Origin of the sequence: Pseudonocardia yuanmonensis (assembly GCF_039542425.1) — a bacterium.
GTDB classification, from domain to species: domain Bacteria; phylum Actinomycetota; class Actinomycetes; order Mycobacteriales; family Pseudonocardiaceae; genus Pseudonocardia; species Pseudonocardia yuanmonensis.
In genome coordinates, this window is record NZ_BAABIC010000032.1 from 1 (window position 1) to 54,468 (window position 54,468).

59 protein-coding genes and 1 pseudogene (1 of these 60 only partly in view) are annotated in these 54,468 nt (G+C 75.2%); 26 read left to right on the plus strand and 34 right to left on the minus strand.

The features are described from left to right. Positions 1–227 precede the first annotated feature (227 nt). Positions 228–1,073 carry an SMP-30/gluconolactonase/LRE family protein gene (locus ABD990_RS31095; protein ID WP_345384363.1) on the plus strand — a complete coding sequence of 282 codons (846 nt, stop codon included), beginning with the start codon at positions 228–230 and terminating at the stop codon, positions 1,071–1,073. 3 nt (positions 1,074–1,076) lie between these two features. Here the strand turns inward: ABD990_RS31095 and ABD990_RS31100 are convergent, their stop codons facing one another. Beyond that, positions 1,077–1,898: a methyltransferase domain-containing protein gene (locus ABD990_RS31100; protein ID WP_345384364.1), complete on the minus strand. Its 822-nt coding sequence runs from the start codon at positions 1,896–1,898 to the stop codon at positions 1,077–1,079. A gap of 218 nt (positions 1,899–2,116) precedes the next feature. Between ABD990_RS31100 and ABD990_RS31105 the strand changes: the two genes are divergently transcribed. Further along, positions 2,117–2,296 carry a hypothetical protein gene (locus ABD990_RS31105; RefSeq protein WP_345384365.1) on the plus strand — a complete coding sequence of 60 codons (180 nt, stop codon included), beginning with the start codon at positions 2,117–2,119 and terminating at the stop codon, positions 2,294–2,296. Positions 2,297–2,311: 15 nt separating this feature from the next. Here the strand turns inward: ABD990_RS31105 and ABD990_RS31110 are convergent, their stop codons facing one another. Then, complete coding sequence (locus tag ABD990_RS31110) at positions 2,312–2,974, minus strand: mycothiol-dependent nitroreductase Rv2466c family protein (protein WP_425569697.1); 663 nt, start codon at positions 2,972–2,974, stop codon at positions 2,312–2,314. Between the two features lie 117 nt (positions 2,975–3,091). On the opposite strand from ABD990_RS31110, the gene ABD990_RS31115 reads away from it, so the two are divergent. Both ABD990_RS31115 and ABD990_RS31120 read left to right on the plus strand, forming a co-directional pair. Further along, on the plus strand, positions 3,092–3,541 hold the full coding sequence (locus ABD990_RS31115; protein ID WP_345384367.1) for a DUF2795 domain-containing protein: 450 nt from the start codon (positions 3,092–3,094) through the stop codon (positions 3,539–3,541). 87 nt (positions 3,542–3,628) lie between these two features. Continuing rightward, positions 3,629–4,741: a glycosyltransferase family 4 protein gene (locus tag ABD990_RS31120; protein WP_345384368.1), complete on the plus strand. Its 1,113-nt coding sequence runs from the start codon at positions 3,629–3,631 to the stop codon at positions 4,739–4,741. Positions 4,742–4,779: 38 nt separating this feature from the next. Here ABD990_RS31120 and ABD990_RS31125 read toward each other — a convergent pair whose 3' ends face one another. Both ABD990_RS31125 and ABD990_RS31130 read right to left on the minus strand, forming a co-directional pair. Then, positions 4,780–5,427, minus strand: coding sequence for an alpha/beta fold hydrolase (locus ABD990_RS31125; protein ID WP_345384369.1), 648 nt, complete (start codon positions 5,425–5,427; stop codon positions 4,780–4,782). 7 nt (positions 5,428–5,434) lie between these two features. Then, entirely contained in the window at positions 5,435–6,241 is an 807-nt protein-coding gene (locus ABD990_RS31130; protein ID WP_345384370.1) for an SDR family oxidoreductase, read from the minus strand. Between the two features lie 163 nt (positions 6,242–6,404). Here ABD990_RS31130 and gvpJ point away from each other — a divergent pair. Beyond that, positions 6,405–6,689: pseudogene (gvpJ, locus tag ABD990_RS31135) on the plus strand (gas vesicle protein GvpJ); the annotation flags it as partial. A gap of 30 nt (positions 6,690–6,719) precedes the next feature. On the opposite strand, the gene ABD990_RS31140 reads toward gvpJ, so the two are convergent. The 5 genes from ABD990_RS31140 to ABD990_RS31160 form a co-directional block, all read right to left on the minus strand. Further along, positions 6,720–7,643 (minus strand): O-methyltransferase, encoded by a 924-nt coding sequence (locus tag ABD990_RS31140; RefSeq protein ID WP_345384371.1) that lies wholly within the window; start codon positions 7,641–7,643, stop codon positions 6,720–6,722. A gap of 73 nt (positions 7,644–7,716) precedes the next feature. Next, complete coding sequence (locus ABD990_RS31145) at positions 7,717–8,214, minus strand: efflux RND transporter periplasmic adaptor subunit (protein ID WP_345384432.1); 498 nt, start codon at positions 8,212–8,214, stop codon at positions 7,717–7,719. Continuing rightward, a complete protein-coding gene (locus ABD990_RS31150) occupies positions 8,205–9,380 on the minus strand; it encodes an HlyD family secretion protein (RefSeq protein WP_345384372.1) in 1,176 nt (391 codons plus the stop codon). The genes ABD990_RS31145 and ABD990_RS31150 overlap by 10 nt, the downstream gene beginning before the upstream one ends. Positions 9,381–9,409: 29 nt before the next feature. Then, positions 9,410–10,630 carry an ABC transporter permease gene (locus ABD990_RS31155; protein ID WP_345384373.1) on the minus strand — a complete coding sequence of 407 codons (1,221 nt, stop codon included), beginning with the start codon at positions 10,628–10,630 and terminating at the stop codon, positions 9,410–9,412. Further along, positions 10,627–11,295: an ABC transporter ATP-binding protein gene (locus ABD990_RS31160; RefSeq protein ID WP_345384374.1), complete on the minus strand. Its 669-nt coding sequence runs from the start codon at positions 11,293–11,295 to the stop codon at positions 10,627–10,629. The genes ABD990_RS31155 and ABD990_RS31160 overlap by 4 nt, the downstream gene beginning before the upstream one ends. Before the next feature lie 172 nt (positions 11,296–11,467). Here ABD990_RS31160 and ABD990_RS31165 point away from each other — a divergent pair, with 172 nt between their 5' ends. Together ABD990_RS31165 and ABD990_RS31170 are read left to right on the plus strand one after the other, a co-directional pair. Next, positions 11,468–13,063 carry an FAD-dependent monooxygenase gene (locus ABD990_RS31165; protein ID WP_345384375.1) on the plus strand — a complete coding sequence of 532 codons (1,596 nt, stop codon included), beginning with the start codon at positions 11,468–11,470 and terminating at the stop codon, positions 13,061–13,063. Between the two features lie 115 nt (positions 13,064–13,178). Further along, the gene (locus tag ABD990_RS31170) at positions 13,179–13,496 is read left to right on the plus strand and encodes a hypothetical protein (protein ID WP_345384376.1); all 318 of its coding nucleotides are present in this window, start codon (positions 13,179–13,181) and stop codon (positions 13,494–13,496) included. 45 nt (positions 13,497–13,541) lie between these two features. Here the strand turns inward: ABD990_RS31170 and ABD990_RS31175 are convergent, their stop codons facing one another. Beyond that, positions 13,542–14,126, minus strand: coding sequence for a dihydrofolate reductase family protein (locus ABD990_RS31175; protein WP_345384377.1), 585 nt, complete (start codon positions 14,124–14,126; stop codon positions 13,542–13,544). Between the two features lie 185 nt (positions 14,127–14,311). Between ABD990_RS31175 and ABD990_RS31180 the strand changes: the two genes are divergently transcribed. After that, a complete protein-coding gene (locus ABD990_RS31180) occupies positions 14,312–15,367 on the plus strand; it encodes an NYN domain-containing protein (protein WP_345384378.1) in 1,056 nt (351 codons plus the stop codon). Here the strand turns inward: ABD990_RS31180 and ABD990_RS31185 are convergent. Together ABD990_RS31185 and ABD990_RS31190 are read right to left on the minus strand one after the other, a co-directional pair. Then, entirely contained in the window at positions 15,364–15,930 is a 567-nt protein-coding gene (locus ABD990_RS31185) for a hypothetical protein (RefSeq protein ID WP_345384379.1), read from the minus strand. The two genes, ABD990_RS31180 and ABD990_RS31185, sit on opposite strands and share 4 nt — an antisense overlap. Positions 15,931–16,177: 247 nt before the next feature. Next, entirely contained in the window at positions 16,178–16,957 is a 780-nt protein-coding gene (locus tag ABD990_RS31190; RefSeq protein ID WP_345384380.1) for an SDR family NAD(P)-dependent oxidoreductase, read from the minus strand. 84 nt (positions 16,958–17,041) lie between these two features. Here ABD990_RS31190 and ABD990_RS31195 point away from each other — a divergent pair, with 84 nt between their 5' ends. Then, the gene (locus ABD990_RS31195) at positions 17,042–17,560 is read left to right on the plus strand and encodes a MarR family winged helix-turn-helix transcriptional regulator (protein WP_345384381.1); all 519 of its coding nucleotides are present in this window, start codon (positions 17,042–17,044) and stop codon (positions 17,558–17,560) included. A 4-nt stretch (positions 17,561–17,564) separates the two neighbouring features. After that, entirely contained in the window at positions 17,565–18,428 is an 864-nt protein-coding gene (locus ABD990_RS31200) for an EamA family transporter (protein WP_345384382.1), read from the plus strand. Positions 18,429–18,466: 38 nt separating this feature from the next. On the opposite strand, the gene ABD990_RS31205 is transcribed toward ABD990_RS31200, so the two are convergent. The 4 genes from ABD990_RS31205 to ABD990_RS31220 all read right to left on the minus strand — a co-directional run bounded on the left by ABD990_RS31205 (position 18,467) and on the right by ABD990_RS31220 (position 20,582). Further along, positions 18,467–18,829, minus strand: a complete 363-nt coding sequence (locus ABD990_RS31205; RefSeq protein WP_345384383.1) for a VOC family protein — start codon at positions 18,827–18,829, stop codon at positions 18,467–18,469. A 58-nt stretch (positions 18,830–18,887) separates the two neighbouring features. Continuing rightward, the gene (locus tag ABD990_RS31210) at positions 18,888–19,661 is read right to left on the minus strand and encodes a sulfite exporter TauE/SafE family protein (RefSeq protein WP_345384384.1); all 774 of its coding nucleotides are present in this window, start codon (positions 19,659–19,661) and stop codon (positions 18,888–18,890) included. After that, entirely contained in the window at positions 19,658–19,792 is a 135-nt protein-coding gene (locus ABD990_RS31215) for a hypothetical protein (RefSeq protein WP_345384385.1), read from the minus strand. Before ABD990_RS31215 ends, ABD990_RS31210 begins: the two co-directional genes overlap by 4 nt. A gap of 85 nt (positions 19,793–19,877) precedes the next feature. Beyond that, positions 19,878–20,582, minus strand: coding sequence for a GntR family transcriptional regulator (locus ABD990_RS31220; RefSeq protein ID WP_345384386.1), 705 nt, complete (start codon positions 20,580–20,582; stop codon positions 19,878–19,880). 234 nt (positions 20,583–20,816) lie between these two features. Here ABD990_RS31220 and ABD990_RS31225 point away from each other — a divergent pair, with 234 nt between their 5' ends. The 7 genes from ABD990_RS31225 (at position 20,817) to ABD990_RS31255 (ending at position 27,943) form a co-directional block, all read left to right on the plus strand. Then, positions 20,817–21,980 (plus strand): NRAMP family divalent metal transporter, encoded by a 1,164-nt coding sequence (locus ABD990_RS31225; RefSeq protein WP_345384433.1) that lies wholly within the window; start codon positions 20,817–20,819, stop codon positions 21,978–21,980. A 25-nt stretch (positions 21,981–22,005) separates the two neighbouring features. Beyond that, a complete protein-coding gene (locus ABD990_RS31230) occupies positions 22,006–22,764 on the plus strand; it encodes a LamB/YcsF family protein (protein ID WP_345384387.1) in 759 nt (252 codons plus the stop codon). Further along, on the plus strand, positions 22,761–23,375 hold the full coding sequence (locus tag ABD990_RS31235) for a 5-oxoprolinase subunit B family protein (protein ID WP_345384388.1): 615 nt from the start codon (positions 22,761–22,763) through the stop codon (positions 23,373–23,375). The genes ABD990_RS31230 and ABD990_RS31235 overlap by 4 nt, the downstream gene beginning before the upstream one ends. Further along, a complete protein-coding gene (locus ABD990_RS31240) occupies positions 23,372–24,220 on the plus strand; it encodes a 5-oxoprolinase subunit C family protein (RefSeq protein ID WP_345384389.1) in 849 nt (282 codons plus the stop codon). The genes ABD990_RS31235 and ABD990_RS31240 overlap by 4 nt, the downstream gene beginning before the upstream one ends. Positions 24,221–24,263: 43 nt before the next feature. Then, positions 24,264–25,058 carry a putative hydro-lyase gene (locus ABD990_RS31245; RefSeq protein ID WP_345384390.1) on the plus strand — a complete coding sequence of 265 codons (795 nt, stop codon included), beginning with the start codon at positions 24,264–24,266 and terminating at the stop codon, positions 25,056–25,058. Positions 25,059–25,370: 312 nt separating this feature from the next. Beyond that, a complete protein-coding gene (locus ABD990_RS31250; RefSeq protein WP_345384434.1) occupies positions 25,371–26,573 on the plus strand; it encodes a cytochrome P450 in 1,203 nt (400 codons plus the stop codon). Between the two features lie 125 nt (positions 26,574–26,698). Further along, the gene (locus ABD990_RS31255) at positions 26,699–27,943 is read left to right on the plus strand and encodes a cytochrome P450 (RefSeq protein ID WP_345384391.1); all 1,245 of its coding nucleotides are present in this window, start codon (positions 26,699–26,701) and stop codon (positions 27,941–27,943) included. Between the two features lie 66 nt (positions 27,944–28,009). Here the strand turns inward: ABD990_RS31255 and ABD990_RS31260 are convergent, their stop codons facing one another. Next, positions 28,010–28,714, minus strand: a complete 705-nt coding sequence (locus ABD990_RS31260) for a type 1 glutamine amidotransferase (protein ID WP_345384392.1) — start codon at positions 28,712–28,714, stop codon at positions 28,010–28,012. A 10-nt stretch (positions 28,715–28,724) separates the two neighbouring features. After that, positions 28,725–29,321, minus strand: coding sequence for a TetR/AcrR family transcriptional regulator (locus tag ABD990_RS31265; RefSeq protein WP_345384393.1), 597 nt, complete (start codon positions 29,319–29,321; stop codon positions 28,725–28,727). 124 nt (positions 29,322–29,445) lie between these two features. Here ABD990_RS31265 and ABD990_RS31270 point away from each other — a divergent pair, with 124 nt between their 5' ends. Beyond that, positions 29,446–30,450, plus strand: coding sequence for a phosphotransferase family protein (locus ABD990_RS31270; RefSeq protein ID WP_425569698.1), 1,005 nt, complete (start codon positions 29,446–29,448; stop codon positions 30,448–30,450). A 24-nt stretch (positions 30,451–30,474) separates the two neighbouring features. Here ABD990_RS31270 and ABD990_RS31275 read toward each other — a convergent pair whose 3' ends face one another. Then, positions 30,475–31,212 carry a CDP-alcohol phosphatidyltransferase family protein gene (locus tag ABD990_RS31275; protein ID WP_345384395.1) on the minus strand — a complete coding sequence of 246 codons (738 nt, stop codon included), beginning with the start codon at positions 31,210–31,212 and terminating at the stop codon, positions 30,475–30,477. 68 nt (positions 31,213–31,280) lie between these two features. Between ABD990_RS31275 and ABD990_RS31280 the strand changes: the two genes are divergently transcribed. Next, the gene (locus ABD990_RS31280) at positions 31,281–32,066 is read left to right on the plus strand and encodes a class I SAM-dependent methyltransferase (protein WP_345384396.1); all 786 of its coding nucleotides are present in this window, start codon (positions 31,281–31,283) and stop codon (positions 32,064–32,066) included. A 2-nt stretch (positions 32,067–32,068) separates the two neighbouring features. Here ABD990_RS31280 and ABD990_RS31285 read toward each other — a convergent pair whose 3' ends face one another. Beyond that, entirely contained in the window at positions 32,069–33,736 is a 1,668-nt protein-coding gene (locus ABD990_RS31285; RefSeq protein WP_345384397.1) for an alkaline phosphatase family protein, read from the minus strand. A 98-nt stretch (positions 33,737–33,834) separates the two neighbouring features. Next, the gene (locus ABD990_RS31290) at positions 33,835–34,653 is read right to left on the minus strand and encodes an MOSC domain-containing protein (RefSeq protein ID WP_345384398.1); all 819 of its coding nucleotides are present in this window, start codon (positions 34,651–34,653) and stop codon (positions 33,835–33,837) included. 66 nt (positions 34,654–34,719) lie between these two features. Between ABD990_RS31290 and thpR the strand changes: the two genes are divergently transcribed. Further along, the gene (gene thpR, locus ABD990_RS31295) at positions 34,720–35,283 is read left to right on the plus strand and encodes an RNA 2',3'-cyclic phosphodiesterase (protein ID WP_345384399.1); all 564 of its coding nucleotides are present in this window, start codon (positions 34,720–34,722) and stop codon (positions 35,281–35,283) included. Here thpR and ABD990_RS31300 read toward each other — a convergent pair. Together ABD990_RS31300 and ABD990_RS31305 are read right to left on the minus strand one after the other, a co-directional pair. After that, positions 35,270–36,088, minus strand: coding sequence for an LLM class flavin-dependent oxidoreductase (locus ABD990_RS31300; RefSeq protein ID WP_345384400.1), 819 nt, complete (start codon positions 36,086–36,088; stop codon positions 35,270–35,272). The genes thpR and ABD990_RS31300 overlap by 14 nt on opposite strands. Then, positions 36,085–36,786: a DUF4386 domain-containing protein gene (locus tag ABD990_RS31305; RefSeq protein ID WP_345384401.1), complete on the minus strand. Its 702-nt coding sequence runs from the start codon at positions 36,784–36,786 to the stop codon at positions 36,085–36,087. Before ABD990_RS31305 ends, ABD990_RS31300 begins: the two co-directional genes overlap by 4 nt. A gap of 75 nt (positions 36,787–36,861) precedes the next feature. Between ABD990_RS31305 and ABD990_RS31310 the strand changes: the two genes are divergently transcribed. The 3 genes from ABD990_RS31310 to ABD990_RS31320 are packed head-to-tail and all read left to right on the plus strand — an operon-like array spanning position 36,862 to position 39,837. Further along, the gene (locus tag ABD990_RS31310; RefSeq protein WP_345384402.1) at positions 36,862–37,323 is read left to right on the plus strand and encodes a MarR family winged helix-turn-helix transcriptional regulator; all 462 of its coding nucleotides are present in this window, start codon (positions 36,862–36,864) and stop codon (positions 37,321–37,323) included. 55 nt (positions 37,324–37,378) lie between these two features. Continuing rightward, positions 37,379–38,845 carry a peptide MFS transporter gene (locus ABD990_RS31315; protein WP_345384403.1) on the plus strand — a complete coding sequence of 489 codons (1,467 nt, stop codon included), beginning with the start codon at positions 37,379–37,381 and terminating at the stop codon, positions 38,843–38,845. Then, positions 38,842–39,837: a Gfo/Idh/MocA family protein gene (locus ABD990_RS31320; protein ID WP_345384404.1), complete on the plus strand. Its 996-nt coding sequence runs from the start codon at positions 38,842–38,844 to the stop codon at positions 39,835–39,837. The genes ABD990_RS31315 and ABD990_RS31320 overlap by 4 nt, the downstream gene beginning before the upstream one ends. A 78-nt stretch (positions 39,838–39,915) precedes the next feature. On the opposite strand, the gene ABD990_RS31325 is transcribed toward ABD990_RS31320, so the two are convergent. The 6 genes from ABD990_RS31325 to ABD990_RS31350 are packed head-to-tail and all read right to left on the minus strand — an operon-like array spanning position 39,916 to position 46,507. Further along, positions 39,916–40,995 (minus strand): NADH:flavin oxidoreductase/NADH oxidase, encoded by a 1,080-nt coding sequence (locus tag ABD990_RS31325; RefSeq protein WP_345384405.1) that lies wholly within the window; start codon positions 40,993–40,995, stop codon positions 39,916–39,918. Continuing rightward, positions 40,992–41,963, minus strand: coding sequence for an amidohydrolase family protein (locus ABD990_RS31330; protein ID WP_345384406.1), 972 nt, complete (start codon positions 41,961–41,963; stop codon positions 40,992–40,994). Before ABD990_RS31330 ends, ABD990_RS31325 begins: the two co-directional genes overlap by 4 nt. After that, positions 41,960–42,394: a cupin domain-containing protein gene (locus ABD990_RS31335; RefSeq protein WP_345384407.1), complete on the minus strand. Its 435-nt coding sequence runs from the start codon at positions 42,392–42,394 to the stop codon at positions 41,960–41,962. The genes ABD990_RS31330 and ABD990_RS31335 overlap by 4 nt, the downstream gene beginning before the upstream one ends. A 14-nt stretch (positions 42,395–42,408) precedes the next feature. Then, positions 42,409–43,599, minus strand: a complete 1,191-nt coding sequence (locus ABD990_RS31340) for an FAD binding domain-containing protein (RefSeq protein ID WP_345384408.1) — start codon at positions 43,597–43,599, stop codon at positions 42,409–42,411. Next, positions 43,596–44,972, minus strand: coding sequence for an MFS transporter (locus ABD990_RS31345; protein ID WP_345384409.1), 1,377 nt, complete (start codon positions 44,970–44,972; stop codon positions 43,596–43,598). The genes ABD990_RS31340 and ABD990_RS31345 overlap by 4 nt, the downstream gene beginning before the upstream one ends. A 29-nt stretch (positions 44,973–45,001) precedes the next feature. After that, the gene (locus ABD990_RS31350) at positions 45,002–46,507 is read right to left on the minus strand and encodes an aldehyde dehydrogenase family protein (RefSeq protein WP_345384410.1); all 1,506 of its coding nucleotides are present in this window, start codon (positions 46,505–46,507) and stop codon (positions 45,002–45,004) included. Between the two features lie 116 nt (positions 46,508–46,623). Between ABD990_RS31350 and ABD990_RS31355 the strand changes: the two genes are divergently transcribed. Both ABD990_RS31355 and ABD990_RS31360 read left to right on the plus strand, forming a co-directional pair. Continuing rightward, complete coding sequence (locus ABD990_RS31355; protein WP_345384411.1) at positions 46,624–48,405, plus strand: helix-turn-helix domain-containing protein; 1,782 nt, start codon at positions 46,624–46,626, stop codon at positions 48,403–48,405. A 202-nt stretch (positions 48,406–48,607) separates the two neighbouring features. After that, positions 48,608–49,369 (plus strand): MIP/aquaporin family protein, encoded by a 762-nt coding sequence (locus ABD990_RS31360; protein ID WP_345384412.1) that lies wholly within the window; start codon positions 48,608–48,610, stop codon positions 49,367–49,369. Positions 49,370–49,372: 3 nt separating this feature from the next. Here ABD990_RS31360 and ABD990_RS31365 read toward each other — a convergent pair whose 3' ends face one another. From ABD990_RS31365 to ABD990_RS31375, 3 genes are all read right to left on the minus strand, one after another. Next, positions 49,373–49,648, minus strand: coding sequence for a hypothetical protein (locus tag ABD990_RS31365; protein WP_345384413.1), 276 nt, complete (start codon positions 49,646–49,648; stop codon positions 49,373–49,375). Between the two features lie 102 nt (positions 49,649–49,750). Next, on the minus strand, positions 49,751–50,188 hold the full coding sequence (locus ABD990_RS31370) for an anthrone oxygenase family protein (protein ID WP_345384414.1): 438 nt from the start codon (positions 50,186–50,188) through the stop codon (positions 49,751–49,753). Continuing rightward, complete coding sequence (locus ABD990_RS31375; protein ID WP_345384415.1) at positions 50,185–51,036, minus strand: NAD(P)H-binding protein; 852 nt, start codon at positions 51,034–51,036, stop codon at positions 50,185–50,187. Before ABD990_RS31375 ends, ABD990_RS31370 begins: the two co-directional genes overlap by 4 nt. Before the next feature lie 138 nt (positions 51,037–51,174). Between ABD990_RS31375 and ABD990_RS31380 the strand changes: the two genes are divergently transcribed. Continuing rightward, positions 51,175–52,149 (plus strand): AraC family transcriptional regulator, encoded by a 975-nt coding sequence (locus ABD990_RS31380; RefSeq protein WP_345384416.1) that lies wholly within the window; start codon positions 51,175–51,177, stop codon positions 52,147–52,149. On the opposite strand, the gene ABD990_RS31385 is transcribed toward ABD990_RS31380, so the two are convergent. Together ABD990_RS31385 and ABD990_RS31390 are read right to left on the minus strand one after the other, a co-directional pair. Beyond that, positions 52,061–53,356 carry an MFS transporter gene (locus tag ABD990_RS31385; RefSeq protein WP_345384417.1) on the minus strand — a complete coding sequence of 432 codons (1,296 nt, stop codon included), beginning with the start codon at positions 53,354–53,356 and terminating at the stop codon, positions 52,061–52,063. The genes ABD990_RS31380 and ABD990_RS31385 overlap by 89 nt on opposite strands. An 88-nt stretch (positions 53,357–53,444) precedes the next feature. Beyond that, a protein-coding gene (locus tag ABD990_RS31390; RefSeq protein WP_345384418.1) for a DUF2332 family protein crosses the window boundary here: on the minus strand, positions 53,445–54,468 show its 3' portion. It continues 146 nt past the right edge of the window; the window shows 1,024 of its 1,170 coding nt (coding positions 147–1,170); its start codon lies beyond the right edge, outside the window; the stop codon is at positions 53,445–53,447.

Sequence of the window (54,468 nt, forward strand, 5' to 3'; positions counted from 1 at the left end):
CCACCGGGAAGCTGGCCCACTACAAGATCCCGCGCTACGTGCTGGTGGTCGACGAGTTCCCGATGACGGTGACCGGCAAGGTCCGCAAGGTGGAGATGCGGGAGAAGTCGGTGGACCTCCTCGACCTGCACGACGCGGCGTCCGTCCGCAACGCCTGACGCCCCGTCGTGCGTGCCGACAGTCGCTTTGGCCACTATCGGCACGCACAGGGACGAGGGAGGCGCTGCATGCGGGAACTGACGGCGGAGCCGGTCACGGGGCCGGTGGCCCACCACGGCGAGGGCCCGGTCTGGCATCCCTCGTGGGCCGGGGTGCGGTGGGTGGACATGCTCGCCGGTGACATCCTCGAGCTCGCCGGCGGCGAGGTCCGGCGCACGCACGTCGGCGACGTGGCCGCCGCCTTCCGCCCGCGCCGCGGTGGCGGGGTCGTCCTCGCCGCCGAGCGCAACCTCCTCCTGCTCGACGACGACCTCCGCTGCGAGCGCGACCTCGGTCCGGTGTGGAGCGACCCCGGCGTCCGGTTCAACGACGGCGGCTGCACCCCGGACGGCGCCTTCTGGTGCGGCACCATGGCTTACGACGAGCGCCCCGGCGCCGGCACCCTCTTCCGGCTCGGCCCGGACCTCGCCGTGGAGCCGGTCCTCGCCGGCGTCACCGTCTCCAACGGGTTCTGCCCGGACCCGACGGGCACGCGGGTCTACTACATCGACACCCCTACCGGGCGGATCGACGTGTTCGACCTCGACGCCGGCCCCACGGCCCGGCGGCCGTTCGCCGGGGTCACCGGCGGCCACCCCGACGGGCTCACGGTCGACGCGGAGGGCGGCGTGTGGGTCGCGCTGTGGGAGGGCTCCGCGGTGCACCGCTACACACCCGACGGCCGGCTCGACGCCCGCGTCCCGCTGCCGGTCTCCCGGGTCACGGCCTGCACGTTCGGCGGCCCGGGCCTCGACACGCTCTACGTGACCACCTCCGCCGAGGGCGCGGACCGCGGGGCGGAGCCGCTGGCCGGGGCGCTGTTCGCCCTCACGCCCGGGGTGCGCGGGCTGCCGGTGCTCGAGTTCGCCGGCTGACGGTCAGCCGACCCGGCCGGTGAACAGGTAGTAGCCGATCGCGGCGAAGAGCCGGTCGGTGCGGTGCAGCTCGTCGATCGTCGCGACCCAGCGCTCGGTCGCCCGCTCGTCGATCACCCCGACCGCCCCGGCGGAGCGGCCGACGCCGGTGAAGTACTGCGCCGCGAGGTCCGGGTCGAACACGACCATCCGGCTCGCGATCTCCATGTCCCGCACGCCCAGGTCGAGGAGGTGTCCGCGCAGGTCGCGGGCCAGCAGCCCGTGCACCACGGCGGTGTCGCACTCGTGCGCCAGCACCGCCCGGGCCAGCCCCTTGTCCGGCACGTTCACGGTGTTGGTGTCGAAGTCCGGCGCGATGACCGCGATCGCTCCGCCCGGCCGGGTCACGCGCACCATCTCGCGCAGCGCGCGCCACGGGTCGTCGAGGTAGATCAGGACGCGCTCGACGCGGGTGACGTCGAAGGAGGCGTCGGCGAAGGGCAGGTGCTGCGCGTCCGCCCGCAGCAGCTCGACCGGCACCCCCGCGGCGGCCGCCCGGCGCCGGCCCTCGGCGACGAAGTCCGCGCTGAGGTCGACGCCGGTGACCGCGCCGCCCGGCTGCACGAGCCGGGCGAGCCGGAGGGTCTCGAGCCCGAACCCGCACCCGACGTCCAGCACCCGGCGGCCCGGCCCGGTCCCGGTGCGCTCGATCGCGAGGGACTTGAGCTCCCGCAGCAGCGGGAGCCGGTCGAAGGCCTCGAGCGCCGCGACGTAGGTCGCCGGCAGCGCGGCGTGGTCGAGGTCGGTGAAGTCGTGGAGCGCGATGTCGGGATCGGTCGTGCTCACGGGCCCTCCCTCCGCGGACCGGCGGAGGGGGCCGCACGGGCTGGCTCGCGCGGCCCCGGCACCGCGTTACCGGCCGCGGCTCCGGCCCGTCGGTCGTCATCGATTGACTCTCGATAGATATGCAGTGATACTCGCTCACTGTTGATCGACCGTCGAGAGGCGGTCCGTGTCGCGGTGGGGTGGACACGGCCCGTCGAGACAGCCGCGAAGGAGACCTCGTGAGGAACCTTCTGCCCGTCGTCGTCGCCGTCCTGGGCCCCGTCCTCGCGGCCGCGCTCGGTGGCGCCGCCGTCGTGCACGGCGAGGCCGACGACTCCCCGGGCCTGCAGCTCATCGGCGTCGCGCTCGTCGTCGGCGCGATCCTGCTGGGCGTGCGGATGCTCCGGCGCGCGAGATAGGTGGGGAAGGTGAGGTCAGCGCTTGAGGCGGTGGCTCCCGGCGTGCCAGTCCTCCTCCAGCCCGACCTCGCCCGGCCGCACGCCGAAGGAGGGCAGCTGCGGCCGCTCCCGCAGGCTGCGCTTGAGCTCGGCGAACCCCGGGAACCCGGCGAGCGCCACGACGTGGTCCCACAGCCGGACCGCGTCCTCCTCGGCCGGCAGCCTGCTGATGACGGGGCCGAACAACGCGGTCCCCTCCGGCGGGGCGAAGTGCAGGATCGGGGTGCCGACGTCCTTGCCGGTCAGGGTGAGCGCCTCGTCCGTCTCGGCGCGGACCACCTCGTCGAGCTCCGCGTCGTCCAGAGTGGTGACGAGCCGGGCCGGCAGCCCGACCGTCGCGAGCGCCTCCGCCGCGATCGCGCGCGTGCGTGAGGCGCCCTCGCCCGGCTGCTCGGTCCGTTCGTAGAGCAGCTCGCCCAGCGCCTCGTACAGCGGCCCGACGGCCTCGGGCCCGTGCTCCTCGCGCACCCGGGCCGCCAGCCGCAGCAGCCGCAGCCCGGCGGTGTGTCCCGCCTCGTAGCCCGCCGGGAAGTGGGCCTCGTAGTCGACGTGTGCGTTGAGCAGGCGCAGCGAGACGAACCGCCACTCGACCCCGTACCGGCGTCGGCGCTGGACGGTACGGACCCACTTGCTGGTCATCCACGCGAACGGGCAGGCCGGGTCGAAGTAGAACCGGAGATCCGTCACGTGCCCACCGTACGTGCGGTCCGCGCCGATCGTGGGCGTGAGCCCGCGCGCGACGGGTACGCCTCCGACATGGCGTTCCAGGTGACCGAGGTGCAGAAGGCGCTCAAGGGCGCGGACTACCCGATGGACGGCGGCGAGCTGGCGAAGCTGGCCGAGAAGAACGGCGCGGACAAGGAGCTCGTCGAGTCCCTCCGCGGGCTCCGCCAGGTCGACGGGCCGAACACGGTGATGGCCGAGCTGAAGGGCGAGCTCGGCGGCTCGACCCCGGGCGGCAACTCGAAGGACGAGAAGCAGTACAAGGACGTCGAGGGCCCGGCCTTCCAGGTCAACGAGGTGCAGAAGTACCTCAAGGGTGCCGACTACCCGGCCGACGGCGGGCAGCTCGCCGAGCTGGCGTCGAAGAACGGCGCGCCGGACGACCTGGTGGAGACCCTGAAGGGGCTGCGCGAGGTCGACGGGCCCAACACGGTGATGAAGGAGATCAAGAGCCACCTCGGGGGCAAGCCGGACGGCGCGTGACGCGCCGCCCGGCGCTGACCGGCCGTCCCCTCCGGAACCGATCACCGCGGGCGTTTATCCCGTCGATCAGGGGATAGGCGGGCGCCCGTGGTGGCCGTCGTGCAGGTGCTGGACTCGCTCGATCCGGGCGGGGCGGAACGGCACGTCGTCGACCTGGCCTGCGCGCTCGCGCGGCGCGGGCACCGGGTGGACGTCGCCGCCTCGGCCGCCGGGCCACTGGCCGCCGAGCTGCGGCGCGCGGGAGTGCGGTGGCACGTGGTCGCACCCGAGCGGGTCACGCGGCGCCCGTGCCCGCAGTTCGCCGACGGGCTGGCCGAGCTGCTCGGCCAGGTCCGTCCGGACGTCGTCCACGCCCACATGCACGCCGCCACGCTCGCGGCCGCCCGGGCCGTCCCGCGGGGCACCGCGCTCGTCGTCACCGAACACACCGAGGCGCCGTGGCGGACCGCGGCCGACCGCGCCCACGCCCGCACGGCCCTGCGGAGGGCAGGACTCGTGCTGGCCGTCTCGCGGCCCGTCGCCGCGCGACTGTCCGAGCAGTACCGGCTGCCGGAGGGCGCGGTCCGGGTCGTGGTCCCGGCCGTGACCCACGGCCCGTCGCACGGGGCCGCGCCGCCGTCCTGGCGGGGCAGGCCCGTGATCGGTCGGGTGTGCCGGCTGCAGCCCGACAAGGGCGTCGACGTGTTCCTGCAGGCCGCCGCGCTGCTGGCGCCCCGCCTGCCCACCGCCCTCTTCCCGGTGATCGGCGAGGGGCCCGCCGCCGAGCGGCTGCACGGCCTCGCCCGGTGGCTCGGCCTGGACGGCCGGGTGCTCTGGCTGGGCTACCGGCCCGACGCGCGGACGCTGCTGACGTGGATGGACGTCCTGGCCGTGACCTCCTGGACCGAGGGCGACCCGATGGTGGTGCTGGAGGCCTTCACCGCCGGGGTCCCGGTGGTCGGCGCGGCCGTCGGCGGCGTCCCGGACCAGGTGCGGTCGGGCCGCAACGGGCTGCTCGTCCCGCCCGGCGACGCGGCGTCGCTCGCCCGGGCCCTGCACGCCGTCGTCACCCGGCCGGTGCTCGGCAGGCGGCTGCGCGAGGGCGCCCTCCGCCGGGCGGCCGCCCTGTCCTTCGACGCCATGGTCGACGCCGTCGAGGAGACCTACCGGGACGTGCTCGCCCCGCTCGGCGCCGCGCGGGCCGCCCGGGCCGGAGCCTGACGGCGGGTGCGCGAGCCCCGTGCGGGCCGGGCCCGATCTCAGCCGAGGCCCCGGAGGACCGGGGCGAGCAGCTCCGGGTGGGTCAGCGGCACCATGTGCCCGCCCGCGGGCAGGGTGAACGCCCGTCCCCTCGGCGCCGTGCGCGCGAGGTGCTCGGTCCACCCGGCGGGCGCGATCCGGTCGCGCTTACCCCGGACGACGAGCACGGGGCAGCGCGTCGCCGCGAGCGCGGGCTCGATCCGGTGCCGCCGGGCCGCGTCCAGCGCGCGGGCCATCCCGCCGAGTCCGGTCCGCAGGTAGTCCCGCACGAGCAGCGGGGCCTGGGCGGGCCATTCGTGCGCGGCCGTCCGCAGCCACCGCTCCACCAGGCGCGGCCACGTGCACCCGGAGGGATCGGTCGTCGGGCCGACGAGGACCACCGCCGCCGGCGGGCGCCGCGCCCGGGCCGCCGCCTCGGTCACGATCTGGCAGCTCGCCGAGTGCCCCAGCAGGACCCGGCCGGCGAGGTCGGCCGCCTCCAGGACCCGGCAGGCCTGGGCCGTGGGGTCGAGCGGGGTGCCGCGGGGCGCCCGCCTGCCGAAGCCGGGCACCGTGACGACGTCCGCCCCGGCCCCCAGCACGGAGAGGGTCGGACCCCAGCTCGCCCCGGAGAGGCCGAGCCCGGGCACGAGGACGAAGGGAAACATGGGCCGGTCAGCCGCGCCGCCAGTCGTCCGAGGGCAGGTGGGAGCCCGCCATCGGGCCCATCTGCAGCATCCCGCCGTCGACCACCCACGAGGCGCCGGTGACGTAGGACGCGGCGGGCGAGGCGAGGAACGCGATCACGTCGGCGATCTCCCACGCGTGCCCGGGCCGGCCGAGCGGCACCCCGGGCCGGTCGGCCTGCGTCGGGTCCTCGTCCTCCTGCCCGGTCATCGGCGTCGCGATCTCGCCGGGCGCCACCGCGTTCACCGTGATGCCGTGCCCGGCGAGCTCGATCGCCGCGGTCCTGGTCAGTAGCCCGAGGCCACCCTTCGCCGCGCAGTACGGCGCCGCGCCGACCCGGGGCGCGTGCTCGTGCACGCTGGTGATGTTCACGATCCGCCCGCCCCGGCCCGCGTCGACCATCCGCCTGGCCGCGCGCTGCAGGCAGAGGAAGGCGCCGTCGAGGTCGGTCGAGATCACCTCGCGCCACTGGTCGAAGCCCAGCTCCAGCAGCGGCGTCGCGGTCCCGGTGCCCGAGCCGTTGACCAGCACGTCCACGCCCCCGAGGGCCTCGGCCAGCTCGTCGACGACGTCCGCGGCCCCGGGCAGCTCGGTCAGGTCCAGCCGGCGGACCTCGGCCCGCCGCCCCAGCTCACGGACCTCCTGCGCGGTGTTCTCGGCGCCCTTCTCGTCCTCGTGCCAGGTGATGCCCACGTCGCAGCCGGCCTTCGCCAGCGCGACGGCGGTGGCCCGCCCGATGCCCGAGTCGGAGCCGGTGACGATGGCGGTACGGGGGAAGTCGTGGGGAGTCTGCATACGGTCGAGATGCCCGCCCTGCGCGGACTCACGCCCCGCGCGGCGATCCGGCCCGCTCGCCCGGGCGGCCGCCCGCGATCACCCGCGCGGCCCAACTTCCCCTCGTCACGCGTCCCGCGTCACCGGACCGGGTATCTGATCTCGTCGACGGAGGGAGGACACGGTGACGGTGGCGACGACGGGTGGCGGTCACGTCCAGCGTTCGGGCGGAGGCGGCTCCAGCGGGCTGGCCGACGTCGTCGAGCTGATCCTGGACAAGGGGCTCGTGATCGACGTGTTCGTCCGCGTGTCCATCGTGGGCATCGAGCTCCTCACGATCGACGCCCGCGTGGTCGTGGCCAGTGTGGACACCTTCCTGCGGTTCGCCGAGGCCACCAACCGGCTCGACCTCTACAGCAGCGAGAAGCGCGGCACCGACCTCCCCGAGATCCTGCAGAAGACCACCGAGAAGGCGATGCGCTGAGGCCCGCAGGGGGCGTCAGCCGCCGCGGTACTCCGACTCGAGGACCAGGTCCTTGACCAGCGACTGGTACTCGACGTGCGCGGGGTGCTCGGTCGTGTGCCACAGGCCGCCCTCGTGCTCGGCCATGTAGGCGCGGTAGGCCGGGGCGCCGGGGACCAGCACGTTGTCCGCCACGACGACGGAGCCAGGGTGCAGCCAGCCGGACTCGAGGACCAGCTCGAGATCGGCGAGGTAGCGGTCCTTGTCGTGGTCGAGGAACACGAGATCGAGCGACCCGGGCGAAAAGCCGTGGTCGTCCCGCAGGCGCTGCAGCGTCCCGCCGCCGTCGCCGAGCGACCCGACGACCACCGTCACGCGGTCGGCGACCCCTGCGTGGGCGATGACGCGACGCGCGATGTCGGCGTTCGCCGCGTTGAACTCCACCGAGTACAGATGTGCGTCGGACGGTGTGGCCCGGGTCATCCTGAGCGCGCTGTAGCCGCAGTAGGTGCCCAGCTCCAGGATGCGATGTGGGTGGGCGGCCGCCACCGCCCGCTCGAGGATCGGCCCCTTCTCGTCGCCGACGGCGGCGAGGATCCGGCCGGTGCGGCAGAACTCGTCGGCGGTGCGGATCGCGTCGTCGACGTCGCCGGGCCGGGCATGGGCGACGAGGTACCGGGCGAAGGCCTCCTCCCTGCCGTCCCCGATCTGACCCGTCCTCGCGAAGTGCCTGATCCCCACCAGCAGCCGGAGGAACGACCAGCGCAGGAAGGGCACCGGCCTGCCCGTCAGCTCGTTCGCGACGATGGCCCCGCCGAGAGCGACCGCCACACAGGAGAGCGGCCGCGGGACGCCGGTCCGCCGGGCGGGACCCGGGCCGAGGAGCGCCGTGCCGCCCGCGACCAGGGCGCCCCCGGCGAGCAGCCCCGGCCACCGGCGGAGTCGCGCGACGGCGTCCACGTGGCCTCCCGGGGTCGGCGGTTGCCTCGTGCGTCTCGCAGCGATCTCGCTTCCCGTTAGCCGGGCCGGCGCGTCAGTTGCCGCGTGGGCCACCGCCGCCGTTCGCCGTCGCCTCGACGGTGGCCTGCGGCAGCAGCACCTGCTGGCCCTCGTCGAGCCCGGCGCGGACCTCGGTGAACCGGTCGCCGACCAGGCCGGGGGTGAACTCGCGGGTGACGGGCCGGCCGTCCGAGCCCGGCAGCGAGACGACCGACCTCCCGTTCTCCTGCCGGACCGCGGCGGCGGGCACGCGGAGGACGTCGGCGACGGTGCGGGTCAGCACGTCCGCCTGCGCGGTCTGGCCGTCCTTCAGCTGCGGGTCGACCTGGGTGAGCACGATCGTCGCGTAGTAGCTGACCACCCCGGAGATCTGGTCCGCGGTCGGCGCGACGGCCACCACCGTGCCCGGCGAGGTCAGGTCCGGCACCGCGTCCACGGTCACGTCGACCCGCTGGTTCGGCTGCACCTGCGCCGCGTCGCTCTCCTCGAACGGGACGACGAGCTGGAAGGTCTGCAGGTCGTTCAGGGTGATGAAGGCGCCGTTCCCGGCGGGGTCGGCGGCGGCAGCGGCGTCGGTCGTCCCCCGGCGGCCACCGGGATCCGGGCGTCCGTGCCGGGGGCCAGCGGGGTCGCGCCGCCGGCCGCGGCGACGAAGTCCCCGACCGCGCCGTTGATCGCGGACACGGTGCCGGCGACCGGGGCGCGCAGCACGGTGTCCTCCACGGCCCGCCGGGCGTCGGCGACGCTGTTCTCGGCGTCGCGGACCACGGCCTCCTGCACGTCGATGTCGGCGGGGGCGTCGTTGCCGGCACTGTCGAGCCGGCTCTGGGCGTCCGAGACGGCACTCTCGGCGTTGGCGATGTTCACGCGGCCGGCTGCGCGGTCGGTGTCGCGCTGGTGTTCGGCGGCGTCGAGGGCGGTGCGGGACTGGATGACGGCGCCCTTGGCGGTCTGCACGGCCTGCTTGTCGGTGGGGATGGCGGTGCAGGCGGGGTTGGTACCGGTGCTGGTACCGGCGCCGGTGGGGGACGAGTTCGTGTTCGCGTTCGACAGGCCGGTGAGCAAGCCCGTTCCCTCCGAGCTGCCCTCCGTCGCCGGCCGCGCCGTGGGCGCCGGCGTAGTGGGCGTCGTCGAGCCGCTCCGGCACGCCTTCTGGTCCTTCTCCAGCTGCCGCTTCGCCAGCTCCAGCTGCTTCTCGTCGAAGGCGAGCTGCACCCTGGCCCGGTCGATCGCGGAGGCGTCCGCGGCGTCCGTGGCGGCGACCTGTCCGCGGGTGGCGTCGAGGATCTCCCGGGCGGAGTCGAGCGCCGCCTGCGCCGCCTCGACCGAGTTCCCGCCGGTCAGCTTGCCGAGCGAGGCCTGCTGCTGGTCCAGCTGCGCCTGCGCGGAGGCGAGCCGGGAGCGGGCGGCGGCGTCGTCCAGCCGGGCGAGCGGCTGGCCGGCCTGCACGGCGTCGCCCACCTTCACGAACAGCTCCGCGATCTGCCCGCGGTCGGCGAACCCGAGGTTCTGCTGCGTGATCGACACGAGGGTGCCCGAGGCCGAGACGGCGGTGGACACCGTGCCCCGGTCGACGACGGCGGTCGGCGCCGTCGTTGTGTCCCCGGTGCAGGCCGCGGCCAGGGCGAGCAGTCCGGCCAGCCCGGCGGCGCGCAGCGCGCGGGCCCGGGTCGTCTTCGCTGCGGTCCGTGCGCTCACGGTGGGAATCACTCCCCGGGTCGTCGGGATCATTGGTGCCGGAGGGCGTCGATGGGCCGCATCCGGGCCGCGCGGTTGGCGGGGTAGCCGCCGGCGACCAGCCCGATGAGCAGGCTCACGGTGAAGGCGAGCACCACGGAGCCCACCGACACGGCCGGGGCGGGGAAGTCGGTGACGAGCCGGGGCAGCACGATCCCGGCCGCCACGGACAGGCCGATGCCGAGCAGGATGCCGAGCACCCCCCCGACCCCGGTGAGGATCATCGACTCGATCAGGAACTGCTGGAGGATCGCGCGGCGGCGGGCGCCGATGGCCTTGCGGATGCCGATCTCGCGGGTCCGCTCCGTGACCGTGACCAGCATGATGTTGGCGACGCCGATGCTGCCCACGACCAGCGAGATCCCGGCGACCGCGGCCACGAAGATCGTGACGAAGGACAGCACCTGCGAGGACTGGTCTAGCAGGCTCTGCAGCGCGGTCACGGTGAAGTCCCGCTCGCCCGGGTCCCGGATCGCGTGCCGCTGGTCCAGGATCGCCGAGGCCTGCTGCACGGCCTGCGGCACCGCGTCGGTCGAGACCGCGCGCAGCGTGATCGAGTCGACGACGTCGCCGCCGCCGAGCAGGTAGCTGCGGGCGGTGCCGAGGGGCATGACCGCCACGTCGTCCTGCTGGCCGTTGGCCTTGAGCACGCCGATCACGCGGAAGGTCGTGCGGCCGATCCGGACGTCCTTGCCCAGGGCCTCGCCCGCCTGGCCGGCGAACAGCGTGGCCACGGGGTTCGGCCCGAGCACCACGACCTTGGCCTTGTTGCGGGCCTGCTGCTCGTCGAAGAAGGAGCCGACGACGAGCTCGCGGTTGGCGACGTCGAGGTGGTCGGCCTGGGTCCCGAGGATCGACGACCGGTGCTGCCCGTCGCCGGTCACCTGCAGCAGTGCGCTGCCGTTCACCGACGGGGTCACGGACGCGACCGCGGGCGCGCGGCCCGTGTCGGCGAGCGCGTCGACGTCCGCGTCGGTGAGGTCGCGGGCGGCCCTGTTCCCGCTGATCGCGCCCTGGGTCTTGGTGATCTGGATCTGGTTGGCCAGTGGGCCGAAGGCGTCGGCGACGAAGCGCTGCAGGCCGTTGCCGAACGCCACCAGCACGATCACCGCGGCGACGCCGATGATGATCCCGAGCATCGTCAGGACCGACCGCAGCTTGTTGGTACGCAGCCCGCGCGCCGCGATCCGGGCGGCCTCCCCGAGGTTCACCGCCGCTCGTCCCCCACGATGTGGCCGTCGCGCAGGGTGACGACGCGCGTGGCGAACTCGGCGACCTCGGGCTCGTGCGTGATCAGCACGATCGTCCGGCCCGCCTCGTTGAGCTCCACGAACAGGTTCATGACGTCGACCGTCGAGGCCGTGTCGAGGTTCCCCGTCGGCTCGTCGGCGAGGATCATCGTCGGGTCCGTGACCAGGGCGCGGGCGACGGCGACGCGCTGCTGCTGGCCGCCGGACAGCTCGTTGGGCTGGTGGTTCCCCCGCTCGGCGAGCCCCACCCGGGCGAGTGCGCGGCGGGCGCGGGTGCGGCGGTCCTTCGTGCCGGCGTACACCATCGGCAGCTCGACGTTGCGGATCGCCGAGGTCCGCGGCAGCAGGTTGAACGACTGGAAGACGAAGCCGATCTTGCGGTTGCGGATGTCGGCGAGCCGGTTGTCCGACAGCCGGCCCACGTCGATCCCGTCGAGCCGGTAGGTGCCCGAGGTCGGGACGTCGAGGCAGCCGAGGATGTTCATCATCGTCGACTTGCCGGACCCGGACGGTCCCATGATCGCGACGAGGTCGCCGTCGTCGATCCGCAGGCTCACGTCGTCGAGCGCCCGCAGCACGATGTCACCGGTCCGGTAGACCTTGGACACGTGCTCCAGCTCGATCATCGTCCCCCCGCCGTGGTCCCCCCGAACCACCCGTTCGGCCCAACGACCGGACGCGCGTTCGGTGATCACCCGGTCCGGCGAACCGGGCCGAGCCCTTCCCGCGACGGCCGCTGATCGGTAGCGTCCGGGCCCGCTCCCCCGAGTGATCGATCGACACACAAGGGGGAGAGCCATGCCGGAGGAGAGTTCCGTCGACGTCCTCGTGGTCGGTGCCGGCCCGGTCGGCCTGACCGCCGCGCTCGAGCTGCGCCGCCGCGGCGTCGACGTCCGGGTCGTCGACAGGCTCGTCGAGCCACCGCAGTACGCAAAGGCCGTCGGCATCCAGCCGCGCACGCTCGAGCTGTGGGAGGCCGCGGGTGTCCTGCGCCCCGCGCTCGACGCCGGGATCGAGATGCGCGGCCAGATCGTGCTGCGCGACGGCGAGCAGGTGGCCCGGGTGGACATGGACGTGCCGCCGGACGTGCCCTTCGCCTTCCTGGCGCTGCCGCAGTACGAGACCGAACGCCTGCTCGCCGAGGCCCTGGCCGGGTACGGCACCCGGGCCGAGCGCGGCGTCGAGCTGCTCTCCTTCACCCAGGACGACGAGGGCGTGACGGCCGAGCTGTCCGGCGGCGAGCGGGTGCGGGCGAAGTACCTCGTGGGCGCGGACGGCGCGCACAGCGCGGTCCGCAAGGGCCTGGGGCTGTCCTTCGAGGGCGGCGCGTTCGCCGAGGAGTACATGCTCGGCGACGTCGAGGTGGACTGGTCGCTGCCGCGCGGCTACGCCCTGCGCGCCACCCGCGGCGACGACATCCTGGTCGCCATCCCGCTCCCCGGCGGCCGGCGTTACCGGATGTCCATGCTGGTCCCGCCCGACCTGGCCACTCCTGCCACCGGGGAGGTCGCGCACGGCTTCGAGGCGGGCCGCCGGCCGGAGCTCCACCACATCCAGGCCGTCCTCGACCGGCTCGCGCCCGAGCCGTGCACCGCGTCGACCCTGCGCTGGTCGTCGGTCTTCCGGATCAGCCACCGCATCGTCGACGCCTACGGACGCGGCCGGGTGTTCGTCGCCGGCGACGCCGCGCACATCCACCCGCCGACGGGTGCCCAGGGCATGAACACCGGCATCCAGGACGCCGTCGGCCTGGCCTGGCGGCTGGCCCTCGCCGTCGACGGCGTCGCCGCGCCCGGCCTGCTGGCCACGTACGACGCGGAGCGACGGCCGGTGGGTGAGGAGGTCGTCGGGCGGACCGTGCGGCACGCGACCAGCGGTGGGATCCAGATCGACCGGGACGACCCGTGGACGACGGTCCGCCGCGAGGCACAGCTACTGGTCGGCTACCGCGGCAGCCCGGCCGTGTCCCCGGCCGACCCCGGCCTCCCGGTCGACGCGCCGCAGCCGGGCGACCGGGTGCCCGACGCCCGCGGGCTGGTCCGCGGCGGCGTGCGCTTCCCGGTGCGGCTGCTGCCCGAACTCGCGGGCCCCGGCCACACGCTCCTGCTGTACGCCGACACCGTCGAGGGCGCCGCAGGCTTCGACAAGCTCGCCGCCGCCGCGGCCGAGCTCGCCCACGGCCGGCTCCGTGCGGTCGCCGTGCTCGCCCCCGGTGCCGAGGCCCCGCCCCTGCGGACACCGGTGCTGCGTGACGGATCCGGCGAGGTCCGGGCCCACCTGCGCGCCTCGGACGGCGAGGCGTTCGTCGTCCGCCCGGACGGCTACCTGGGCCACCGCGGCCCGGCGTCCGACGTCGCCGGCGTCGGCGGTTACCTGCGGCGGGTGTTCGCCTGAGCGAGCGTGCAGAGCGGGCATCGGCGCTGATCGCACCCGCCCGTTCGGGCGTGGTCGGGCGCCGCCGCGCCGCGTTGAATGGTGGGGACGCGCCGTTCGAGGGGAGCGAGGCACCGTGGGCAGGACGGACGAGCTGGTGGTCACCGACAGGCGGCCGGTCGTGGACGGCACCGTCCTCTCCTCGGCGCGGCTGCGGGCGGAGGTCCGCGAGCAGCTGGCGGCGGAGCGCGACGGCCGCGACGAAGAGGTCGCCCGGGCCCGGGTCGAGCTCCGCGAGAGCCTCGAGCGGCTGGACTCCGGCCTGCAGGCGCTGCGCGCCCGGCTGGCGGAGAAGGCGCAGCACGCCGCGAAGATCGCGGGTGGGGTGGTCGCGGTGGGGGCCGCGCTCACCGGCGCCGCGGTCGTGGCGTGGAAGCGGTCGGCGCCGGAGTGAGCCGGAACCGGTAGCGCGACGGCAGCTGGTGGCCGGGTGCGGTGGTCAGTCCGCCTCGGTCGCGCGGTGCACCCGGTAGCGGAGGTGGACGACGTCCCCGCCGTCGAGCCGGCGGACGAGCTCCAACTCGGTGCGGCGGCCGCCGAGGTTGTCGAACAGCCTCCGCCCCTCGCCGAGCAGGACCTGCACCAGGTGGATCTCCATCTCGTCCAGGAGCCCGGCACGCAGCAGCGACTGCGCTGCGCCGGCCCCGTGGACCAGGACGGCTCTGTCGTCGGCCGCCGCACGGGCCTCGCGCACGCACTCGTGGGGGTCGGTCACGAACCGCGTGTGACCGGGCGGCACGTCCCCGTCGTCGACGTGGTGCGTGAGGACGAGGACGGGCACGCCGTCGTGGTGGTCGCCCTGCCAGCGGCCGGCGAGCTCGAAGGTCCGGCGGCCCGAGATCACCGCGCCGGTCTCCATGGCCTCCCGGAAGACCTGGCCGTTCGGGCCCTCGGAGTCGCGGTCGTCGAGCCAGTTGAACAGCCGACCCCCGCCGCGGCCGAGTTCCTGCCCGGTCCGGTCGTCCGGACCGGCGATGAAGCCGTCGAGCGACATCGACATGTACAGCCTGATCGGACCGGACATCGTGGTCTCCCGTCTCGCTCGTCGGTGGGCGGTGGAACCGCCCGCCGAGCCGTGGTACGTGACGAAGGACCCTCGCCGGCCTGTGGACTCATCGATGGGCTCGTCGCGTCTCATCCACCGCTCCCCCGATCTGACCCGGATCCGCTGCTCAGCCGCGACGCGCCGCGCTCACTAGGCTCCGCCCGGTGGAGAACGACGACGAACGGATCGCGCTGTTCCTCGACTACGAGAACCTCGCGATCGGCGCGCGGGACGGGCTGGGGGTGGCGCCCTTCGACCTGGGCCCCGTCGCCGACGCGCTGGCCGAGCGCGGCCGCGTCGTGGCCCGGCGGGCGTACGCGGACTGGTCGGCCTTCGACGAGGACCGCAGGCTGCTGACCCGGCAGCAGGTGGAGCTGATCGAGATCCCCCAGCGGCTCGGGGTGGCGCGCAAGAACGCCGCCGACATCAAGCTCGCCGTCGACGCGATCGAGCTGGCCTACGAGCGCGGGTTCATCACGACGTTCGCGATCGGCACCGGCGACTCCGACTTCACCCCGCTCGTGCACAAGCTGCGCGAGCTGGACAAGCGGGTGATCGGGATCGGCGTCGAGTCGTCGACCTCCCGGCTGCTGCCGCCCGCCTGCGACGAGTTCCTGTTCTACGACCGGCTGCCGGGCGTCGAGCCGACGCCGGCCCCGCGGCGCGGGCGGAGCCGGATCGTCGTCACCGCGCCGGACCCGGGGCCGGCCCCGGAGCCGGAGCCCGAGGAGGCGGCGCCGGTGGAGGAGGACCGCGAGGACGTCGGCAAGCTCGTGGCCAGCACCCTGGCCGGTCTGCAGCGGCACACGGACGGCCCGGTCCTCGCCTCCCGGATCAAGCGGGCGATCCTGCGCAAGGACCCGACCTTCGACGAGGGCGACCACGGCTTCCGGGGCTTCGGGGAGCTGCTCCGGCACCTGCAGGAGGAGGGGGTGGTCGAGCTCGCCGAGGGCTCGGCCCAGGGCGACCCGTCGGTGACCTTCCCGGAACCCGGGCCGGACGACGCGTTCGGCCTGCTCGTCGAGGTCGTCCGCGAGCTGGGCCGCCCGCAGCTCTCCGGGCTGAAGAACCAGCTCCGGAAGCGGCGGCCGGACTTCAGCGAGAAGCGCTACGGCTTCAACGGCTTCCTGACCTTCGTCCGCGCCGCCCGCGCCCGCGGGCTCGTCGAGATGGAGCGCGACGATGAGGTAGGCGACTACGTGCTCGCGGTCCCCGTCTAGGAGGTGACCTTGGAGCCGTCGGGCTTCACGGCGAACCACGCGCCGCCCGTGCCCTGGCCCGCGGTGGTGGTGAGGCTGCCGTCGTCGCCGGCGTACCGGTAGAGCGGCCAGCCGGCGAGGGTGACCTGCTTGGTGCCGTCCTCGCGGGTGACGGTGCCGACCTTGCTCGCGTCGACGCCCATCAGCTCCGGCTGCTGGCCGTCGGCCAGCAGGACCGGCGGCCACTCCGCGGCGCAGTCCTCGGTGCAGGTCGTCGTGGAGGGGGCGGCTGAGTCGCCGTCGTAGCGGTGCATGACGTGGCCCGCCGCGTCGGTGACGACGGTCCCGAGGGGGCCGCTCTGCACCGCCCACAGCTCGACCCCGCCGTCGCCGTGATGCATGCCGGCCATGTCGCCGCTCGTCGACGACATGTCGTGCCCCTGCATGGACGACATGTCGTGGCCCTGCATCTGGGTCTGCGCCTGGGGGGCGATCTGCTGGTCCTGTGCCCCCGAACCGCAGGCGCTGAGGGTGAGGACCCCGGCGGCGGCCAGGCCGGCCAGGATCAGGTGCGTGCGGCCCATCGGCGTCTCCTCTCGTGTCGGCGGAGACGGTAGGCCCGGCACGACGGAAGGACGCGCGACCTGAAGGGGAGGTTGCGTCCGCACCGCCGATTCGCGCCCACCGCGAGGCGAATGGGCACGGGTTGCGCCGTGGGGAGCAGTCGGACCCGCCGGACGTCCGACGTCGTGTTCTCAGGTTCGTCGACGAGCGGGCGAGCGGCCGCGCGACGACCCGCCCGTGGGGAGGACGGGCTCGTCGCGCGGGGACCTAGGCGTTCCGGATCGTCAGACCGCCGTCGACCACGATGGTCGCCCCGGTGATGAACGACGACGCGGGCATGAGCAGCGAGACAGTGGCGTGCGCGACCTCCTCCGGGTCGCCGTAGCGGCGCAGGGCGGTCCGGCGGCGGGCGAAGATCTCCTTGTCGGAGTCCGGGATCCGGGCGGTCATGCCGGTGCGGATCGGGCCGGGGCACACGCAGTTCACGGTCACGCCGGTCTTGCCGTACTCGACGGCGAGCGACCGGGTCAGGCCGATCACGCCGTGCTTCGAGCTCGTGTACGGGGCGATCTGGGCGGTCGCGCCCAGGCCCTCGGTGGAGGCGATGTTGACGATCCGGCCGTCCCCGTTGCGGACGAGGTCGGGCATCGCCGCGCGGGCGAACAAGGTCTGGGCGGTGAGGTTCACGGCCAGTGTGGTGGCCCAGGCCTCGGCGAACCCGTCGTCCTCGAAGGGCAGGTGGATGCTGACGCCGGCGTTGTTGACCAGGCCGTCGATCGGGCCGAGGGCCTGCCGGATCTCGGCGACGGCGGCGGCCGGCGCGGCGGGGTCCGACACGTCGGCGACGACGGGGTGCACCGTGGCCCCGACGCCGCGGATCTCGTCGGCCACGGCCTTGAGTCCGTCGGCGTCGCGGTCGACGATCCCGACCTTCGCGCCCTCGTCGGCGAGCAGGTGGGCGGTCGCCCGCCCCATCCCGCTCGCGGCGCCGGTGACGAGGACGACCCGGTCGGCGACCGACCGGCTGAGCTTCGTGAGACGGGCCATGGATCAGGACTACCAGGAATCCGCCCGGAACTGAACGCTCGCTCAGGAAGGTTGGGTCGCAGCGGCGCGGGGTATGCATAACTCATGCATGAGTCGCGCCTCGGCAACCTGCTCGGCGCCGCCGCGCTCGCGCTGTCCGACCTCATCCTGGCCCGGGTCCGGGAGGCGGCCGGGGTGAGCGTCAGCGGCGCGGCGGCGCTGGTGGTGCTCGCCCAGGCGCCCGGGGTGAGCGTGACCGAGCTCGGCCGGCGGGTCGGGCTCTCCCAGCCGGCGACCGCGCGGATGGTGATGTCGCTGGAGGCGGCGGATCTGGCCCGGCGCGGGCCCGGCGAGGGCCGGACGGTCCCGGTCACGCTGACGGAGGCCGGGGAACGAACCGTCGTCGAGGTCCTCGCGACCCGGGCCGCGGGCACCGAGCAGGTCCTGGCCGGTCTCGACGACGCCGACCGCCGGGCCCTGACCCGCCTCCTCGAGGGGCTCCTCACGCAGCTCTACGCCGAGGTCGGCAGCTCCGAGGTGCTCTGCCGGCTCTGCGACCGGGCCCGGTGCACGGAGGGCGCCGTCTGCCCCGTGGGTCAGGCCGAGCGGGACCGGGGGCGGTGACCCCGTGGGCGCAGCACTGGCCCTGGTCTCGGCGCTGAGCTACGGGCTGTCCGATGTGGTCGGGGGGATCGTCGCCCGCCGGATGCGGGCGGTGCGCGTGGCCTTCCTGGGGCAGCTCGGCGGGCTGCTCGCGGTCGCCGTCGCCGCGCCCGTGCTCACGCCGGCGTCGCCGGCGGCGCCCGCCCTGCTGTGGGGCGGGCTGTCCGGCCTCGGGACCGGCCTCGCGATGGCCTTCCTCTTCCGGGGCATGGGCCGGGGCGCGATGTCGGTCGTGGTCCCGGTGAGCGCGGTCGGCGGCGTCGCCCTGCCCGTCCTGGTCGGGGCCACCGTGCTCGGCGAGCGACCGGCCTGGCCGACGTGGGTCGGGGTCGGGCTGGCCCTGCCCGCGCTCTGGCTGGTCTCCCGGGGCTCCGCCGGCCCGGCGACGGAGTCCGGGCCCACGCGCGGGTCGGTCACGGACGGACTCGTCTCCGGCGTCGGGATCGCGATCCAGTACCTCGCGCTGGCCCGGGCCGCTCCCGCGTCCGGGTTGTGGCCCGTCCTCGCGGGCCGGGTCACCGCCCTCGTCGCCGTCGGGATTCTGGCGTGCACGCTCATGCGGGCCCTGCCCGCGAACGCCGAACGACGGGCCGGGGCCCGCGAGGCGGCCGCGGCCGGCGGAGCCGGGGTGCTCGCGGCGCTGGCGCTGGCCGCCTACCTGGTCGCGGCGCAGAGCGAGTTCGTGACCGTCGCCGTGGTGCTGTCCTCGCTCTACCCGCTGGTGCCGGCCGTGATCGGCGTCGTCGTGCTCGGCGAGCGACTCTCCCGCGGCCAGGTGCTCGGCCTGGCCGTGGCGGCCACCGCCGCGGTGCTGATCGCGCTCTCCTGACCAGGGGGCGGCTCGGCCCGGCCCGATCTCGGAATCCGTCAGGCGGGCACGGGCTGGGTCAGGTTGACGGCGTTGCCGTCCGGGTCCTGGATGTGCGCGACCCGCTGGCCCCAGGGCATGTCGTTGGGCGGGCCGAGGACCGTGCCGCCGAGCGGCTCGACGCGCTCGAGGCGTGCCCGCACGTCGTCCACGTCGATGCTGAGCAGGATGCGGCTCGGCCCGGCGGGCGCCTTCTCGTCGTTGACCAGGCCGAACTCGGCCGCGCCCGCCCGCAACCCGAGGTAGAACGGCTCGCCCTCGGGCGGCTGGCGCAGGATCTCCTCGGCGTCGAGCAGGCCGCGGTAGAAGGCGAGCATCCCGGGCAGGTCGGCCGTCACGAGGATCGGCTGGATCGTCGTCATGGCAGGGAGGACCGGCCGGGACCCCGGAAGTCATCGGTGGCGGCCACCACCGGGGCGCTCAGGCCTGGAGCCACAGGCTCACGGCCAGTCCGAGCCCGGCGAGCGCGATGGCGATCCGCAGCGGCGTGGCCGGCACCCGCCGCACGATCGCCGGCCCGACCCGCGACCCGACGAGCAGCCCGGCCCCGAGCACCCCGACCGCGGCCCAGTTCACGGGCGCGACGAACGCGAAGACCACCGCCGCGACGACGTTCGCGGCCCCGGTCGCGACGTTCTTGGCCGCGTTGGAGCGGGCGAGGCTCTGCGACCACGCCACCGACAGCAGCGCCAGCATCATCACGCCCGCGGCCGCGCCGAAGTAGCCGCCGTAGAGCGCGACCCCGAAGGCGGCGACGAGGGTGAGCGGGCCGAGCGGGGTGGCCGCACGACCGGTTCCGGACGACTCGGCCCGGCGTTCGGCCCACCGCCGCAGCCGCGGCGCCACCACCAGCAGGACCGAGGCCAGCGCGATCAGCCACGGCACGATCACCTCGAACGTGTCCGACGGCGTTACCAGCAGCAATGCGCCGCCGACGGCCCCGCCGACGCCGGTGAGCAGGCACAGCCGCAGCAGCGTGCGGCCCTGTCCGACGAGCTCCGGGCGGGACCCGGCGACCGAGCCCGCGGTCGTCCCGAGCATCGCGACGGTGTTGGTCACGTTCGCGACGACCGGCGGCAGGCCGACGGCCAGCAGCGCCGGGTAGGACACGAGCGAGGCGAGCCCGGCGACGGAGCCGGTGAGGCCGCCGCCGATCCCGGCGAGGAACAGGAGGACGAGCTGCCAGGCGCTCACGGGACTGGGGTCACCGGGGTGCCGTCGGCGAGAAAGCGGTCCAGGTCCTCCGGGGTCGGCGCCTCGTGCTTCGTGGACAGGTTCTCCGCCGACGAGGGCGTCGTCCGGCCCGTCGAGAGCACGCGCGTCATCCGGTCCCCTTCCGTGCGACCCCATCCTGCGGCAGCCGCCCGCCGACGCTCCACGGAATGTGAGCGCCTCGCCGGATGGGGGCCGTCACAGGTCCGCGAAGGCCGCCAGGATCTGGGCCTCGGCCGTCCGCAGGTAGCTCGCGACCTCCCGGGCCGCCCGCTCCCGCTCCCCGGCCTCGACGAGCCGGGTGATCGCGTCGTTGCCGTCCAGGTAGGGCTCGTGGAACTCGCGCACGCCGCTCATCCGGTGGAAGACCAGCCGCATCTCGGCGAGCAGCAGGGCCATCTGTTGGTCCAGCCGCTCGCTGCCGGCGAGCCCGACGAGCGCGCGGTGGAAGTGCTGGTTGGCGCCGGCCACCCCGGGCCAGTCGGCCCGGGCGGCGGCCGCGCGGCCCTCCTGCACGGCCGCCCGCAGCCGGCCGACGGCCTCCGGATCGTCCGCGCGCTCGCCCTCGCGCACGGCGGCGGGCTCGATGAGCAGCCGGGCGCGGTAGACGTCCCGCACCGCGTCGGCGTCGGGGACGGCGACGAACACCCCGCGGTTCGGCTCGCGGACCAGCACCCGCTCCGCGACCAGCTGTGACAGTGCCTCACGCACCGTGTTCCGGGAGACCCCGAGCGCATGGGACAGCGCCTGCTCGGGTAGTCGGCCACCGGGACGCAGACGGCCCTCGACCACTTCGTTCCGCACCGCGTCGGCCACCCGTTCGGCCGCCGGGGCGCGGGCCACGAGGGCCCGCGCCCCGGCGAGCGACGCGAGGGCGGCGCCGGCCGGATCCGCGATCGTCACGTCGAGAGCGTACGTGACCATCGTGTTTCCGTATCGGGGCTTCCTCTTGATGAATTGTTGAGCAATCCATACGCTCAGCAGTCGACGCGACCGGGATTCGCCCGGTCATGGCCCGCGGGAGGGCACGTGAGCGCGAACGGCGGCAAGGCAGCAGGCGACGGCGACCCGGCGGTCCGCGGCAGAGGCGCGACCGCCGCCCCGGCCACCACCGTCGCGAAGGGCGGGCGCGGCGCGCTGCTCGGCGCGATGTTCCTGATGGCGACCAGCGCCATCGGCCCCGGGTTCATCACCCAGACCACGACCTTCACCGTCCAGCTCGGCGCGGCCTTCGCCTTCGCGATCCTGGTGTCGATCCTCATCGACGTCGCCGTGCAGCTGAACGTGTGGCGGGTCGTCGGCGTCTCCGGCCGCCGGGCCCAGGACCTGGGCAACCGGGTCGCACCGGGCGTCGGCTGGGTGCTCGCCGCGCTCGTGCTGATCGGCGGGTTCGTCTTCAACATCGGCAACGTCGGGGGCACGGGCCTCGGCCTGAACGCGATGCTGGGTCTGGACGCGAAGATCGGCGGCGCGATCTCGGCGGTGATCGCGATCGCGATCTTCCTGAGCAAGCGGGCCGGGGTCGCGCTGGACCGGATCGTCGTGCTGCTCGGCGTCCTGATGATCGGCATGACGACCTACGTCGCGATCGTGTCGCAGCCCCCGCTCGGCGAGGCGCTGCGCAGCTTCGTCCTGCCGGACACCGTCAACTTCCTGGCGATCACCACCCTGATCGGGGGCACGGTCGGTGGCTACATCACCTACGCCGGCGCGCACCGGATGCTGGACTCGGGCGTGACCGGGCCGGAGAACGTCGGGCCGATCACCCGCAGCTCCGTCCTCGGCATCGTCGTCACGGGCGTGATGCGGGTCGTGCTGTTCCTGGCGGTGCTCGGCGTGGTCGCGGGCGGCGTCGCGCTGGCGAAGGACAACCCGGCGGCGAGCGCGTTCCAGGCCGCGGCGGGCCAGGTCGGGCTACGGCTGTTCGGCGTGATCCTCTGGGCGGCGGCCATCACCTCGGTGATCGGTGCGGCCTACACCTCGGTCTCCTTCCTCACGACCGAGCGGACCCCGCCGCGCACCCGCAACCTGCTCACCATCGCGTTCATCGGACTGAGCGCGCTGGTCTACCTGCTGATCGGGACCGCGCCCGTCACGATGCTGGTCTTCGCCGGCGCCTTCAACGGCCTGATCCTGCCGATCGGGTTCACCGTCATCCTCTGGGTGGCCTGGCGCCGCCGCGACCTGCTCGGCGGCTACCGCTACCCGCGCTGGCTGCTCGGCGTCGGCGTCCTCGCCTGGCTGATCGCGCTGTACCTCGGCTGGTCGTCGCTGTCCGCGGTGGGCAGCCTGTTCGCATGACCCGTGTCCCTCCGGAGGAGCCGTCGTGAACGCACTCGATCTCAACTCCGACCTCGGTGAGTCCTTCGGCCGCTGGGAGCTGGGCGACGACGAGGCCATGCTCGGCCTGGTGACCAGCGCGAACGTCGCATGCGGGTTCCACGCCGGGGACCCGGCGACGCTGCGGCGAACCGTGGCGGCCGCGGCGGCGAACGGTGTGGTCGTGGGCGCCCAGGTCGCCTACAACGACCTCGCGGGCTTCGGCCGGCGGTTCATGGACGTCCCGGCCGCGGAGCTCGTCGCGGACGTGCTCTTCCAGCTCGGCGGGCTGGAGGCGATGTGCCGGGTGGCGGGCACGGTCGTGCGGTACGTCAAGCCGCACGGCGCGCTCTACAACGCGACGGTGCACCACCGCGAGCAGGCGCGGGCCGTGGTGCAGGCCGTCGCCGAGTACGACGCCTCGCTGCCGATCCTGGGGCTGCCCGGCTCGGAGCTGCTGCGCGCGGCCGAGGAGGCGGGCCTGCGCGGGGTGTCCGAGTTCTTCGTCGACCGCGCCTACACGCCCGAGGGGGCGCTGGTCAGCCGCCGCGAGCAGGGCGCCGTCCTGCACGATCCGGAGGAGGTCACCGCGCGCCTGCTGCGGATGCTCGACGAGGGCGTGGTCCGCGCGATCGACGGCTCGGACGTGCGGGTGGCGGCCGAGTCCGCGTGCGTGCACGGCGACTCCCCGGGGGCGGTGGCCATGGCGACCGCGGTGCGCGAGGGCCTGGAGAAGGCCGGTGTGGAGCTGAAGGGGTTCGTGTGAGGGTCCTGCCCTACGGCGACGCCGCGCTCCTGCTGGAGCCGGAGGGGGAGATCGCCGAGGTGGTCGCGCTCGCGGACGCCTGCCGGGAAGCCGGGCTGCCCGGGGTGCTCGACGTCGTCCCCGCGGCGCGGACCGTGCTGCTCGTCGCGCGGTCGGGGTCCGACCTCGGGCGGCTGCGCGCGGCGCTCGACGCGCTCGAGGTGCGGCCCGCGGAGGCGGGCGCACCGGCCGGGACCGTCGAGATCCCCGTGGTCTACGACGGTCCGGACCTCGACGACGTCGCCCGGCTGACCGGCCTGGACCGGGACGGGATCGTCGCCGCGCACACCGGCACGCCGTGGCGGGTGGCCTTCGGCGGGTTCGCCCCCGGCTTCGCGTACCTGTCCGGCGGCGACCCTCGGTTGCAGGTGTCGCGCCGGGAGGAGGCCCGCACCAGGGTGCCGGCCGGGTCGGTCGGCCTGGCCGGGGAGTTCAGCGGGGTCTACCCGCGCGCGTCGCCCGGCGGGTGGCAGCTGATCGGCCGCACGGAGGCGCAGCTGTGGGACCTCGACCGCGACCCGCCGGCGCTGCTGCAGCCGGGCGCGGAGGTCCGGTTCGTGGAGGTGTCGTGATCGAGGTCCTGCAGGTCGGCCCGCAGGCCCTGGTCCAGGACCTGGGCCGGCCGGGGCTGGCCGCGATCGGCGTCGGCCGGTCCGGCGCGGCCGACCGCGCCGCGCTCCGTCTCGGCAACCGCCTCGTCGCCAACGACGACGAGGGCGCCGCCGGCGTCGAGATCCTGCTCGGCGGGTTCACCGCCCGGGCCCGGCGGGACCTGCTGGTCGCGCTGACCGGCGCGCCCGCCCCGGCGACCGTCGACGGGCGGCCGGTGGGCCATCACGCGGTCCTCCGGCTCCGGCGGGGGCAGGAGCTGCGGCTCGGCCCGCCGTCGTCCGGGCTGCGGACCTACCTGTGCGTGCGCGGCGGGATCGCGGTGCCGCCCGTGCTCGGCTCGCGCAGCACGGACGTCCTCTCCGGCATCGGGCCCGAGCCGCTGGAGAAGGGCGCCGAGCTGCCGGTCGGCCCGGAACCGGCGGCCTACCCGTTGATCGACGTCGCGCCCGTCGCACCCCCGCCCGAGGGGCTCGTCACCCTGCGCGCGGTCCGCGGGCCGCGCGCCGAGCACGCCGTCGACCCGGACGCGCTGGCCACCGTGCGCTGGGTCGCCTCGGGCCGGACCGACCGGGTGGGGATGCGGCTGGAGGGCGGGACGCTCGAGGTCGCCGAGGGGGCCGGTTCGCTGCCCAGCGAGGGTCTGACCCGCGGCGCGATCCAGCTGCCGCCGGGCGGCGAACCCGTCGTCTTCCTCGCCGACCATCCCGTGACCGGCGGTTACCCGGTGATCGCGGTGCTGCGCGACGCCGACGTCGACCGCGCCGCCCAGGTCCGCCCCGGCCAACCCGTCCGCATCCGCCTGTGAGTGCGGGACACCGCCGCTCACCAGGCCCGAGCAGGGAGAACGCATGACCGACTCGCCCGCCGAGGCCCGCGCCCGCTTCCGCGCCGGCCTCGTGACCCCGACCGCCGGCTGGTGCCCGGGCTACACGCAGGCCAACCTCATCGCACTGCCCCGCGAGCTGGCCTGGGACTTCCTGCTGTTCGCGCAGCGCAACCCGCAGCCCTGCCCCGTGCTCGACGTCCTGGAGCCCGGCGAGTTCGGCGGCCCGATCCTCGACGGCGACGTCCGCACGGACATCCCGCTGTACCGGATCTACCGGGACGGCGTGCAGGTCGCCGAGACGCCCGACGCCCGCGAGTTCTGGCGGGACGACCTCGTCGCCTTCCTCGTGGGCTGCAGCTTCACCTTCGAGCGGGCGCTGCTGGCCGCCGGCGTCCCCGTCCGGCACGTGGAGGAGGGCCGCAACGTCCCGATGTACCGGACGGACCGGCGGTGCCGCGGCGCCGGCGCGCTCGGCGGCCCGATGGTCGTCTCCATGCGCCCGGTCCCCGAGCACCTGGTGGACACGGCCGTCGCCGTGACCGCGCGGTACCCGTCCGTGCACGGCGCGCCCGTGCACGTCGGCGACCCGGCCGAGCTGGGCATCGCCGACCTGGCCGCCCCGGACTACGGCGACGCCGTGACCGTCCGCGAGGGCGAGGTGCCGGTGTTCTGGGGGTGCGGGGTCACCCCGCAGGCCGCGGTCGTCGAGTCCCGGCCCTCGCTCGCGATCGCGCACGCCCCCGGGCACATGCTGATCACGGACGCCCGGGACGCGGACTACCTCGTCGGCCCCGAGCCCCTCGTCGGTGCGGGCTAGGTAGCCGGGCGGTCCATCGGACGGCTTTGTCCACCACGTCACGACGGGTAGGTTCTGGTACTGCCGTACCAGCACCGTTCCGTGCCGGTGGTCGACCGCCGGGGGGTCGGCACGGGCGTCGCTGCGTGCGGTCGGGCGTGGTCCCGGTCCCGTGACCGGGGCCACGCTCCGCCGAATGCCGTCTCAGGGGTGTCTCAGCGTCGTATCGACGTTTGCATCGGCCGTTCACGCGGCCCCGCTAGGGTCGCCCGCGTGCTGCCCACGCTCCGAGCACGACTCGCGTCCTGGTTGGTCCGGCGTCAGCTGACCCGCATGAACAAGAAGGGTCTCGACCTGGGGTCCCTGCTCCCCGACTCCGCGCTGATGCCGCTACGGCGGTCCGGACTCGACCCGGTCCCCGCGCTGGCGGAGACGCGGACCCTCGCGCCGGTGAGCCGGCTGGACCTGCCCCTGAAGATCGACGTGTGGCTGGTCACCGGGCGGGACGAGGTCCGCTCCGTGCTGGGCTCCGTCGACACCTACTCCAGCGACTTCAACCACCTCGCCGTGCAGGTCGGGATGGCCGAGAGCGAGAACCCCGGCGGCCTCGGCTTCTCCGACCCCCCGGTCCACACCCGGCTGCGCAAGCTCCTCACACCCGAGTTCACGATGCGCCGGCTCGCCCGGCTCACCCCGCGGATCGAGGAGATCGTGGGGGAGTGCCTCGACCGGATGGACGCGGCCCCCGGCCCGGTCGACCTGGTCGAGGAGTTCGCGCTGCCGATCCCGTCGCTCGTGATCTGCGAGCTGCTCGGGGTGCCGTACGCCGAGCGCGAGGCCTTCCAGGAGGTCGCGACCGCCCGGTTCGACCTGCTCGGCGGGGCCAGCGCCTCGCTCGGCGCGATCTCGGACTCGCTGGTCTTCCTGCGCGAGCAGGTCAAGAAGCAGCGCGACGAGCCCACGGACGGGCTGCTCGGCATGATCATCCGCGAGCACGGCGACCGGGTCGACGACGAGGAGCTCGCCGGCCTCGCCGACGGCGTCCTGACCGGCGGGTTCGAGACCACGGCAAGCATGCTCGCGCTCGGCACCGTCGCCCTGCTCGAGGACCGCGAGGCCGCCCGGCTGGTGCGCGAGGACGACGCCGCGTCCGGGCAGATCGTCGAGGAGCTGCTGCGCCACCTCACCGTGGTGCAGGTGGCCTTCCCCCGCTTCGCCACCCGGGACGTCGAGATCGGCGGGGTCGCGGTCAAGGAGGGCGACGCGGTGATCTGCTCGCTGCTCTCCGCGGACCGGGACGGCGAGCGGCTGGACACCTTCGACCCGCACCGCGCGCCCGCCTCGCACTACGCCTTCGGCCACGGCATCCACCGCTGCATCGGCGCCGAGCTGGCCCGGATGGAGCTGCGCGCCGCCTACCCCGCCCTGTTCCGCCGCTTTCCCGACCTGCGGCTCGCGGTCCCCGTCGACGAGCTGGAGTTCCGGGACGCCTCGATCGTCTACGGCGTGGAGACGCTCCCCGTGCACGTGCGCTGAGCGCGCCGGTTCCCGCAGAACTCGACGAACGCCGCCCCCGGCGGGTGAGCCGGGTCGACCGTGTGTGCTTTACGGGACCAGGGGTGCCGCCCATCCTGGGGTGCACCCGACGACGGAGGTCGACGATGACCGCACCCGAGACCCGTGGCTGCCCGGTGCGCGCGGACGTGGACCCGTTCGACGCGGCCTACCTGGCCGACCCGTACCCGCTGCTCGCGGAGCTGCGCGAGCACGACCCCGTCGCGTACCTGCCGGTCCTCGACATGTGGGCGGTCACCCGGCACGCCGACATCGACGCGGTCTTCCGCGATCCGACGACCTTCTCCGCCTCGATCGCGCAGGATCCGGTGTTCCCGCCCGCCCCGGAGGCACGCGAGGTGCTGGCCGGCTTCCGCGCCTCCCCGACGATGTCCAACTGCGACCCGCCGAAGCACACCCGGGTGCGCCGCCACACGGCCCGCGCCTTCTCGGCCCGGCGCATCGCCACCGTGGAGCCGGCCATCCGGTCGAGGGCCGCGGAGCTGATCGCCGCGATGCTGCGCGAGCCGGAACCCGACGTCGTCGAGGCCCTGACCTTCCCGCTGCCCGCGTCCATGATCTTCACGCTGATCGGCTTCCCGCCGGAGGACACCGAGATGCTCCGCGGCTGGTGCGGCAACCGCACCGCGTTCAGCTGGGGCCGGCCGACCGCCGAGGAGCAGACGGGGATCGCCCGGAACATGGTGCGGTACTGGCGGTACTGCGAGGGCTTCGTGCACGCGCGGCTCGCCGATCCCGCGGACGACTACACCAGCGACCTCCTCCGGGCCCACCTCGCCGATTCGGAGGACCTGTCGGTCGACGAGATCGTCAACGTCGTGTACGGGCTGAGCTTCGCCGGGCACGAGACCACCACGAACCTCACGACCAACGGCCTGCGCCGGCTACTGGAGGACGGTGCCCGGTGGGAGGCGCTCTGCGCTGATCCCGCGCTCGTACCGGCGGCGGTGGAGGAGGTGCTCCGCTACGACACCAGCGTGATCGCCTGGCGCCGGCGCACGACGCGCCCGGTGTCGGTCGGTGGCGTCGACCTGCCGGAGGGTGCCCGCCTGCTGCTCCTGCTCGGCGCCGCGGGCCGCGACCCGGACGCGCACCCCGATCCGGAGCGGTTCGACCTGCACCGTGAGCCGAGGCCCCACCTGGCGTTCGGCAAGGGCGTGCACTTCTGCCTCGGCGCGCCACTCGCCCGGCTGGAGTTCCGGATCCTGCTCGAGCTGCTCACGGCCGCGGCGCCCGACCTCGAGCTCGTCCCGGGGCAGGTGCTCGACTTCTCGCCCAACGTCAGCTTCCGCGGGCCCCGCCGCCTGCGTGTGCGGCGTCGGCGGGGGTGAGACGCCACCGGTTCGTGGTGTGGCGCGGCCATCGGCGCGACGCCGGCGGAGGAGTCCCGCTGTGTCTCAGGCGGCCGTGGGAAGGTCCGCCCGCTCGAGGAAAACGGAGACCAGGGTCCGGCAGGCGTCGGCCAGCTCCTCGGCGCGCGAGGCCAGCTCGGCGCGCACCGCCTCGAGGTCCACCTCGGCGGCGACCGCGGCGCGGACGTCGGGTGGGCGCGACTCGAACCAGGCGTCGAAGACGTCCGGGGTGATCTCGGGGTGGAACTGCACGCCCAGGTGGGGCCCGAACGCGAAGGCCTGCAGCGCGACGGCGTTGCGCGACAGCTCCTCCGCCCCGGGCGGCAGGGAGAAGGCGTCGTAGTGGAACTCCATCCACCGCCCCGCCGGCAGCACGTCCGGGCGGAGGGTGTCCAGGTCGACGAAGCCGCGCTCCGGCTCCGGGGCGCGGCCGACGGTCCCGCCCAGGACCCGCGCGAGCGCCTGCCCGCCGAAGCAGATGCCGAGCACGGGAGTGCCGACCTCGACCGCCCGGCGCAGGAAGGCGAGCTCGAGCGCGAGCCAGGGCAGCGAGTCGTCGTAGGCGGCCTGCGCCGAGCCCATCACCACGACCAGGTCGTGGTCGGCCGGGTCCGGCACCTGCCCGCCGCCGAGGAAGGTCGCGATCTCGGTCTCCACGCCCTGCTCGGCGAGGGCCGGCAGCACGGTCCCCGGGAGCCGGCGCTGCCGGAGGGGATCGGTCTCGTGGACGACGACGAGTGCGCGGGGCATGGACCCGTGGCTACCCGTCCCGACCCGTGCCCGTCCACCCCTGTCCCGCTCCCACCAGCCGCAGCGCGAACTCCGTCTGCTGCCACACGACCTCGTTCTCGCTGAGCTCGCCCTCCTCGCGGTACCAGGTGGCCAGCCCCATGCCGAGGTCGAGGACGGCGTAGGAGGCGAGCCGGACCGACGGCACGTGGAAGCGCCCGGCCGCGACCCCGTCCTCGACCAGCCGGCGGAAGGAGCGCTCGTACTCGGCCCGCTTGCCGAGCACCTTCCCGCGGTGCGGCTCGGCCAGGCTGCGCATCTCGCTGGCGCCGACGAACGCCTCGAGCCGGTGCCGGGCGTGGAAGCGGACGTGCGCGTCGACGGCGCGGCGCAGCCGCTCGACCGGGTCGTCCGTCCCGCCCACCGCCGCGCGGTGCAGGTCCAGCAGCCCGTCCATGGTGGCGGTCATCAGCTCGACGAGCAGGTCCTGCTTCGACGCCACGTGCTTGTAGAGGCTCGGCCCGCGGATGCCCACCGCCGCGCCGATGTCGGCCATGGTGGTGCCCTCGTAGCCGCGGGCGGCGAACAGTTCGAGCGCGGCCACGCGGATGGCGCTCGCCGTGCCCATGTCACCCCCTGATGGCTAACGAGTGATAGCCGTGACCGTGACAGTACTCCCGTGATGTGCTCCGATGGGGGCTAGCACTCGTTAGCCGACGAGGAAGCCGACGACCGAGGGAGGCACCGTGGCCGTGCAGGGACTCGACCTGCCGAAGCTGCAGGCGTACGTCGACGAGCACGTCCCGGGCACCGGCTCGCTGAGCGCCGAGCTGCTGCACGGCGGCCGCTCGAACCTCACCTACCGGCTCACGGACGGCACGCAGACCTGGGTGCTGCGGCGGCCCCCGCTGGGCGGGCTCACGCCGTCGGCGCACGACATGAAGCGCGAGTACACGGTGGTCGCGGCGCTGTACGGGCACGGGGTGCCGGTCGCGCGGCCGATCGTGCAGTGCGAGGACGACTCGGTGATCGGGGCGCCGTTCGCCGTCGTCGAGTTCGTGGACGGCCGGGTGATCCGCACCGGCGAGGAGCTCGCCGCGCTCACGGACACCGAGGTGCACGACTGTGCCTTCGCGCTGATCGACGCCCTGGCCGCGCTGCACGCGGTGGACCCGGTGTCCGTCGGGCTGGAGAACTTCGGGCGACCGCAGGGTTACCTGGGCCGGCAGGTCCGGCGCTGGTACGACCAGTGGACGCGGGTGCGGACCCGGGAGGTGCCGGACGTCGAGACCCTGCACACCCGGCTGGCCGAGATCACCCCGGAGGAGTCCGGTGCGTCGATCGTGCACGGCGACTTCCGCATCGACAACGCGATCCTCGCGCCCACGGACGTCACCGAGGTGCGGGCGCTCGTCGACTGGGAGATGTCCACGCTCGGCGACCCGCTCTCGGACCTCGGCCTGCACGTCGCCTACTCCGACCCGGTGTTCGACCCGGTGCTCGCGGGCGGTGCGGCGGCCACCTCGCCCCGGATGCCCCGGGGGGAGGAGCTGGTGGCGCGCTACGCGAAGACCTCGGGCCGCGACGTCGGCGACTGGCCCTTCTACCTGGCCCTCGGCTACTTCAAGGCCGCGGTGATCGCGGAGGGCATCCACGCCCGGTTCGTGGCGGGCAAGACCCTCGGCGAGGGCTTCGAGACGGTCGGCGGCGCGGTCGAGCCCCTGGCCGCGGCCGGCGTGCAGGCCCTCGGGAAGTAGCCCCGGAGGCGGTGGTCCGCGGAGCTAGAGGGCGGCCCGCCGCCGGTACAGCACCAGGGTGTCGCGGCCGAAGGACCACAGCAGCGCGGTCAGGGCCCCCGCCACGAGCACGACGGCGGCGGCCACCGGCAGGATCCCCGCCGCGGCCACCACGAGCACGATTCCCTGCGCCGCGGCCACGGCCTTCGCGGAGAACCGGGGCGGGAGGCTTCCGGTCAGCCATGGCAGCACCCGGCCCGCGGCGACGAACGCGTACCGCAGCCCGCCGATGACCAGCACCCAGGGCCCGGCGACGGCGGCGACCTGCACGCTCAGCACGAGCAGCAGGAAGGCGTCCGTCTCCATGTCGAACCGCGCCCCCAGTGCGCTCGCGGTCCCGGTGCGGCGGGCCACCCGGCCGTCGACGAAGTCGAGCGCCAGGGCGACCGAGGCCAGCCCGACGAGCGGGAGCACCGCGGGCCCCACCGACCCCAGCCCGTCGACGACCAGCGCCGTCACCCCGCCGATCAGCACCGCCCGGCCGAGCGTGACCAGGTCCGCCGGCCCCAGCGTCTCCGCCCGGGCGCGGCGGGCGGCCCCGCCCAGCAGCGCGTGCAACCCGGCCGCGTAGGCGGCGCCGGCCAGCCAGCCGGCGGGGCCCAGTCCGGTCGCCGCCGTGAGCGCGGTGAGCAGCACGAGCTGGGCGCCGGCCGCCGCGGCCTGCTGCCGGTCGAGCGGGAGGGCCGTGCCGGGGGAGGTCGTCAGGGGGCTCTGCAGGTACACATCTCCTACACGGACGGGTGCGGCCGGCGGTTCAACCGGGAGGGGCGCGGATGGAATGGGACGCGAGGATGAGTACCCCGGGGTCGCCCGTCTGTGAACCGGATTGGCTCGCGCTGCGCGAGCCGGCCGACGCCGGGGCCCGGGCCGCCGACCTCGCCTCCCTCGTCGCGGCGCGCCTGGAGCCGCCGCTCGTGGTCCGCGACCTGGGCTGCGGCAGCGGGTCGATGGGTCGCTGGCTCGCCCCGCGCCTGCCCCGGCCGCACCGCTGGTACCTGCACGACCGCGACCCGCGGTTGCTGGCCATCGCCGCGGGGTCCGTGCCCGGCGAGCCCGTCGAGGGGGAGCTGGCCGAGCTCACCGACCTGGCAGGCACCTCGCTGGTGACCTGCTCGGCCCTCCTCGACCTGCTCACCGGGGAGGAGGTGCACCGGCTCGCCGGACTCTGCGTCGACGCCGGGGCCGCGGCCCTGTTCACCCTGTCCGTGACGGGCGGGGCCCGCCTCGACCCGGCCGAGCCGCTCGACGCCGACCTCGCCGCCGCGTTCGACGCCCACCAGCGCCGGGTCGTCGACGGCCGCCGCCTGCTCGGGCCCGACGCCGGTGCCGTGGCGGCCGAGGCGTTCCGCGCGCTCGGCGCCGAGGTGACGGTCCGGCCGAGCCCCTGGCGGCTCGGCCCCGCGCACCCGGAGCTGACCGAGGAGTGGCTGCGCGGCTGGATCGCCGCCGCGTGCGCGCAGGAGCCCGCGCTGGCCCGGGAGGCCGGCCCCTACCTGCGACGACGCCTCGCCGGGCTCCGGTCCGGCGAGCTCCGGGGCGAGGTCGGGCACGTCGACCTGCTGGCCCTGCCCGCCTGAGCTCAGCGGAAGGTGTCGAGGAAGCGGTCGCGGAAGGCGTCCATGCGCCACACCGGCGCGTCGGTCGCCGGCGTCAGGCCCGGCTGCCACTGCCAGGCGGCGACCTTGTCCAGCACCGTCCTGTCCCTGGTCACGACCGAGATCGGGACGTCGTGGTTCGGGCTCCCGCCGGTGATGATCGGCGCGGGCTGGTGGTCGCCGAGCACGATCAGCACCAGGTCGTCGTCGCCGTAGTGCGTCACCCACGAGGTCAGGGCCTCGAGCGAGTACTGGATCGTGCGCCGGTAGCTGTCGCGCACCCGGGCCGGGTCGCTCCACACGACGTCCGGCGGGGCGGCCGCGCGCACCTCCTCGTCGTACACGCTGCCGTCGCCCAGCGAGTTCCAGTCCCGCATGGTCGGCACCGGCGTCCAGGGCACGTGGCTGGAGGTCAGTGTGACCTCGCTCATCAGCGGCCCGCGGCCGGGCACGCCGTACTCGAGCTCCTGGAACCTCGACAGCGCGAACTGGTCCGGCATGGGTGACCAGCTGTAGTTCAGCCCCCGGTAGCCGAGGGCGTGGACGTCGTAGTGCCGGTCGACGCCGTAGAAGGCGCCCTCGGGCCAGGCCGCGCTGGTCCCTGGCATCACGTCCGCCGTGCGCCAGTCTCCGCGCTGGAAGGCCTTGGTCAGGGTGAGCCGGTCGCTGGAGGTGAGGCTGCGGTAGCGCTGCTGGTTGTCGATCCACAGCCCGGACAGGAAGGTCGCGTGCGCGAGCCAGCTCCCGCCGCCCGCGATCGGGGAGGTCAGCCACCCGCTGCGGCTCCCGAAGCCGGCGGCGGCCAGGTCCCGGTCGCCGCGTTCCAGGGTCGCCCCGACCCCGGCCGCGTACTGCGGGTCCTCGACGGCGCTGCGCCCGTAGCTCTCCACGTACGCGACGACGACGTCCTTGCCCTTCAGCGCGCCGAGCAGCTGGTCGGGCGGGGTGTCGCGGAAGGCGTCGACGGAGGCCTGGCGGGCGAACTCCCGCTCGTCGGCGATGCTGACCGGCACCTGCTCCGCCGTGGCCCAGGCCAGTGAGGCGGCGCTGCGAGCGGCGAACGGGACCGGCGGCAGGAGCTGCGCCCCGAGCACGGCACACACCACCCAGGCCGCGGTCAGCACCGCCACGACCCGGGCGCTCGTCCGTCGGTGCTCGCCCAGGAGACCGGCCAGCCGGCGCACCGCGAGCGCCAGGAGCACCGGCACGGCGACGACGAGCAGCCCGGCCCCGATCATCGCCGCGATGCCGCCCGCCCGGCCGAACGACCCGTTCAGGAAGTCGACGGCGTTGCCGAGCAGCGCGCCGTCGAGCACGGGGTCGAAGGGGCGGACCAGCACGGAGCGGAAGCCCAGGTCGGTGACCCGCAGCAGGAGCAGCACCCCGAGCAGCGCCCCGCCGGCGAGCGCGGCGACCCGGCGGGCCCGCCCGCGCAGCAGGAGCAGCAGCTCGGCCCCGGCCAGGCCCTCGACCGGCAGCCGGAGGAAGGCGAGCGGCTCCAGCTGCACGACCTCCGCCGGCGCGGTGAGCGCGACCAGCACCAGCACCGCCGCGAGCGCCGTGAGCAGCACGGAGCCGATCCGCCGGGCGCGGCGCGGCCGATCGTCGGACGCGGGCGGCGGCGCGGTCTCCGACGGGGTGGTCACGGTCATGGGTGGTACTCCTCGGCGTGGCACGCCGGTACCCGTGCGGGCGCCGGCACGAGGAGACACGGCTCCGGGCCCGACGCGGTTCACCGTTGCCGCCCCGGTCACTCCAGCGGCTCGACCTCGTCCCCCACCCGGATCGTGACGCCCGGGGTGTCCGGCACGAGGTTCGTCCCGAACACGGCCTTCTTGCCGATCCGCCGGTGCCGGGCCAGCGTGGCCAGCGGCTCGCGGCCCCGCTCGGCCGTGTCCGGGTCGAGGGTGGTGACCACGCAGCGGCCGCAGGGCTTGACCACGCGGAACCGGGCCTCGCCGATCCGCAGCGCGGTCCAGCCGTCCTCCGCCCACGGCGCCGACCCGGCCACGACCACGCTTGGCCGGAACCGGGTCATGGGAACCGGGCCCTCGCCCGGGTTCGGCCCCGCGGCGATCAGCTCGTTCAGGGCCGCGAGCGAGCCGTCCGTGGTGAGCAGCAGGGGGTAGCCGTCGGCGAAGGAGACGGTGTCGCCGGCGGCGCCGAACTCGGGGTCGACGGGCCGGCGGCGCGGGTCGTCGAGGTGCACCAGCTGCAGCGGCCGGCCGAGGAGCTCGGTGAGCCACGCGGCCGCCGCGTCCCCGGCGTACGTGGCCTTGACCCGGTCCCGCCAGACGACGACGTCCACCAGCGGGCCGCCGTCGGGCACCGGCACGGGCAGCGGTGCGGCGCCCGGGCCGTGCAGGACCAGGCCCTGCCCGTCGGGTTCGGGGTGGACCAGCAGGAGCCGGGGCAGAGCCCGGGCGGTGACGAAGGTGCCGTCCGGCTCGGTGACCATCCAGCGGCGGTCCCCCGCCAGGCCCCACGGCTCCACGCGTGCCTCCGTGACCCCGGCGCCGCGGCAGGACTTCACGGGGTACCGGGCCAACCGGCTCACGACGAGTGTCACCCGTCCGAGCCTAACCGGCGGCGGAGGCACATCACGGCGGGTTCGCGCACCGGGCAGGATCGGGTCGTGCGTGTGTTCGTGGCCGTCGTCCCGCCTCCCGAGGCGCTCGCGGAGCTGGCCGCCGCGCTGGCGCCGGTGCAGCGGAACCTCCGCGGGCCGCGGTGGACGCGGCCGGAGCAGTGGCACCTCACCCTCGCCTTCCTCGGCGAGCTCGACGAGGACACCGTCGACGGCGTGCGGGCCGGCCTCGCCGGGGTCGCGGCCCGGTCCGCCCCCGTCGAGCTCGCCCTGACCGGTGCAGGCCGGTTCGGCGAGCGGGTGCTGTGGACCGGGCTGGCCGGGGACACGGCGGGGCTCGGCGCGCTCGCGGCCGAGGTGGCGGCGGTCGCCCGGGCCGCCGGTGTCGCGCTGGAGGACCGGCGCTTCGCGGCGCACCTCACCCTGGCCCGCGGCCGGGGCGGCGTCGGCGGGCTCGCCCCGGCGGTCCGGGCGCTGGCGGGGTTCACCGGCCGGACCTGGCGGGCCGACACGCTGCGCCTGGTCCGCAGCCGCCCCGGGCCGCAGTACGACGACCTGGCCACCTGGCCCCTCGGCGGCGACCACCGCGACCCCGGATTCAGCGGCCCGTGAGCCGCTCCACCACCGGGGCCAGCGCCTCCGCGAACGGCTCGCTCACGGCCAGGTAGCTCACGCCCAGCTCGGCCCGCCGCCGTTCGAGCTCGGCGGCCATCTCGTCCGGCGTGCCCCGCAGCACCACGAGGGTGTCGGGGTCGCGCAGCGCCTCCGCCGCGCCCGGGCCGGCCCACCGGACCGCCCGGTCCGGGATCTCCTCGCCCACCACGAAGACGTTCATCGCGATCTCGAGGTCGCGACCGCCGGCGCGTTCCCACAGGTCCGCGGCCATCCGCGCCACCTCCGCGCGCGGCGTGGTGGGCTGTGCGGCCAGGGTCACGACGTCGGCGACCTCCGCCGCGAGACCGAGCGCCCTCGGCCCGGACGCGGCCATCAGCACGGGCGTGTGCGCGTCCCCGTCGAGCTCGCGCAGCGCGGCGACGGCGGCCCGGACCTGGGCGAGCCGCTCGGCCGCGGTGCCCCAGGGCATGCCGAGCGCCGTGGCCTCGGCACGGGCGTCCGGGCGTCCCGTGCCGATGCCCAGGTCGAACCGGCCGCCGGTCAGCGCGGTCATCGTGTGCGCCTCCCACGCCGTGGCGCGGGCGGTGCGCAGCGGCCCGGCCAGCACGAACGGGCAGACCCGCAGGTCGGGGACGGCGGTGGCCGCGGCGGCCAGCGCGGGCAGGGGTGCGTGCAGGTGCAGGTTGTCCGGAGTGAGCAGGGTCGAGTAGCCGAGGTCGGCGATCCGGCGCGCGCGGGCCGTCCACGTCTCGCCCGGGCCCTGCGGCGCCGCGACGATCCCGAAGCGGAAGGGCCGGCTCATCGGGCCGCCTCCGTCGTCACGCCGCGGCGCGCGGTGGTCGGCAGGGCCACGGCGAAGGCCAGCAGCACGACGACGCCGCCGAACCGCCCGACGGGGATGAGCGGGTAGAGCACGTCCGTGATCAGGGCGAACGTGCTGAGCACGGCCAGTCCGCCGATCACCAGCGCGGCCCACGCGAGCCACCGCGGCACGAGCCCGCGGATCAGCGCGGGCACCCCGAGGCCGAGCATCAGCAGACCGAGCGGCGCGGCGAAGCCGATGCCGCCGGTCGCGAACCAGAGCCAGACGAGGGCGCGGGCCAGCGCGGCGTCCCCCAGGCCCGCGGTCTGCGCGGCGACCCAGCCCGTCAGCGCGCTGAGGCTCAGCGCGCCCGCGGCCAGCACGGCGCCGGCGAAGCCCATGAGCGGCCCCGGTGCGGAGACGCCGAGCCGCTGGAGCCGCCGCACCGCCGTGGCGGCGTAGACGACCAGCGGGAACGCCGACCCGAGCAGCAGCGCAGCTCCGACGGACAGCACGGTCCCGTGGCCGGCGGTCCAGGCGAGGACGTCCGCGGCACCGGTGCCGGGCCGGGGACCGGAGGAGCCGAGCACGGCCCCGGCAACCGTGAGCGCGGCGAAGGCGAGCGCCGGCACCAGGAGCGGTGGGCCGCCCTGGCGGTCGGGACGGGTGGCGGCGGGCCGGGTGGTGTCCGTGGTCATCATTCCCCCTCAGATCGGTTACACGCGAGAATTGTTCACTTGTGTATACGGTTTGTCAACGGATACGGTTCCGGCGTGATCGACCCCAGCGGCCCCGGTTCCGCGTTCCTGCTGGCCCAGCTGGGGGCCTACGCCGCGGGCCGGTTCGCCGAGCGGATCGCGGAGCTGGACCTCACGCCGCCGCAGACCGGGCTGCTGCGCGCCATCGCGGCCGAGCCGGGGCGCTCGCAGCAGGCGCTGGCCCGGCTGCTGGGCACGCCGCCCAGCCGGCTCGTCGCGCTGGTCGACGGGCTGGACGAGCGCGGGCTGGTGGAGCGCCGCCGCAACCCCGACGACCGGCGCCTGCACGCCCTGCACCTCACCGAGGCCGGCGAGGCCCTGCTGCGGCGGATCGGCGAGGTCGGCCGGGCGCACGACGACGCGATCTGCGGCCCGCTCGCCGAGGCCGACCGCGCCCGGCTCCGCGACCTGCTCGCCCGTCTGGCCGACGCCCACGGCCTCACCCCGGGCGTCCATCCGGGTTACCGGCGGTTGTGAGCCGATCGGTGCTCCGGTGCGACGCCCGACGACCTGCGGTGACAGGGTGTCCGGCATGAGCGACGTCCGACCGCTGACCGAGGAGCGCGCCGACCGCGGCTTCTTCGGCCAGCCGTCCCTGCTGTCCGCCCTGTTCGGGGTGGAGATGTGGGAGAGGTTCTCCTTCTACGGCATGCAGGGCATCCTGCTGATCTACCTGTACTACACCGCGGAGCAGGGCGGCCTGGGGATCCCGGAGGCCACCGCCGCCGGCATCGTCGGGGCCTACGGCGGCCTGGTCTACCTGTCGACGATCGTCGGCACCTGGCTCGCCGACCGGGTGCTGGGCGCGGAGCGGACCCTGTTCTACGCCGCGATCGTGGTCATGGCCGGGCACGTCGCGCTCGCGGTGATCCCGGGCCTGGCCGGCGTCGGCGTCGGGCTGGTGCTGGTCGCGCTGGGCAGCGGCGGGGTGAAGGGCAACGCCACGGCCCTCGTCGGCACTCTCTACGCGCCGGGTGACGAGCGCCGCGACGCCGGGTTCTCGCTGTTCTACCTCGGCATCAACCTCGGTGCCCTGGTCGGCCCGCTGCTCACCGGGCTGCTGCAGTCCACCGCGGGCTTCCACCTCGGCTTCGGCCTCGCCGCGGTCGGCATGGCCGCCGGGCTGGTCCAGTACGCGATCCGGCGCAAGAACCTGCCGCCGAAGGCGCACGAGGTCCCGTCCCCGCTGGGCGACCGCGAGCGGGTGCGCGTGATCGTGGTCGGCGCCCTCGCCGTCGTCGTGATCCTCGTGCTGGCCCTCACCGGCGTGCTGAGCGCGGACCGGCTCGACCTCGCGGTGATCGTCGTGACCTGCGCGGCCGCCGTCGGCTACTTCGCCCTCATGCTCGGCAGCCGGCGGGTGACCCCCGTCGAGCGGCACCGGGTGCTCGCGTTCATCCCGCTGTGGATCGCCAGCGCGGCCTTCTGGTCGCTCTACCAGCAGCAGTTCACGGTGGTCACGATCTACTCCGACCAGCGGCTGGACCGGAACCTGTTCGGCTGGGAGTTCCCGGTCGCGTGGGTCCAGTCGATCAACCCGATCTTCGTCATCGTGCTGTCCGGCGCCTTCGCCGCCCTGTGGACGAAGCTCGGCCCGCGCCAGCCGGCGACCCCGGTGAAGTTCGGGCTCGGCGCGGCGATCATGGGCGTCGCCTTCCTGCTGTTCCTGCCGATGGCGGGCGGGGGCCCGAACAGCGCGCCGCTGCTCGGCCTGATCGGCATCCTCTTCGTGTTCACGATCGCCGAGCTGATGATCTCGCCGGTGGGGCTGTCGGTGTCGACCAAGCTGGCGCCGGAGGCGTTCCGTGCGCAGATGGTCGGGCTGTTCTTCCTCTCCGTGGCGCTGGGTTCGGCGCTGTCGGGGGCCCTGGCAGGCTTCTACGGCGAGGACTCCGAGCGCGCGTACTTCGGGGTGCTCGGGGCCGTCGCGATCGTGGTCGGGCTGCTCGTCGCGTTGTCGACGCCGCTGCTGAAGCGGCTCATGGAGGGGGTCAGGTGACCGTCCGCTGGGGAATCGTCGGGCCGGGGCGCATCGCGCGGAAGGTGGCGGCGGACTTCGTGCACGTGCCCGACGCCGAGGTGGTCGCGGTCGCGTCGCGGTCGAAGGGGCGGGCGGAGGCCTTCGCCGCCGAGGTCGGCGCGGGCACGGTGCACGACACCTACCGCGGGATCGTGGAGGACCCCGAGGTCGACGTCCTCTACATCGCCACCCCGCACCCGCTGCACCGCGCCGTGGCCCTCGCCGGGATCGGGGCGGGGAAGGCGCTGCTGGTCGAGAAGGCCTTCACCGTCACGCCCGAGGCCACCCGCGAGATCGCGGCGCTCGCGGCGGAGCGGGGCGTGTTCGTGATGGAGGCGATGTGGACGCGCTTCCAGCCCGCGATCGTGCGGATGCGGGAGCTGATCGCCGAGGGCGCGATCGGCGAGGTCATGGCGGTCCAGGCGGACCTGGGCGCCCAGCAGCCCACCAGCCCGGACGACCGCTTCTACAACCCCGCGCTCGGCGGGGGCGCCCTGTTCGACCTGTCCGTCTATCTGATCTCGTTCGCGCAGATGGTGCTCGGCGACCCCGAGACGGTCACCGTGCACGGCCACATGGTCGAGGAGGGCGTCGACGTCGAGGAGGCGATCCTGCTCGGCTACCCCGAGGGCCGCAGCGCCACCCTGTTCGCCTCGCTGCGCTGCCAGTCCCCCGGGATGGCGCGGGTCGTGGGCACGGGCGGCTGGATCGAGGTGCCGCCGCGCTTCCACCACCCCTCCCGGCTGCTCGTGCACCGCAACGGCGGCGAGCCCGAGGAGCTCCACCTGCCGGCCACCGGCGCCGGCTACTCCCACGAGATCGCCGAGGTCACCGAGGGGGTCAAGGCGGGCCTGGCGGAGAGCGCGGTGATGCCGCTGGCCGACACGGTGGCGGTACAGGACGTCATGGGCCTGGTCGCCGACCAGCTCGGGATGGCCGTGGCGGAGGGGCCCGCGGACCTCGAACAGTAGTTCGATCCACAGGTGTGGACGGACCTGTGGACAACTCCCCACGGCCACGGCTGAGGGCGCCGGCGGGGCCCGGTCCGCTCAGGAGGGCGGCGCGGCGCGCAGGTACTGGCGCGGGTAGCGGTCCCGCACGGTCCCTGGCTCGAGGTGCGCCGCCGCGCGCAACGGCCAGGCCGGGTCCCGCAGCGCCTCGCGGGCGAGCAGCACGACGTCGGCGGATCCCTCGTCGAGCACGGCCTCGGCCTGGTCCGGCTCGGTGATCAGGCCGACCGCCGCGACGGGGACCGCGGCCTTGGCGCGGACCCGCCGGGCGAACGGGACCTGGTAGCCGGGGCCGACCGGGATGCGCTGGTCGGGATCGAGCCCGCCGGTGGTGACGTCGACCAGGTCGACCCCGCGGTCCTGCAGCAGCGGGGCGAGGTCGACCGTCTCCTCCGGCGTCCAGCCGCCGTCGACCCAGTCGGTCGCCGAGATCCGGACGAGCAGCGGCCGCTCCGCGGGCCAGGCACCCCGGACCGCCTCCACCACCTCCAGCAGCAGCCGGACCCGGTTGTCGAAGGACCCGCCGTAGCGGTCCGAGCGCCGGTTGGCCAGCGGCGACAGGAACTGGTGCAGCAGGTAGCCGTGCCCGCCGTGGATCTCGACGACGTCGAAGCCGGCGTCGACGGCCCGGGCGGTCGCCGCCGCGAAGTCCGCGACGATCCGCTCCAGGTCGGCGGCCGTCGCCTCGGCGGGGGTCGCGTAGCCGCGGTAGGCCAGCGGCGACGGTCCGAGGGCGGTCCACCCGCCCTGGCCGACCGGGACGGACCCCCGTCCGGACCCCGGGGCGAAGGTGGCGGCCTTGCGCCCGGCGTGCCCGAGCTGCACACCGATCGGCGTGCCGTGGGCGTGCGCGAAGCCCGTGATCCGCCGCCAGCCCGCGACCTGGGCGTCGGACCACAGGCCGGTGTCCTGCGGGCTGATCCGGGCCTCCGGCGAGACCGCTGTGGACTCGGTGAGGACGAGCCCGAACCCGCCGGTGACCCGGGCCCCGAGATGGACGAGGTGCCAGTCGGTGGGCACGCCGTCCGCGCCCGCGCTGTACTGGCACATCGGTGAGAGCCAGATCCGGTTCGGCAGCGTGAGTCCGCGCAGCGTCACCGGCGTGAACAGGGCGCTCACCGGCCGGCCCCCAGGAAGGCGCGGGCGTTGGCGGTCAGCGCGGCGGCGTCGAGCCCGACGCCGGTGGCGAACCCGACGGGGTCACGCTGTGCCATGTCGAAGGGGTGGTCGCTGCCGCACACCACCGCCTCCTTGCCGACCCGTGCGACCAGCAGGTCGAGTAGCCCCGGATCATGGGTGACGGTGTCGAACCACAGGGCGCGCACGGCCTCCCCGGGCGGACGGGTCGAGTCCCGCCGGACATCGGGCCGGGTGCGCCAGCCGTGGTCCCAGCGGCCGAGCAGCCCCGGGGTGCAGCCCCCGCCGTGGACGAAGCACACCCGCAGGTCCGGCAGGGCCTCGCGGACGCCGCCGAGCAGCAGCGCCGCGACCGCGGTGGCCGTCTCGACCGGGTTTCCCACGAGGTTGGCGAGGTAGTGGTCGGCCCACTCCGGGCGCGGCAGCTGCATCGGGTGGACCAGCACGGACAGTCCGAGCCGGGACGCCTCGCCGAGGACGTGCCGCAGTACCCCGCGGTCGAGGGACGCCCCGGCGAGCAGCGGCGGGACGGCGACCCCGGCGATCCCGGGCCGTCCGGCCAGCTCCTCGAGCTGCGCGGTGGCCGGGCCGGGTGCGTCGAGGGAGACCAGGCCCAGCCCGACCAGGGCCCCGCCGGAGCCCGCGACGATCGCGCCGAGCGCGCTGTTGAACGCCTCGACGTAGGCCGCGGCCGGCCCCGCGACGGGGAAGGCGAAGGGCGGCGCGGAGAGCACCCGCACCCCGATGCCGGCGGCGGCCATGTCGGCCCGGATCGCCGGCACGTCGCTCATCGCCCGGGTCGCGATGGACAGCGGCACCGCACCGAGGTGCAGCTCCCCGTCCCGGTCGTGCAGCGGGCCGTAGGGCGCACCGGGTGGGAGGGCGAAGAGCTCCTCCGGCAGCCAGTGGGCGTGGACGTCGACCGGGCCGTCCGCGAGCGGGCCGATCACGACAGGTCCAGGGGCTGGTTGGCGCTGTCGAGGTGCTCGACGGTGGTGAACACCAGGTCGGTGTCGCCGACGTTCTCGATGTCGTGCAGCAGGTACTGTCCGGCGGCGAAGGTGAAGTGCCGGGTCTCGCCGGCGGCGTAGGCGACCTCGCGAGTCGTGCCGTCGCTGGTGTGCTGGCGGCTGCGGCCCGGGTTCACCGCGGTCCAGAAGTAGTCGAGGACGTGCCGGTGGGCGTGCCAGCGCTGGCCGGGCGCGAGCCGGATCTCCCAGACGCGGACGCGGTCGTCCGCGCTGAGCAGCCGGGAGCCGACCTCGCCGTCGAACTCGTGGGCCGCGAACTCGGCCCGCAGCTCGGGGGACCAGCCGGCGAAGTCCGTGCCGACGAGGGAGCCGGCGAGCGGCAGGTCGGACAGGAAGGTGGTGTCGCTCATGGGAGAGATCCTTTCTAGCGGCCGGGGCCGTAGAGACCGAACCGCAGGGTGGGGTCGCCGGGGGTCCAGGTGTTGCGGAACTGCGAGCGCTCGCCCATGTCCTTCACGCGCTCCAGCAGCCGGGCGCCGAGCTCGAGCTGCGCGGGCTCCCACTTGCGGAGGGCGGCGGGCACGTCGCCGTCGGCCGCGGTGAGCGCGTCGGCGAGGGCCCAGGCGTCGGCGGCCGCCTTGGCGGTGCCGGCCGCGGCATGAGGGCGCGCAGCCGCGGCACCGTCGCCGATCAGCGCGATCCGGCCGTCCGCCATCCGGGAGGACCGGACGTCGGACACGACCTGGACGTACGGTTGCGCGGTGGCGGCGACGACCTCCGCGGCGGCCGGGGCGAGCAGGGCGGCGGCGGTCTCGCGCATCTCGTCGACGTAGCGGTCCTGGACCTGGCCGGGGTGCAGCGAGACCGTGCCGGTGAAGCCGCGCTTGTCGATCAGCATCTCCGCCAGCTCGGCGCCGGCCGGGACGTTGCGGTACCAGACGTAGTTCATCAGCCGGTGCTGCGGCCCGGTGCCGCTCTCGCCGGGAATCGGGTAGAGCGTGATGTGCGAATGCGGCACGACGCTGTAGGAGATCGCGTCGCCGAGCAGCGCGCGGGTCCCCTCGCTCAGCTCGTGTTCCGGCACCGTGCCTCGCCAGCCGACGTAGCCGGAGTACTGCAGCGTCGCCTCCGGGTCGAGCAGGGAGCGGCCGATCGAGGTGATGCCGTCGGCGAAGACCACGAGGTCGGCCTCGGCGCGCCGGCCGGTCACGAACCGGACGGTGGCGTGGTCGTCGTCCTGCGCGACCCCGCAGGCGAACTCGCCCAGGTGGTACCGCTCGGTCCCGAAGTCGGCCAGCAGGGCGCGGTAGAACGTGCCCCAGGAGGTGTAGGTCCAGCGCCGCCGGTCGCGGTGCACCACGCCGTTCGCGCGGTCGAGGTACTGCACGAACTCGGTGGCGGTGGACAGCGCCTCCGGATCCTGGTCGCTGCGCTCGGCGAACCACCGGACCGTGTCGGGCTGCAGCACGATCCCGCCGCCGCGCCCGTCGAGCGGGGTGGGGGTGCGCTCGAAGACGTCGACCTCGAACCCGAGGTCGCGCAGCAGCAGCGCGGTGGTGAGCCCGCCGATCGAGCCGCCGATCACGGCGGCGCGGGCGCCTTCGTAGCCGGTCATCGGTGGGCCTCCTCGGTGGGGGTGGGGGTGGTGGCCGGATCCGTGGGCAGGGGTGCGCCGCGGGTCTCGGGGGCGAAGAACAGCCCGAGCGCGCCGAGCATCCCGACGGCGACCACGCAGGTGGTGGCCAGTCCGAGGTCGCCACCGAACCACGACGCGGCGATCACGCCGGCGACGAGCGGTCCCGCGGCGGTGAGGTAGCGGCCGATGCCGTTGTAGAGCGCCATGCCGGTGGCGCGGACGGAGGGCGGGAAGAGCTCCGGGCCGTAGACGAGGATCCCGGACAGCGCGCCGTACAGGCCGAATCCGGCCACCGGGATGCCGACCAGGAACACGGCCCAGCCGTGCGGGAAGGGGAACAGGAACGCCACGCTCGCGGCCGAGATCGCGAAGCTGGTGGCGAAGGCCTTCCGCCGGCCGATCGCGTCGGCGAGGAAGCCCCAGGTCGCGTAGCCGAGGATGCCGCCGGCGTTGAACAGCATGGAGGCCACGGCCACGCGACCGTTGGCGACCTCGGGGGCCAGATCGGCCGCCGCCGCGGCCTGCCGGATCACCTGCGGGTACCAGGTCGACACACTCCAGAAGGCGACGAGCGAGCCGGTGGCCAGCGCCGTGCCGACGAGGGTGCGCCTCAGCAGCGGCGGCGTGAGCAGCCGGTGCAGCACGAACCGGTCCTCGTCGGTCCGCCGGCCGCTCGCCCTCCGCTCCCGCCGGGCCCGGATGCCCTGCCGGACCTCCGGCGGCTCGGGCACGTGCCGGCGGATGAAGTACACGAGCAGCGCGGGCAGCACGGCGATGCCCATCATCAGCCGCCAGCCGTGGCCGCCGAGGATCGCGTAGGCCAGCGCGGCGAGGAAGAAGCCCATCGCGTAGCCGGACATCATCACGCCGCACGCGCGTGCCCGGTAGCGGTTGCGCCAGACCTCGGCGACCAGGGCGGCGCCGACCGGCGCCTCCACCCCGGACCCGAGACCGGCGACGAAGCGCAGCACGCCCAGCTGCCACCAGGTGTCGGCGAACGCCGCCAGGGCGGTGAAGACCGCATAGGTCACGATGCCGGCGGAGAGGACCCGGACACGGCCGAAGTAGTCGGCCAGGATCCCGAACAGGATCCCGCCCGTGCCCCAGCCGAAGAGGAACAGGGCGACGGTGAGGCCGCCGTAGAGCCCGATGCTGCCGCCGTTCACGGCGATCCCGCTGTGCGGCAGCAGCTCGGTCATCGCGGGGCCGAGGATCAGCGAGTACAGGCTGCCCGCGAACCCGTCGAGGGCCCAGCCCATCGTGGTGCCGGCCAGCACGAGCCACTGGGTGCGGGTGATGACGGTGCGCCAGCCGGGCGGGCCCGGCGGGTTCGGCGCGGAGGTGGTCGACATGATCGGCTCCTTCGCCGGGTCGGGACGGGTCAGTTGAGACGGACCGGCGCGTCGTCCGCGGAGGGATCGGCGCCGTACCAGTCGACGTCGTCGGCGGCGGTGCGCACGACGACGGTCTTGATCCAGGTGAAGTCGTCGAAGGACTCCGTACCGGCGTCGCGGCCGGTCCCGGACTCCTTGATCCCGCCCCACGGCAGGGAGGGCTCGAGGCGGTGGTGGTCGTTGACCCAGACCATCCCGGCCTCGATCCGGTCGGCGACGCGGTGCGCGCGCGCCAGGTCCCGGGTCCAGACGCCGGCGCCCAGGCCGAAGCGATTGTCGTTGGCCTTGGCCAGCGCGTCGGCCTCGTCGTCGAACGGCACCACGACGGCGACCGGGCCGAAGATCTCCTCCTGCGCCACCCGCATGTCGACGGTGGCGTCGGCGAGGACGGTCGGGCGCAGGAAGAACCCGCCGTCGAGCGGGGCCGGCAGGTCGGGCGCCCGGCCCCCGGCGACCACCCGGCCGCCCTCGGCGCGGCCGGCCGCGACCAGGTCGAGCACCCGGTCCCGCTGAGCCGCACTGATCATGGGGCCGAGCTGGGTGCGCGGGTCGGACGGGTCGCCGATCCGGATCGCATCGGCCCGGCGGGCCAGCGCGGCGACGAAGCGCTCGTAGCTCCCGCGCTGCACGAGGAACCGGGAGCCGGCCACGCAGGACTGCCCGGCGGCGACGAAGGCGGCGAACGCGGCGCCCTCGGCGGCGACCTCGGGAGCGACGTCGTCGAACACGACGATCGGGGTCTTGCCGCCGAGCTCGGCAGTGACCCGGGCGAACCGGCGCGCGGTGGCGACGGCGGCGGCGCGGCCCGCCTCGGTCCCGCCGGTCAGGGTGATCTTGGCGACGTCGGGGTGGCCGGTGAGCCGTTCCCCGACCTCACGGCCGCCGGTCACCACGGTCACGACGCCGTCGGGGATCCCGGCCTCGGCCAGCAGGTCGACCAGGGCGAGGGTGGACAGCGGGGTGGTCTCCGACGGCTTGACCACGACGGTGTTGCCGGTCGCCAGCGCGGCCGAGAGGCTGCGGGCGAGGATCAGCAGCGGGTGGTTGAAGGGCGTGATGATCCCGCAGACGCCAAGCGGTGCGCGCCGCTGGTAGGTGAGGTACGGGCCGTCGGAGGGCAGGACCGCGTCGCGCCGGGCGGCGAGCAGGCCCGCGTTGTAGCGGAACCACTCCGGCACCCGGGAGAGCTGGGCCCGGGTCTCGGTGACCGGGCGGCCGTTGTTGCGGGTCTCCAGCCGGTACAGCGTCTCGGCCCGCGCCTCGATCACGTCGGCGGCGCGGAGCAGGAGCCGGCCGCGTTGCGTCCGGGACAGGGCCGGCCAGTCGCCGCCGGTGAAGGCGGCCCGGGCCCGGGCGACGGCGGCGTCGACCTCGGCGAGGGTGCTGTCCGGCACCGTCCGGATCACCGCCCCGGTGGCCGGGTCCAGCACCGGCCGGTCGGCGGTCGCGGTCGCGGTGCGGACGGGAGGGGGAGAGGTGGTCGTCGTCGACATCCTGGCCCTTTCGTGGTGCGAGCGAGTGGGATCGAGTCTGGCGAGAGCCGGGGGCGGCGACGATGTCCGCCGAGACATTGTTTGCGGCATCTGGTGTCGGTCGGGACACTGCACCGGTGAGCGACGACGCGCCCGGGCTACGGACCTGGCTGGCCGCGATCGGTGCGCTGACGGCCGCCGTCAACGCCGGCCGCGGCCTGCGGGACGTGCTCGACCTGGTCGCCGCGACGGCCCGCACCCTGCTGGGGCTGGACTTCTGCGGCGTGCTGGTGCCCGACGCCGCCGAGCGGAACCTGGTCATCGCCGGGTGGAGCGGGCTGACGGAGGAGTACGTCGCGCGGGTGAACTCCGACCGGCCGGTCCGGCTGGAGGCCGACGCGAGCGGCGGCGCGCCGTCGAGCCGGGCCTTCCGCTCGGGACGGCCGTGTGCGGTCGCGGACATCTCCCGGGAGCCGAACTTCATCTGGGGCGGTGTCGCCCGGGAGCAGGGCTACCGCTCGATGCTGTCGGTGCCGCTGGTCACGGCGTCGGGCGTGATCGGGACGTTGAACAGCTACCGGTCGGCCGTGCACGAGTTCGCGGAGGAGGAGGTCGACCGGCTGCAGCTGCTGGCCGAGCACGCGGCGATCGCGATCACCTCGGCCCACGTCCTGGAGGACCTGCGGCACCAGCACCAGCTGGTGACGCGCTCGGAGGAGATCCACGAGCGGCTGCTGCGGGTGGCGGTCCGGGCCGGCGGGGTGGCCGGCATCGCCACCGCCCTGCACGACCTGCTCGGCACGCCGGTCGTGGTCCGCGACGCGCGCGGCGGGCTGCTGGCCGCGTGCGGCGACCCCGTGGAGCCCGAGCCGGAGCCCGCGTTCGTCGACCCGGCCGGGTCGGGGCCGCGGCCGCCGGGTGCGCCGCTGGTCCGCACACGGGGAGACGAGGTCGTGGCCGACGTCGTACTCGCCGGCGAGGTCGCGGCACGGGTCCTGGTGCCCGCCCGCGCCGGCGCCCTGGAGCCGCTGGCCCGGCGGGCGCTGGAGCACGCGTCGATCGTGCTGTCGCTCGAGCTGTTGCGGCAGCGGACCGCGCTCGAGGTCGAGCAGAACCTGCGCGGCGAGCTGCTGGCGGACCTGCTCGCCGGGGCGGATCCGGGCTCGGCACCGGTCCGGGACCGGGCGGCCCTGCTCGGCCACGACCTCGGCCGCCCGCACCGCGCCCTCGTCGCCCGGGTGACGGCCGAGGGCGCCGCCGCCCCGCCGGCCGCGCTGCAGCGCGCGGTGGTCGAGGCGGCCAGGCTGGCCGCGGGCATCCGGCCGCGGCCGGTGGTCGCCCAGCACCGGGACGCGGTCGTGGCGCTGTGGCCGGACGGGGACGGCGTCCCCGCGGAGGACCTCCGACGCGCCCTCGTCTCGGCCCGCGGGATCGACGACGCCAGGGTCGCCGTCTCCGGCCCGGTCCCCGCCGGGGCCGGGTTCGCCGAGGCCTACCGCATCGCCCGGGGCGCGCTCGCGGTCGCCGACGCCGGCGGCCGTGCCCACGGGGCCACGGGACCGACGATCGCCCTCGACGACCTGGGGGTCGCCGGCCTGCTCCTGCAGCTCGGTGACCCCGATCCGCTGCGGGCGTACGCCGACCGCACCCTCGGTCCGTTGATCCGGCACGACCGCGAGCACGGCACGGCCCTGCTCCGGACCTTGCGGACCCACCTCGACCAGGGGCTGGACCGGCGGGCGACCGCACGGGCGCTCACCCTGCACCCGAACACCGTGAGCCAGCGGCTGCGCCGCATCGAGGCGCTCAGCGGGCTCGACCTGCGATCCTCGTGGGCAGTCGTCGACGCCCGGTCCGCCCTGGTCGTGCTCGACGTGGCCGGGGGTCTGGAGGCCGGCAGCGGGGCGCCGAGCCCGTGAGCACGGATCGAACGCGCGTTCGGTGCACAGGTGTGGACGGACCTGTGGACAACTCCCCACGGCTGGGGACGATCACCCGGGCGAGTTTCCGGCCGCGAACGGTGCAGACAGGCGGTGTGAAGGGACGAATCGGTGTTATCCCGCGGCCACCGCCGGGCGACGCCCGTCGTCCGGTCTCCACCGCACACCGCCGGAGGTCCCCGTGACCGACATCGACACCCGCACCGAGTCCAGCGCCCCGCCCGGCCTGTACGGCTCCCGCATCGGGGTCCGCAGCACGGCCGCGACGGTGGCCGAGCTCATCGGCACCTTCGTCCTGATCTACGGCGGCACCGCCGTCGCCGTCGCCGCGACGCTCGACCGGCCGGTCGCGGGGCCGGTGTACGACTCGCTGGCGATCCCGCTGGCCTTCGGGCTGGCCCTCCTCGTCGTCGTGGCGTCGATCGGCCACGTGTCCGGTGGACACGTCAATCCGGCCGTGACGATCGGGCTCGCGGCGACGGGCGCCTTCCCGTGGCGGCTCGTGCCCGCGTACGTGATCGCGCAGATCGTCGGTGCGATCCTCGGCGCCCTCGCGACCTGGCTGACCTTCGGCAACCCCGGCCGGGACGAGGCCGCCCTGGCCGCAACGGCACCGGCGTCCGGCGTCGGCGGCGCAACGACCTTCCTCGTCGAGCTCCTCGTGACCTTCCTGCTGGTCTTCGTGGTCGTCTCCGTCGCCACGGACGACCGGGTGCACCCGAGCCTCGCGCCGGTCGCGGTGGGCGCGGCCCTGGCCGTCGCGGTCTTCATCGCGGGCCCGGTCACCGGCGGGTCGGTCAACCCGGCCCGGACCCTCGGGCCCGCGATCGTGGCCGGCGAGTTCAGCACCCTGTGGGCCTACCTGCTCGGCCCGGTCGTCGGCGGCGCCCTGGCTGCCCTGCTCTACCACCGCTTCCTCGCCAAGGGCGACAAGCCCGCGTAGCGGTCACCGGCGGCGGGTGCGGCGGGTCGCCGGCATGTCCATCCGGTCGCCGAGCATGGTCCGGCAGACCCGGACGGCATGGGTGCGCAGGTGCTCGTCGTCGGCCGCCCGGAGGGCGATCTCGTCGAGCAGCGAGGCGAGTCCGAAGGCGTACTCCGGATGCGTGAGCCCGGCGTACTGGGCCTGGACGGCGTCGTGCCGCAGCCAGGCCGCGGCCCGGCCGATGATCTCCTGGTCCGCGCGCAGGGCGGCGTGACGGCGGCGCTCGTACGGATGCACCGGTTCCCCCGAGGGTCGTGCCGAACAAGGGACGGGCCCGGGGGAAGCGGACCGGGCACCCACTCTGCCCCGTCCGCCCGCCCCGGGCCATCCCCCGCTCGGTCACACCACGAGCAGTACGACCGCGGCCACCGTGAGCAGCGTCCGCACGGTGTGCGCGCGGATCCACGGCCGCTCGAACCGCTCCCAGGCCTCGCCGTCGGCCGGGGAGCGGTCGAGCGCGGTGTTCAGCGGGATGTTCACCGCGACCGTGATCACGTGCCCGCCCAGCACCGCGAGCACCGCCCCCGCGACCACGGACCAGGCGTCGGCGAGCGCCGCGAGGACCGCGGTCGGGAGGGCGAGCAGGCCGGTGCCGACGAACAGCGTGGTGAACACCGGGTTCACGATCGCCCGGTTGATCGCCTGCATCGCGCCCGCCGCCTCCGCCGCGGGCCGGCGGTGCAGCCCGGGCATCACGGCGACCGAGAAGCCGAGGAAGAGCCCGGCCAGCAGTGCGGTGCCGATCATCGTCACAGTGACGAGAACGTGGAGGATCACGCCGTCACCCCCAGGCCGTCGGCCCAGGTCGCGACGGTCGTGGGGGTGGTCGCGTCGGCCGTCCGGCCGGAGGACCGGACGAGCCCGGAGTTGAAGGCCGCGTTCATCTCCACGTGCAGCGCGGCCACGTCCGGCGGCATCCCGGCCTCCACCAGTGCGCCGACCATCGCCTCCTCCGGCACCCGGACGTAGCCGAGGTCCGGCAGCCCGACCCGCGGCCCGAACTCGGCGACCGCCTCGGGCACGGTGAGCTCGGCCGGGCCGAGCAGCTCGCGCACGCCGGTGCGGGTGCGGGTGAGGAGGGCGTCCGCGGCCGCGTCCCCGACGTCCCGGGTCGCGATCATCGGCAGCCGGACGTCCGGGTCGACGGTGTCCGCGTGGACGCCTTCCGACCGCATGGCGTCGAGGCCGTGCAGGAACGACTCGAAGAACAGCCCGGGGCGCAGGAGAAGCACGTCCGCGTGGAGCCGGCGCAGCCGCTGCTCCTGGCGGTGCAGCGCGGTCAGGTAGCCGGTGCCCGCGGGCACCTCGGCGCCCAGCGCGCTCAGCGCCACGACGTACGGCACCCGGGCCGCCCGCAGCGCCGCGGCGACCGCCTCGCCGAGCCGGTCCTGCACGGCGTGGTAGTCCGGCGCGAACAGGTCGGACGGCAGCAGCACGTAGGCCGCGTCGGCGCCGGTGAAGGCGCGGGTCAGGAAGTCGCGGTCGGTGGCGTCGCCCTGCCACGGCTCGGCCCCGGGCACGGCGCGGCCGGAGCGGGAGACCGCCCGGACCTGCTGGCCGGCCTCCGCGAGCCGCGCCGCGACCCGTCCGCCGGTGTTCCCCGTGGCGCCCAGAACGGTGATCATGTCGGGTCCCTTCCGTCGGTCGGTGTGCGTCCAGCCTGGGGCCCGGGGACAGGACGGGGAACGGCCCGGGATCCACGTTCCTTGCTCGAACGTCCAGGCGCCCTGGACGCGCGGCCGGACGGCCGCGACAGTGGGGCCATGACGCTGCACCCGCCGTGGACGCCGACCGACGCCGTCGGGGAGGCCCTGCACGTGCTGCGGATGAGCGGCACCTTCTACTGCCGCTCCGAGCTCACCGCACCGTGGGGCTTCACGCTGCCGGCGATGCCGGGGTGCCTGTGGTTCCACGTCGTGACGGCGGGCGGGTGCCTGCTCGAGGTGGGCCACGGCGCGCGGGAGCTCGGCGAGGGCGATCTCGTCCTGGTCCCGCGCGGGGACGGGCACGTGCTGCGCAGCGACGCGGCGGCATCGGCGCCGTCCATCCTCGCGATCCCGCACGAAATGCCGGACTCGCGCTACGCCGTGCTCCGGCACGGCGGCGGCGGGGCGCCGGCGACGATGGTCTGCGGCGCGGTCCGCTTCGATCATCCCGCCGCGCGCACGCTCGTCGGATTGCTGCCGGGCCTGATCCACGTGCCGGTGTCGCCCCTGACCGACCGGCTGCGCGACACCCTGAGGCTCATCGCGCTGGAGGTGGAGGAGCTGCGGCCCGGCGGCGAGGCCGTGATCACCCGGCTCGCCGACGTCCTGGTCATCCAGGCGATCCGGACCTGGATGGCGACCGACGCCGCGGCCCGCACCGGCTGGCTCGGCGCGCTTGCCGACCCGCAGATCGGTCGCGCGCTGGCGCTGGTGCACCGGGACCCTGCGCGGGACTGGTCGGTCGCGGCGCTCGCGGCGGAGGTCGCGATGTCCCGGTCGGCCTTCGCGGCTCGCTTCACCGCGCTGGTCGGCGAGCCGGCGATGGCGTACGTGACCCGGTGGCGGATGCACGTCGCGCTGGACCGGCTGGCCGGCGGCGACACCGTGGCCCGGATCGCGGCGGACCTGGGCTACCGGTCCGAGGCGGCGTTCAGCCGGGCCTTCACACGGGTGGTGGGGGAGCCGCCGAGCGCGGCGCGCCGGGCCCTCGCGGCGCGGGAGGACCTGGCGCAGTGGGCGGCCGCGGGGTGACCTCCGGAGCCGGGCGAGCCGACCGCGGGGTGACGAGCGCCCGCGCGGCCGGGCTCGCCAGCCAGGCCGCGGCCACTGCCGACACCACCGCGAGGCCGGCGAGGCCGGGCACGAAACTGCGCCCGCCGCCCACGACCGCGAGCAGCACGGGCACGAAGAAGCCCAGGTAGGAGCACGCGTAGAAGGTGCCGGTGAGGGCGCCGCGGGCAGCGGGGTCGGCCAGCATCGCGACGAGCGTGAGCCCGGTCGCCAGGCAGATCCCGTAGGCCAGGCCGAGCAGCACGGACACGGGCAGGACGAGCGGCCAGGCCCCGCTGACGTCCGCCAGCAGCCCGAGGGCGATGCCGGCGGCGCCGAGAACGAGCGCGATCGCGCCGGGCCAGGTCGTCCCGAGGCGGCGGACCAGCGGCTGGACGACGACGCCGGTGCCCATGGTCAGCCCCGCCACCAGCCCGGTGACGGCCACGCCGATACCCGGCATCACCGGCTCCAGCTGCAGGGGCAGCACGTTGACCGCGGTCGCGGCGTAGGCGAACACCCCGATCGCGATCGGCACGACCACCAGCCCGAACGCCCGGCCCGACCCGCGCGGGACGCCGAGGTTCACCAGCGGGCCGCCGGTCCGTCGCCGCTCGGGCGGCAGCGTCTCCGGGACCCTCGGGAGCAGCGCGAGCGCGGGCAGCATGAGGCCGACGTGCACCAGGTACGGCAGCACCGCGGGCGCGTGCGCCCACTGCCCGAGCAGCCCCGACACCAGCGGGCCGAGCGCCCAGCCGCCACCCAGGGCGACGGCGGTCAGCCGGGCGGCCCGCGCACCGCCGTCGCCGGTGGCGGACATCAGCTCGCCGAGCCAGGCGGTGCCCACGCTGAACACCACCCCGGACACCGCGCCCTGCAGGAACCGCCCGGCGAACAGCACCCACGGCGCGGCGGGCACGGCGAGGAAGGCCAGCGTGGTGACCAGCGCGAGCGCCACGAACGGGACCACCACCCGGCGCCGGCCGACCTTGTCCGACAGCGGCCCCGCGAGCAGCAGGGCCGGCACCAGCCCGGCCGCGTACACCCCGAAGGCGGTGGTCAGCGCGGTCGGCGAGAACCCGAGCGTGGCGCGGTAGTGCAACAGCAGCGGGGTGGGGACGTTCGTGCCGTACGCGACGGCGAAGACCACGATCCACAGCGGAACCCACCCCGTGGCGGCTCCGTCCACCGCGCGACGCCCTCGTCCCCGCACCCGGGCACCGTAACCCGATCAGGGCTCGACCCGGGAGCCGATCCGGCCGGACGACGGTCGGGAGTCAGCGCGGGAGCCACTCCAGCCAGGCCGCGCTCGGGTGGGCCCGCCCGAGCACCCTCCCGCGCCGCTCGCCGTCGCGCACCGAGACCCGTCCGACCACGCCGAACACCCCGCCCTCGCGGTTCTCCGCGATCCAGTGGTCGGGCACGTCGAGGCCCTGGACCGTCGCGCGCGCCCCGGGCCCCAGCGGGACCAGCGGGTCGATCGAGATCCACTCGACATCCCGGCCGAGCCGGACCAGCTCGGCGTCGAACGCGGCCAGCCGCTCCGGCCCGAGGAACACGTGCACGTAGGTGTCCACCAGACACACCAGCGCCTCCAGCGGCAGCGTCGCGACGGCCCCGGCCAGGGCGTCGACGACGTCGCCGCGCACGATCGGAGCCGGCTCGGCCAGGGCCAGCTCGGTCGCAGCGGCGAACCGCTGCACCGCGCCGGCCTCGGGCGGCACGCAGGCGGCGAGCCAGGCCCGCGTGGCGGGGTCGGCGAGATCGTGCGGCTCGACGTCGACGCCCACCCGTGCGGCGATCGCCGGCGGCTGCGCCGGGATCGGCGGAGCGGCCCCGCGGACCTCGCAGGACAGCTCCAGGGGGCCGTGGCCGCAACGCAGCTCCCGGCCGCCCGGCAGTCGGTAGCGGTAGGCGTAGCGGTCGGGGCGCAGGCCCAGGCCCGCGCCGGTGCCGAGGTCGACCAGCGCGAGCGGGCGCGGATCGTCGGCGGCGATCGCGGCGAGCACCGGCAGCACGTCGAGGCACCGCGCGACCTCGGTCATCTGGTAGCGGTGCCCCGCGCACAGCCGGGCGAGCTCCGCCCGCTCGGCGCGGGCGAAGGCGGCGAGCGCGGGGCCGAAGCCGTCGTCCCGGGCCGGCTGCGCGCCGCCGGGCACCGGGAAGTAGCGGGCGAGGTCCCCGGCGCGCTCGTCGGCCAGCCGGCGGACGGCGGCGGAGAGCAGGAGGGCGGGCTGGCGGTCGGGGGGCAGGTCGGCGGCGATGCCGAGCAGTACCTCGTCCGTCGCGATGCCGCGGAGC

Coding starts and splice junctions, on each gene's coding strand:
- ABD990_RS31095 (WP_345384363.1), top strand. CDS start 228: ATGCGGGAACTGACGGCGGAGCCGGTCACGGGGCCGGTGGCCCACCAC.
- ABD990_RS31110 (WP_425569697.1), bottom strand. CDS start 2,974: ATGACCAGCAAGTGGGTCCGTACCGTCCAGCGCCGACGCCGGTACGGG.
- ABD990_RS31115 (WP_345384367.1), top strand. CDS start 3,092: ATGGCGTTCCAGGTGACCGAGGTGCAGAAGGCGCTCAAGGGCGCGGAC.
- ABD990_RS31125 (WP_345384369.1), bottom strand. CDS start 5,427: ATGTTTCCCTTCGTCCTCGTGCCCGGGCTCGGCCTCTCCGGGGCGAGC.
- ABD990_RS31130 (WP_345384370.1), bottom strand. CDS start 6,241: ATGCAGACTCCCCACGACTTCCCCCGTACCGCCATCGTCACCGGCTCC.
- ABD990_RS31160 (WP_345384374.1), bottom strand. CDS start 11,295: ATGATCGAGCTGGAGCACGTGTCCAAGGTCTACCGGACCGGTGACATC.
- ABD990_RS31165 (WP_345384375.1), top strand. CDS start 11,468: ATGCCGGAGGAGAGTTCCGTCGACGTCCTCGTGGTCGGTGCCGGCCCG.
- ABD990_RS31175 (WP_345384377.1), bottom strand. CDS start 14,126: ATGTCCGGTCCGATCAGGCTGTACATGTCGATGTCGCTCGACGGCTTC.
- ABD990_RS31185 (WP_345384379.1), bottom strand. CDS start 15,930: ATGGGCCGCACGCACCTGATCCTGGCCGGCCTGGCCGCCGCCGGGGTC.
- ABD990_RS31190 (WP_345384380.1), bottom strand. CDS start 16,957: ATGGCCCGTCTCACGAAGCTCAGCCGGTCGGTCGCCGACCGGGTCGTC.
- ABD990_RS31195 (WP_345384381.1), top strand. CDS start 17,042: ATGCATGAGTCGCGCCTCGGCAACCTGCTCGGCGCCGCCGCGCTCGCG.
- ABD990_RS31205 (WP_345384383.1), bottom strand. CDS start 18,829: ATGACGACGATCCAGCCGATCCTCGTGACGGCCGACCTGCCCGGGATG.
- ABD990_RS31215 (WP_345384385.1), bottom strand. CDS start 19,792: ATGACGCGCGTGCTCTCGACGGGCCGGACGACGCCCTCGTCGGCGGAG.
- ABD990_RS31245 (WP_345384390.1), top strand. CDS start 24,264: ATGACCGACTCGCCCGCCGAGGCCCGCGCCCGCTTCCGCGCCGGCCTC.
- ABD990_RS31250 (WP_345384434.1), top strand. CDS start 25,371: ATGAACAAGAAGGGTCTCGACCTGGGGTCCCTGCTCCCCGACTCCGCG.
- ABD990_RS31255 (WP_345384391.1), top strand. CDS start 26,699: ATGACCGCACCCGAGACCCGTGGCTGCCCGGTGCGCGCGGACGTGGAC.
- ABD990_RS31260 (WP_345384392.1), bottom strand. CDS start 28,714: ATGCCCCGCGCACTCGTCGTCGTCCACGAGACCGATCCCCTCCGGCAG.
- ABD990_RS31265 (WP_345384393.1), bottom strand. CDS start 29,321: ATGGGCACGGCGAGCGCCATCCGCGTGGCCGCGCTCGAACTGTTCGCC.
- ABD990_RS31280 (WP_345384396.1), top strand. CDS start 31,281: ATGAGTACCCCGGGGTCGCCCGTCTGTGAACCGGATTGGCTCGCGCTG.
- ABD990_RS31285 (WP_345384397.1), bottom strand. CDS start 33,736: ATGACCGTGACCACCCCGTCGGAGACCGCGCCGCCGCCCGCGTCCGAC.
- ABD990_RS31300 (WP_345384400.1), bottom strand. CDS start 36,088: ATGAGCCGGCCCTTCCGCTTCGGGATCGTCGCGGCGCCGCAGGGCCCG.
- ABD990_RS31305 (WP_345384401.1), bottom strand. CDS start 36,786: ATGACCACGGACACCACCCGGCCCGCCGCCACCCGTCCCGACCGCCAG.
- ABD990_RS31315 (WP_345384403.1), top strand. CDS start 37,379: ATGAGCGACGTCCGACCGCTGACCGAGGAGCGCGCCGACCGCGGCTTC.
- ABD990_RS31335 (WP_345384407.1), bottom strand. CDS start 42,394: ATGAGCGACACCACCTTCCTGTCCGACCTGCCGCTCGCCGGCTCCCTC.
- ABD990_RS31340 (WP_345384408.1), bottom strand. CDS start 43,599: ATGACCGGCTACGAAGGCGCCCGCGCCGCCGTGATCGGCGGCTCGATC.
- ABD990_RS31345 (WP_345384409.1), bottom strand. CDS start 44,972: ATGTCGACCACCTCCGCGCCGAACCCGCCGGGCCCGCCCGGCTGGCGC.
- ABD990_RS31350 (WP_345384410.1), bottom strand. CDS start 46,507: ATGTCGACGACGACCACCTCTCCCCCTCCCGTCCGCACCGCGACCGCG.
- ABD990_RS31375 (WP_345384415.1), bottom strand. CDS start 51,036: ATGATCACCGTTCTGGGCGCCACGGGGAACACCGGCGGACGGGTCGCG.
- ABD990_RS31380 (WP_345384416.1), top strand. CDS start 51,175: ATGACGCTGCACCCGCCGTGGACGCCGACCGACGCCGTCGGGGAGGCC.